Source organism: Janthinobacterium sp. GW460-12-1-14-LB5, assembly GCF_059423585.1.
Genome location: NZ_JBWKYD010000008.1, coordinates 57,190 through 111,214, shown reverse-complemented (window position 1 = coordinate 111,214; position 54,025 = coordinate 57,190). Strand labels below are relative to the sequence as shown.

General features: G+C 62.9%; 60 protein-coding genes and 1 tRNA gene (2 of these 61 running past the window's edge). 36 read left to right on the top strand and 25 right to left on the bottom strand.

The window, feature by feature from the left end:
• On the bottom strand, positions 1 to 45 hold the start of the coding sequence (locus tag AC07X6_RS10295) for a TetR/AcrR family transcriptional regulator (RefSeq protein ID WP_494790885.1). 579 nt of this gene lie to the left of the window's left edge; the window shows 45 of its 624 coding nt (coding positions 1-45); it begins with the start codon at positions 43 to 45; its stop codon lies beyond the left edge, outside the window.
• A 151-nt stretch (positions 46 to 196) separates the two neighbouring features.
• Between AC07X6_RS10295 and AC07X6_RS10290 the strand changes: the two genes are divergently transcribed.
• Positions 197 to 1,240 (top strand): MBL fold metallo-hydrolase, encoded by a 1,044-nt coding sequence (locus AC07X6_RS10290; RefSeq protein WP_494790884.1) that lies wholly within the window; start codon positions 197 to 199, stop codon positions 1,238 to 1,240.
• 9 nt (positions 1,241 to 1,249) lie between these two features.
• On the opposite strand, the gene AC07X6_RS10285 is transcribed toward AC07X6_RS10290, so the two are convergent.
• Entirely contained in the window at positions 1,250 to 1,582 is a 333-nt protein-coding gene (locus AC07X6_RS10285) for a hypothetical protein (protein ID WP_494790883.1), read from the bottom strand.
• A gap of 433 nt (positions 1,583 to 2,015) precedes the next feature.
• Here AC07X6_RS10285 and AC07X6_RS10280 point away from each other — a divergent pair, with 433 nt between their 5' ends.
• Entirely contained in the window at positions 2,016 to 3,026 is a 1,011-nt protein-coding gene (locus AC07X6_RS10280) for a substrate-binding domain-containing protein (RefSeq protein ID WP_230540233.1), read from the top strand.
• Positions 3,027 to 3,033: 7 nt separating this feature from the next.
• On the opposite strand, the gene AC07X6_RS10275 is transcribed toward AC07X6_RS10280, so the two are convergent.
• From AC07X6_RS10275 to AC07X6_RS10265, 3 genes are all read right to left on the bottom strand, one after another.
• Positions 3,034 to 4,491, bottom strand: a complete 1,458-nt coding sequence (locus AC07X6_RS10275) for an ATP-binding protein (RefSeq protein WP_494790882.1) — start codon at positions 4,489 to 4,491, stop codon at positions 3,034 to 3,036.
• Between the two features lie 146 nt (positions 4,492 to 4,637).
• Positions 4,638 to 8,234, bottom strand: coding sequence for an indolepyruvate ferredoxin oxidoreductase family protein (locus tag AC07X6_RS10270; protein WP_494790881.1), 3,597 nt, complete (start codon positions 8,232 to 8,234; stop codon positions 4,638 to 4,640).
• Between the two features lie 194 nt (positions 8,235 to 8,428).
• Entirely contained in the window at positions 8,429 to 9,370 is a 942-nt protein-coding gene (locus AC07X6_RS10265) for a LysR substrate-binding domain-containing protein (RefSeq protein ID WP_494790880.1), read from the bottom strand.
• Positions 9,371 to 9,500: 130 nt separating this feature from the next.
• On the opposite strand from AC07X6_RS10265, the gene AC07X6_RS10260 reads away from it, so the two are divergent.
• Positions 9,501 to 10,730 carry a cyclic di-GMP phosphodiesterase gene (locus AC07X6_RS10260; RefSeq protein ID WP_230540237.1) on the top strand — a complete coding sequence of 410 codons (1,230 nt, stop codon included), beginning with the start codon at positions 9,501 to 9,503 and terminating at the stop codon, positions 10,728 to 10,730.
• Here AC07X6_RS10260 and AC07X6_RS10255 read toward each other — a convergent pair.
• Entirely contained in the window at positions 10,727 to 11,773 is a 1,047-nt protein-coding gene (locus AC07X6_RS10255; RefSeq protein ID WP_230540238.1) for a GGDEF domain-containing protein, read from the bottom strand. The two genes, AC07X6_RS10260 and AC07X6_RS10255, sit on opposite strands and share 4 nt — an antisense overlap.
• A gap of 481 nt (positions 11,774 to 12,254) precedes the next feature.
• Here AC07X6_RS10255 and AC07X6_RS10250 point away from each other — a divergent pair, with 481 nt between their 5' ends.
• The 14 genes from AC07X6_RS10250 to AC07X6_RS10185 all read left to right on the top strand — a co-directional run bounded on the left by AC07X6_RS10250 (position 12,255) and on the right by AC07X6_RS10185 (position 25,264).
• Complete coding sequence (locus tag AC07X6_RS10250; RefSeq protein WP_034752975.1) at positions 12,255 to 12,437, top strand: Flp family type IVb pilin; 183 nt, start codon at positions 12,255 to 12,257, stop codon at positions 12,435 to 12,437.
• A 53-nt stretch (positions 12,438 to 12,490) separates the two neighbouring features.
• The gene (locus AC07X6_RS10245; protein WP_230540239.1) at positions 12,491 to 13,024 is read left to right on the top strand and encodes an A24 family peptidase; all 534 of its coding nucleotides are present in this window, start codon (positions 12,491 to 12,493) and stop codon (positions 13,022 to 13,024) included.
• 93 nt (positions 13,025 to 13,117) lie between these two features.
• A complete protein-coding gene (locus AC07X6_RS10240; protein WP_230540240.1) occupies positions 13,118 to 14,491 on the top strand; it encodes an ATP-binding protein in 1,374 nt (457 codons plus the stop codon).
• Positions 14,488 to 15,342, top strand: a complete 855-nt coding sequence (gene cpaB, locus AC07X6_RS10235; RefSeq protein WP_494790879.1) for a Flp pilus assembly protein CpaB — start codon at positions 14,488 to 14,490, stop codon at positions 15,340 to 15,342. Before AC07X6_RS10240 ends, cpaB begins: the two co-directional genes overlap by 4 nt.
• Positions 15,343 to 15,360: 18 nt before the next feature.
• Positions 15,361 to 16,791 (top strand): type II and III secretion system protein family protein, encoded by a 1,431-nt coding sequence (locus tag AC07X6_RS10230; RefSeq protein WP_494790878.1) that lies wholly within the window; start codon positions 15,361 to 15,363, stop codon positions 16,789 to 16,791.
• A 16-nt stretch (positions 16,792 to 16,807) separates the two neighbouring features.
• Positions 16,808 to 17,110, top strand: a complete 303-nt coding sequence (locus AC07X6_RS10225; RefSeq protein WP_494790877.1) for a hypothetical protein — start codon at positions 16,808 to 16,810, stop codon at positions 17,108 to 17,110.
• A complete protein-coding gene (locus AC07X6_RS10220; protein WP_494790876.1) occupies positions 17,100 to 18,530 on the top strand; it encodes a TadE/TadG family type IV pilus assembly protein in 1,431 nt (476 codons plus the stop codon). Before AC07X6_RS10225 ends, AC07X6_RS10220 begins: the two co-directional genes overlap by 11 nt.
• Complete coding sequence (locus tag AC07X6_RS10215; protein ID WP_494790875.1) at positions 18,527 to 19,009, top strand: TadE/TadG family type IV pilus assembly protein; 483 nt, start codon at positions 18,527 to 18,529, stop codon at positions 19,007 to 19,009. The genes AC07X6_RS10220 and AC07X6_RS10215 overlap by 4 nt, the downstream gene beginning before the upstream one ends.
• Entirely contained in the window at positions 18,999 to 19,607 is a 609-nt protein-coding gene (locus AC07X6_RS10210; RefSeq protein ID WP_494790874.1) for a TadE/TadG family type IV pilus assembly protein, read from the top strand. Before AC07X6_RS10215 ends, AC07X6_RS10210 begins: the two co-directional genes overlap by 11 nt.
• A 52-nt stretch (positions 19,608 to 19,659) precedes the next feature.
• Positions 19,660 to 20,829 (top strand): CpaE/TadZ family protein, encoded by a 1,170-nt coding sequence (locus AC07X6_RS10205; protein ID WP_230540247.1) that lies wholly within the window; start codon positions 19,660 to 19,662, stop codon positions 20,827 to 20,829.
• 57 nt (positions 20,830 to 20,886) lie between these two features.
• Entirely contained in the window at positions 20,887 to 22,233 is a 1,347-nt protein-coding gene (locus AC07X6_RS10200) for a TadA family conjugal transfer-associated ATPase (protein ID WP_077408925.1), read from the top strand.
• Positions 22,234 to 22,249: 16 nt separating this feature from the next.
• Positions 22,250 to 23,227, top strand: coding sequence for a type II secretion system F family protein (locus AC07X6_RS10195; protein ID WP_230540248.1), 978 nt, complete (start codon positions 22,250 to 22,252; stop codon positions 23,225 to 23,227).
• A 13-nt stretch (positions 23,228 to 23,240) separates the two neighbouring features.
• On the top strand, positions 23,241 to 24,179 hold the full coding sequence (locus AC07X6_RS10190; protein WP_230540249.1) for a type II secretion system F family protein: 939 nt from the start codon (positions 23,241 to 23,243) through the stop codon (positions 24,177 to 24,179).
• Positions 24,180 to 24,190: 11 nt separating this feature from the next.
• On the top strand, positions 24,191 to 25,264 hold the full coding sequence (locus AC07X6_RS10185; protein WP_494790873.1) for a LytR C-terminal domain-containing protein: 1,074 nt from the start codon (positions 24,191 to 24,193) through the stop codon (positions 25,262 to 25,264).
• A gap of 70 nt (positions 25,265 to 25,334) precedes the next feature.
• On the opposite strand, the gene AC07X6_RS10180 is transcribed toward AC07X6_RS10185, so the two are convergent.
• Both AC07X6_RS10180 and AC07X6_RS10175 read right to left on the bottom strand, forming a co-directional pair.
• A complete protein-coding gene (locus AC07X6_RS10180; RefSeq protein WP_494790872.1) occupies positions 25,335 to 26,324 on the bottom strand; it encodes an EDSAP-1 family PEP-CTERM protein in 990 nt (329 codons plus the stop codon).
• 211 nt (positions 26,325 to 26,535) lie between these two features.
• Positions 26,536 to 26,910, bottom strand: coding sequence for a hypothetical protein (locus AC07X6_RS10175; protein ID WP_494790871.1), 375 nt, complete (start codon positions 26,908 to 26,910; stop codon positions 26,536 to 26,538).
• 161 nt (positions 26,911 to 27,071) lie between these two features.
• Here AC07X6_RS10175 and AC07X6_RS10170 point away from each other — a divergent pair, with 161 nt between their 5' ends.
• Positions 27,072 to 27,383, top strand: coding sequence for a hypothetical protein (locus AC07X6_RS10170; RefSeq protein ID WP_070289468.1), 312 nt, complete (start codon positions 27,072 to 27,074; stop codon positions 27,381 to 27,383).
• Between the two features lie 18 nt (positions 27,384 to 27,401).
• On the opposite strand, the gene AC07X6_RS10165 is transcribed toward AC07X6_RS10170, so the two are convergent.
• The 12 genes from AC07X6_RS10165 to petA all read right to left on the bottom strand — a co-directional run bounded on the left by AC07X6_RS10165 (position 27,402) and on the right by petA (position 34,913).
• Complete coding sequence (locus AC07X6_RS10165; protein WP_092798646.1) at positions 27,402 to 27,608, bottom strand: dodecin; 207 nt, start codon at positions 27,606 to 27,608, stop codon at positions 27,402 to 27,404.
• 141 nt (positions 27,609 to 27,749) lie between these two features.
• The gene (locus AC07X6_RS10160; protein ID WP_494790870.1) at positions 27,750 to 28,466 is read right to left on the bottom strand and encodes an immunity 52 family protein; all 717 of its coding nucleotides are present in this window, start codon (positions 28,464 to 28,466) and stop codon (positions 27,750 to 27,752) included.
• Positions 28,467 to 28,583: 117 nt separating this feature from the next.
• Positions 28,584 to 29,318, bottom strand: a complete 735-nt coding sequence (locus AC07X6_RS10155) for an immunity 52 family protein (protein WP_494790869.1) — start codon at positions 29,316 to 29,318, stop codon at positions 28,584 to 28,586.
• Between the two features lie 4 nt (positions 29,319 to 29,322).
• Positions 29,323 to 29,910 carry a Tox-REase-5 domain-containing protein gene (locus AC07X6_RS10150; RefSeq protein WP_494790868.1) on the bottom strand — a complete coding sequence of 196 codons (588 nt, stop codon included), beginning with the start codon at positions 29,908 to 29,910 and terminating at the stop codon, positions 29,323 to 29,325.
• Complete coding sequence (locus AC07X6_RS10145) at positions 29,910 to 30,257, bottom strand: hypothetical protein (RefSeq protein WP_494790867.1); 348 nt, start codon at positions 30,255 to 30,257, stop codon at positions 29,910 to 29,912. Before AC07X6_RS10145 ends, AC07X6_RS10150 begins: the two co-directional genes overlap by 1 nt.
• Positions 30,244 to 30,480 carry a DUF4123 domain-containing protein gene (locus tag AC07X6_RS10140; RefSeq protein ID WP_494790866.1) on the bottom strand — a complete coding sequence of 79 codons (237 nt, stop codon included), beginning with the start codon at positions 30,478 to 30,480 and terminating at the stop codon, positions 30,244 to 30,246. Before AC07X6_RS10140 ends, AC07X6_RS10145 begins: the two co-directional genes overlap by 14 nt.
• A gap of 51 nt (positions 30,481 to 30,531) precedes the next feature.
• A tRNA-Thr gene (locus AC07X6_RS10135) sits at positions 30,532 to 30,607 on the bottom strand.
• A 26-nt stretch (positions 30,608 to 30,633) separates the two neighbouring features.
• Positions 30,634 to 31,146 (bottom strand): ClpXP protease specificity-enhancing factor, encoded by a 513-nt coding sequence (locus tag AC07X6_RS10130; RefSeq protein ID WP_494790865.1) that lies wholly within the window; start codon positions 31,144 to 31,146, stop codon positions 30,634 to 30,636.
• A 210-nt stretch (positions 31,147 to 31,356) separates the two neighbouring features.
• Complete coding sequence (locus AC07X6_RS10125; RefSeq protein WP_010394154.1) at positions 31,357 to 31,968, bottom strand: glutathione S-transferase N-terminal domain-containing protein; 612 nt, start codon at positions 31,966 to 31,968, stop codon at positions 31,357 to 31,359.
• 120 nt (positions 31,969 to 32,088) lie between these two features.
• Positions 32,089 to 32,853, bottom strand: coding sequence for a cytochrome c1 (locus AC07X6_RS10120; protein WP_494790864.1), 765 nt, complete (start codon positions 32,851 to 32,853; stop codon positions 32,089 to 32,091).
• A 36-nt stretch (positions 32,854 to 32,889) separates the two neighbouring features.
• Positions 32,890 to 34,302 (bottom strand): cytochrome b, encoded by a 1,413-nt coding sequence (locus AC07X6_RS10115; protein WP_230540255.1) that lies wholly within the window; start codon positions 34,300 to 34,302, stop codon positions 32,890 to 32,892.
• A 2-nt stretch (positions 34,303 to 34,304) separates the two neighbouring features.
• Positions 34,305 to 34,913, bottom strand: a complete 609-nt coding sequence (petA, locus tag AC07X6_RS10110; protein ID WP_034753009.1) for a ubiquinol-cytochrome c reductase iron-sulfur subunit — start codon at positions 34,911 to 34,913, stop codon at positions 34,305 to 34,307.
• Between the two features lie 412 nt (positions 34,914 to 35,325).
• On the opposite strand from petA, the gene mscL reads away from it, so the two are divergent.
• The 4 genes from mscL to AC07X6_RS10090 are packed head-to-tail and all read left to right on the top strand — an operon-like array spanning position 35,326 to position 38,051.
• Positions 35,326 to 35,775: a large conductance mechanosensitive channel protein MscL gene (gene mscL / locus AC07X6_RS10105; protein ID WP_076565025.1), complete on the top strand. Its 450-nt coding sequence runs from the start codon at positions 35,326 to 35,328 to the stop codon at positions 35,773 to 35,775.
• A 41-nt stretch (positions 35,776 to 35,816) separates the two neighbouring features.
• Positions 35,817 to 36,977 (top strand): Do family serine endopeptidase, encoded by a 1,161-nt coding sequence (locus AC07X6_RS10100; protein WP_494790863.1) that lies wholly within the window; start codon positions 35,817 to 35,819, stop codon positions 36,975 to 36,977.
• Between the two features lie 21 nt (positions 36,978 to 36,998).
• Positions 36,999 to 37,691 (top strand): DUF2461 domain-containing protein, encoded by a 693-nt coding sequence (locus tag AC07X6_RS10095; protein WP_305056557.1) that lies wholly within the window; start codon positions 36,999 to 37,001, stop codon positions 37,689 to 37,691.
• 15 nt (positions 37,692 to 37,706) lie between these two features.
• Positions 37,707 to 38,051 carry a cupin domain-containing protein gene (locus tag AC07X6_RS10090; protein WP_227742087.1) on the top strand — a complete coding sequence of 115 codons (345 nt, stop codon included), beginning with the start codon at positions 37,707 to 37,709 and terminating at the stop codon, positions 38,049 to 38,051.
• A gap of 18 nt (positions 38,052 to 38,069) precedes the next feature.
• Here the strand turns inward: AC07X6_RS10090 and AC07X6_RS10085 are convergent, their stop codons facing one another.
• The 5 genes from AC07X6_RS10085 to AC07X6_RS10065 all read right to left on the bottom strand — a co-directional run bounded on the left by AC07X6_RS10085 (position 38,070) and on the right by AC07X6_RS10065 (position 41,067).
• A complete protein-coding gene (locus tag AC07X6_RS10085) occupies positions 38,070 to 39,110 on the bottom strand; it encodes an NAD(P)H-dependent glycerol-3-phosphate dehydrogenase (protein ID WP_494790862.1) in 1,041 nt (346 codons plus the stop codon).
• Positions 39,111 to 39,178: 68 nt separating this feature from the next.
• Entirely contained in the window at positions 39,179 to 39,640 is a 462-nt protein-coding gene (locus tag AC07X6_RS10080) for an SH3 domain-containing protein (RefSeq protein ID WP_494790861.1), read from the bottom strand.
• Between the two features lie 84 nt (positions 39,641 to 39,724).
• A complete protein-coding gene (gene secB / locus AC07X6_RS10075; protein WP_034783580.1) occupies positions 39,725 to 40,198 on the bottom strand; it encodes a protein-export chaperone SecB in 474 nt (157 codons plus the stop codon).
• 160 nt (positions 40,199 to 40,358) lie between these two features.
• Entirely contained in the window at positions 40,359 to 40,625 is a 267-nt protein-coding gene (gene grxC / locus AC07X6_RS10070; protein WP_070220900.1) for a glutaredoxin 3, read from the bottom strand.
• A gap of 25 nt (positions 40,626 to 40,650) precedes the next feature.
• Positions 40,651 to 41,067 (bottom strand): rhodanese-like domain-containing protein, encoded by a 417-nt coding sequence (locus AC07X6_RS10065; protein WP_046681994.1) that lies wholly within the window; start codon positions 41,065 to 41,067, stop codon positions 40,651 to 40,653.
• A gap of 106 nt (positions 41,068 to 41,173) precedes the next feature.
• On the opposite strand from AC07X6_RS10065, the gene gpmA reads away from it, so the two are divergent.
• The 14 genes from gpmA to gspE all read left to right on the top strand — a co-directional run.
• Entirely contained in the window at positions 41,174 to 41,920 is a 747-nt protein-coding gene (gpmA, locus tag AC07X6_RS10060; protein WP_230540261.1) for a 2,3-diphosphoglycerate-dependent phosphoglycerate mutase, read from the top strand.
• Positions 41,921 to 41,996: 76 nt separating this feature from the next.
• Positions 41,997 to 43,460 carry a murein hydrolase activator EnvC family protein gene (locus AC07X6_RS10055; protein ID WP_494790972.1) on the top strand — a complete coding sequence of 488 codons (1,464 nt, stop codon included), beginning with the start codon at positions 41,997 to 41,999 and terminating at the stop codon, positions 43,458 to 43,460.
• Positions 43,461 to 43,511: 51 nt separating this feature from the next.
• Positions 43,512 to 45,005 (top strand): S41 family peptidase, encoded by a 1,494-nt coding sequence (locus AC07X6_RS10050; RefSeq protein ID WP_494790860.1) that lies wholly within the window; start codon positions 43,512 to 43,514, stop codon positions 45,003 to 45,005.
• Positions 45,006 to 45,013: 8 nt separating this feature from the next.
• On the top strand, positions 45,014 to 45,775 hold the full coding sequence (locus tag AC07X6_RS10045) for a HesA/MoeB/ThiF family protein (protein ID WP_474294117.1): 762 nt from the start codon (positions 45,014 to 45,016) through the stop codon (positions 45,773 to 45,775).
• 94 nt (positions 45,776 to 45,869) lie between these two features.
• Positions 45,870 to 46,322, top strand: a complete 453-nt coding sequence (gene gspG, locus AC07X6_RS10040) for a type II secretion system major pseudopilin GspG (protein WP_035823835.1) — start codon at positions 45,870 to 45,872, stop codon at positions 46,320 to 46,322.
• 36 nt (positions 46,323 to 46,358) lie between these two features.
• Positions 46,359 to 46,829: a GspH/FimT family pseudopilin gene (locus AC07X6_RS10035; RefSeq protein ID WP_230540264.1), complete on the top strand. Its 471-nt coding sequence runs from the start codon at positions 46,359 to 46,361 to the stop codon at positions 46,827 to 46,829.
• On the top strand, positions 46,829 to 47,221 hold the full coding sequence (gspI, locus tag AC07X6_RS10030) for a type II secretion system minor pseudopilin GspI (RefSeq protein WP_494790859.1): 393 nt from the start codon (positions 46,829 to 46,831) through the stop codon (positions 47,219 to 47,221). The genes AC07X6_RS10035 and gspI overlap by 1 nt, the downstream gene beginning before the upstream one ends.
• Positions 47,221 to 47,856 carry a PulJ/GspJ family protein gene (locus AC07X6_RS10025; protein ID WP_494790858.1) on the top strand — a complete coding sequence of 212 codons (636 nt, stop codon included), beginning with the start codon at positions 47,221 to 47,223 and terminating at the stop codon, positions 47,854 to 47,856. The genes gspI and AC07X6_RS10025 overlap by 1 nt, the downstream gene beginning before the upstream one ends.
• Positions 47,853 to 48,827 (top strand): type II secretion system minor pseudopilin GspK, encoded by a 975-nt coding sequence (gspK, locus tag AC07X6_RS10020; RefSeq protein ID WP_474294123.1) that lies wholly within the window; start codon positions 47,853 to 47,855, stop codon positions 48,825 to 48,827. Before AC07X6_RS10025 ends, gspK begins: the two co-directional genes overlap by 4 nt.
• A gap of 19 nt (positions 48,828 to 48,846) precedes the next feature.
• On the top strand, positions 48,847 to 50,076 hold the full coding sequence (gspL, locus tag AC07X6_RS10015; protein ID WP_494790857.1) for a type II secretion system protein GspL: 1,230 nt from the start codon (positions 48,847 to 48,849) through the stop codon (positions 50,074 to 50,076).
• Positions 50,073 to 50,606, top strand: coding sequence for a type II secretion system protein M (locus AC07X6_RS10010; RefSeq protein ID WP_494790856.1), 534 nt, complete (start codon positions 50,073 to 50,075; stop codon positions 50,604 to 50,606). The genes gspL and AC07X6_RS10010 overlap by 4 nt, the downstream gene beginning before the upstream one ends.
• A complete protein-coding gene (locus tag AC07X6_RS10005) occupies positions 50,603 to 51,379 on the top strand; it encodes a type II secretion system protein N (protein ID WP_474294131.1) in 777 nt (258 codons plus the stop codon). The genes AC07X6_RS10010 and AC07X6_RS10005 overlap by 4 nt, the downstream gene beginning before the upstream one ends.
• A complete protein-coding gene (gene gspD, locus AC07X6_RS10000) occupies positions 51,376 to 53,616 on the top strand; it encodes a type II secretion system secretin GspD (protein ID WP_230540270.1) in 2,241 nt (746 codons plus the stop codon). Before AC07X6_RS10005 ends, gspD begins: the two co-directional genes overlap by 4 nt.
• A gap of 10 nt (positions 53,617 to 53,626) precedes the next feature.
• A protein-coding gene (gspE, locus tag AC07X6_RS09995; protein ID WP_494790855.1) for a type II secretion system ATPase GspE crosses the window boundary here: on the top strand, positions 53,627 to 54,025 show its start. The gene runs 1,023 nt beyond the window's last position; 399 of the gene's 1,422 nt are visible here — the first part of the coding sequence; it begins with the start codon at positions 53,627 to 53,629; the stop codon falls past the right edge of the window.

The following is a 54,025-nucleotide window of genomic DNA, read 5'->3' as shown; positions in this document are numbered from 1 at the left end:
GATGGCGACGCGCTTGCGGTCGGTGAGGCGTTGCGGTGCGGCCATGGCTGAAAATCTCCTTTGAAAACAATATTTTACACCTCTTGGTTTACTTTGCCAGAAATAGGAACTACACTGTGTAGTGTAATTTAATCCTTGTATTTTATTGACCGGGCTGCATATGTACCGCATCTTATTCTTGGGAGTTCTGATCATCATGAGTTCTTGCACCTTGCGCGCCGCGCCCGTCGCGCCCACCGAATCACCGCAACGCCTCGACGGCAAGTTCCGCAATCCCGTGCAGATGCACAAGCTGGGCACGGCGGCAACGCTCAAGCTGATGTGGACGTTTCTCTTCGATAAGCCCGACAGCACCGTGCCGGCCGCTGCCGTGCCCGTGCAAGCCCTGACCCGGGCGCAACTGCTGGCCGCGCCCGACAACAGCCTGTTTCGCCTCGGCCATTCGACCCTGCTGTTGAAACTGAACAATGAGTTTTTCCTGACGGACCCCGTGTTTTCCGAGCGCGCCTCGCCCGTGCAATGGGCCGGCCCGAAGCGCTTTCACCAGCCGCCCATCAGCATCGCCGACTTGCCGCCGATCAAGGCCGTCATCCTGTCGCACGACCATTATGACCACCTCGACCATGCCGCCGTGCTGCAACTGGCGGCCAAGACCGAACATTTTATTGCGCCGCTGGGCGTGGGCGACACCCTGGTGTCCTGGGGCGTGCCGGCCGCCAAGGTGCAGCAATTCGACTGGTGGCAGGGGACGACGATAGCCGGCGTGAAACTCGTCGCGACGCCGTCGCAGCATTTCTCGGGACGCGGCTTGTTTGACGGTAATCAAACCCTGTGGGCCTCGTGGGTTATCGACGCGCCCGGGGTGCGCGTGTTTTTCAGCGGCGATTCCGGCTATTTCGACGGTTTCAAGCAGATCGGCGACAAATACGGCCCGTTCGACGTGACCATGATCGAAACGGGCGCCTACGACAAGCTGTGGCCGGACGTGCACATGCAGCCCGAGGAAACCTTGCAAGCCCACCTGGACTTGCGCGGCAAGTGGCTGATGCCCGTGCATAACGGCACCTTTGACCTGGGGCTGCACGCCTGGCATGAGCCGTTCGACCGCATTGCGGGACTGGCGGCCAAGCGGGGCGTGAACCTGGCCACGCCGCAGATGGGCGAGGCGGTCGACCTGGCGCAGCCGAAGCAGGGAACTACATGGTGGCTGCCAATGCTGGAAGAGGAAATGCTGCGGTAATTTACGCCGTTACGCCGTCACGTCGATCAGGCGGCCCAGCGTCTGGCCATAGCCGTTCAGCTGGGGCGTGCTTTTCGGCGCGGCCGGGATGGCTTGCTGCGGCACGGCCACCTTGATCGCCTGATCCAGCTGCGGTGCCTTCACGGCGGCGGGGGCATCGGCCTGCGCTTGCTGGCTGCTGCGTTGCGTCTGGCTCAGCGATTCCTGTTCCCGCGCCAGCAGCTGGCGGCTTTGCGCCAGCTGTTCGCTGTCGCGCCGTACCTGGTTCTGGCCTTGCTCGACCCGGCGCTGCGCCGTGGCCAGCGAGGCTTGCAAGTTGTTGACGGATGTTAGCGTGACCACATTGTTCACCTTTGAAAGAATATCCAGGCTTGCGCAGGAGAGGGAAGTCAGGCCGGGGAGCGCGACGTGTCCGCAGGTAATCTTTACCTGAATCAAGAGTAGGACAAATTCTCGCACAGTTCCAGTGAATTATGTTTTCTTGATAATTTTATCGTGCGCGCTTTGCCTTGCCGAAGCGGCATGCCGAAACTGGCCGGACATTTTCCAAAGTGAGTACCCGCTGTGGCTTTCAGTCCTTGTTTGTCTGGCATTGCCGAGGCCAGGCCGCACAGTTGTTAAACGTGGTCGCCTATAAAACGTTGCTTTTTAAATAGTCAATATGTTGTTGTTTTTCTACCATGTATGCGCACGCTAATGCGCGGCCTGTTTGGCGCTCTGGGCTATAATGGACGGTCAGAGTTGGTTTCTTTTGCCATACAGACAGGTAGTTAACATGAATCTCAAGAGCCTCGCAATTGCCCTCGGCATGTCGAAAACGACAGTCAGCAGGGCGTTGAACGGCTATCCGGAAGTCAATTCCCGCACCCGTGAAATCGTCCTGGCCGCCGCCAAGAAAGTCGGCTACCGGCCCAATCCGCTGGCGCGCAGCCTGGCCGTCGGCCGCACCAACGTGCTCGGCATGATCTATCCGCTGCTGCCCAGCGACCTGGGCGACAGCGTCTTTCTTTCCGTCGTGAATGGCATGTCGGACGCCGTCGAAGCGTCGAAGATGAGCCTGATCATCGCGCCCGTGTCGCCGCAGAACGAACAGCCGTCATATGAAAACATGGTGCGCGGGCGCCAGGTCGATGGCCTCGTGGTGGGCCGCACCAAGGTGGTCGACGAGCGCATCGCATATCTGACGAAAGTCGGCTTTCCGTTTGTCGCGAACGGCCGCACGCGCATCGACGCGCCGTACGCGTATTTTGACTACGATAACGATACGGGCATCGACCTGGCCGTGTCCTTCCTGGCGGCGCATGGCCACCAGCGCATCGCCTTGCTGAGCGCGCCGCTGGAGCTGCATTTTGCTTATGAGCGCAAGGAAAGCTTTATCCGCTGCATGGCGCAGGCGGGCTTGCCGCTGGATCCCGCCTATCTGCTCGACAATACTTTCGACCGCCGCAGCGGCTACCAGGCCATGCAGCAATTGCTGGCTTGCTCGCCCCGTCCCACGGCCGTCATCGTCGACAACCACCTGTCCGGCGTGGGCGTGGTGCGCGCGCTGATGGATGCGGGTATCGAAATCGGCAAGGAAATCTCCGTCATTGTCTGGGGCAATGTGGAAGACACTTTGATCGGCATCAACGTCACCACCATCGACCAGCCCGACCTGCGCCGCGCCGGCGCCAAGATGGTGGAAATGCTGCAATCGCTGCTGGCCGGCACGCCGCCGGAACGGCTGCAGGAAATTTGGCAACCGGTGCTGTTGCCGGGGGCGACGGTGGGGCGCTGCGCGGATTGACATCAGCTCATGCCCAGTATGGGACGTATTCCGCGAATTTATTGCCGCTGGTGCTGTCCTTGCGCTTGATGCGTCCCGCTGCGACAGCATCGGCGATCAAGTTGGTGATTTGATTGCGCTGGCGCTCGCTGACCTTGAAGCGGGTACGCAAGGTGGTATTGGTCAATGTCTGGCTGGAAAAATACTGCAAAACGGCATGTTGATAGCAAGCTTCCACGCGCTCGACCTGCGCCATGTCGGCGAACTGTCTTGGCGCGTACAAGGTGACTTGGAAACCATTTTCCAGTGGCGTGAAGAGGACGGGCGGCATGCCGAATAACTCGACGGCCGAGACCACTTTTTGGAATCCCGTACCCCTTTCTTCACAGATCCGATATTGCCGAAATTTGGATGCCAGCAATTCATTGCGTGACTCTGGTGTCGTACCGATCAGACGGTCAAGGCGCTTGCTTGGAAGCAGTGTCCCCGGATTGGTGAAGGTGATGCGGTCGTCGTAGATTTCTATAGTAGGGCCAGCGCCTGTGACGTTGAAATCCTGATGGATCAAGGCATTCGCGATTAATTCGCGTAGCGCAATTTCAGGATAGAGGCTAACTTGCTCACGCAGGGATTGCTGGATCACTTCCGAATGTGGCAGGACGCGCAGTAGATAGCCGATCAAGCCTTCGAAACCCACTGCATAGCCTTTGTTGCCGCGAACTTCATCAATTGTATCGACTTTGTTGGTGCCGCTATAACGGATGACGCGAATACGTTTACGACTGAGGTGCGTGAAGTGCTCCAACTCACGCGCTGCTGAGATACCACCGAAATGCGTAATGTAGTAGCCGCTGCCATCGGGAATGACCATATTTTCCTCCTCCAGCCAGCGCATCAGCTCAAAGCTGTCGTCAGGAAGAGGGCGTTGCAAGAGTTTGGAAATGGTCGCCAGATCGAGATGTTCGATGACTTCATCGGCAGAAAGCAGGGGTGTCGTTCGTAGTTCCTCCCAGCGGGGAGCATGGCTGTTGAGCATGAGTGCACCAACTTCCGATCGAGATGCTTTACGACTTGTGCCACCCGATCTTATCCATGTTTCTTCAATACTCTTGCCCCTGCGATGTGCGGGCTTGTCTGCTTGTTCACGGATATAAACGAATAATAAAGGAACGGTGTCGTATTCGACTACTGCATGGTCGAGGATAAGAGGCGGCTCAACTGCATCGCGGCCCAGATTGGTCAACTGCAAAATGGTTTCTTCAACTTGAGTTTGCTCAACTCCCATCAGCGCAGCTCCAGCGTCTGCGATGCCATAGACCATATAGCCGCCGTGCGGACAATTGGAGAAGGCGATCAGATGTTCGATTAAGCGCTCTTTGTTGCCGGACAACGATAGTTTCCAGTCCAGTTCATTGATCTCATGGGGCACGGGATCCCGACTGGACTTAAGCAGCGCTATTGCCTGGACGACCCAATGTTTTACCATGTGATTGTAAGTGGCTGATTTTTATGGTTATTTTGCGTCTGTCGTTTTTCTGGTGTGATAAAGCGAGTGAAATAAATGGCAGGATCAGGATAGTGAATTAAACGCTGCCAGGCAAGCCACCTGGCAGCGTTGTATTCCAGAGTCACCTAGGCTGCGTGCTTGCTCCCATCAGCCAGCTTTGCCAGCAACCTCGCCTTGTCCTTGCGGTAAGTATCGACGGCGGCTTCCTTGACGTGGCCGAAGCCGCGGATTTTTTCGGGCAGCGACGCCAGTTCCACGCAGGTAGGCAGGTTTTCCGCTGTCAGGTTCACCAGCATGCCGGCCAGCAGTTCGCGGTATTCGACTATCAGCGCGCGTTCCATCTTGCGCTCGGCCGTATAACCGAAGATGTCGAAGGTGCCGCCGCGCAAGCCTTTTGCTTTGGCCAGCAGCTTGAAGGCGCGCCACATCCAGGAACCGAACTCCGCTTTCACCAGGTGGCCCTTCGCATCCTTTTTTGCAAACAGCGGCGGCGCCAGGTTGAATTTCACGGAGAAGTTGCCTTCGAACTGCTGCTGCAATTGCTCCACGAAACGGCCATCCGTGTACAAACGCGCCACTTCATACTCGTCCTTGTAGGCCAGCAACTTGAAATAGCTCTTGGCGACAGCCGTCGACAGCTTCTGGCCCAGTCCCAGGATATTCTCGCGGTCGCGTACCTGTTTGACCAGGGTCAAGTAACCATCCGCATACGCGGCGTTCTGGTACGCGGTGAGGAATTCCACGCGCTTTTTCACCAGGCTATCCAGGCTTTGCGGCATTTGCACGATGATCGCTTGTGTGGGCGTGGCGATTTGCGTGACTTTGCGCACGTCGACGGCGGCGCGGCGGCCCCACAAAAAGCTTTTCTTGTTCGACTCGATGCCCACGCCATTGAGTTCGATGGCGCGCAGCAGCGCCGCTTGCGTCAACGGGATGCGGCCTTTTTGCCAGGCGTAGCCGAGCATGAACAGGTTGGCGGCGATCGAATCGCCCATCAGCGCCGTGGCCAGTTTTGTGGCGTCGATAAAGTCGGCCGCATCCGCGCCGCCCACGGATTCCTCGATCAGCTGGCGCACTTCCGCCGTTGGATATTGCCAGTCGGCATTTTGTGCAAACGTGCCTGGCGGCTGTTCGTGCAGGTTGACGACGGCCAGGCTGCGGCCGGGACGCATTTTCGATACGGCATCCTGCGCGCCGGCCGTCAGCATGTCGCAGCCCAGAATCAGGTCCGCTTCGCCCGTGGCGATGCGCTGGGCGCGGATGTGCGCGGGGGACTTGGCGATCTTCACGTGCGAGGTGACGGAACCGTTCTTTTGCGACATGCCCGTCATGTCCAGCACGGACGCGCCCTTGCCTTCCAGGTGGGCCGCCATGCCCATCAGCGCGCCCACGGTGATGACGCCCGTGCCGCCGATGCCGTTGATCAGGATGTTGTACGGCGCGTCGCAGGCAGGCAATTGGGGTTCCGGCAGCGGACCGAAGTTGTCCGTCTCGCCCGCTTTACTGGCACCCGTTTTGGTTTTCTTCAGGCTGCCGCCTTCGACGGTGACGAAGCTGGGGCAGAAACCCTTGGCGCACGAGTAATCCTTGTTGCACGAGGATTGGTCGATGGTGCGCTTGCGGCCAAATTCCGTCTCTTTTGGCAGGATCGACACGCAGTTCGACTGCACGCCGCAGTCGCCGCAGCCTTCGCAGACGGCGTCGTTGATGACCATGCGTTTCGGCAAATCCGGATACTCGCCCTTTTTCCTTCTCCGGCGTTTTTCGGCGGCGCAGGTCTGGTCGTAGATCAGCACGGACACGCCTGGCACCTCGCGCAATTCGCGCTGCACGGCATCCATGTCCTTGCGGTCGTGCAAGGTCAGGTGGGCGGGCAGGTTGCTGCGGTCGCTGTAGCGTGATAAATCTTCCGTGACCAAGGCGATGCGGGCGATGCCTTCGGCCGCCACCTGCTGCGCCATCATCGGTACGGTGATGAGGCCGTCCACGGGCTGGCCGCCCGTCATGGCGACGGCGTCGTTGTAGAGGATTTTATAGGTGATGTTCACCTTGGCCGCCTGCGCGGCGCGGATGGCCAGGTAGCCGGAATGGAAGTAGGTGCCGTCGCCGAGGTTCTGGAACACGTGCGGCAATTCGGAAAATGCGGCTTGCCCGATCCACGGCGCGCCTTCGCCGCCCATGTGCGTGGTCAGCTTGTTCATTTCCGGGTAGATCGAGGTCGCCATCACGTGGCAGCCGATGCCGGCCAGCGCCAGGCTGCCGTCGGGCACCTTCGTCGAGGTATTGTGCGGACAGCCGGAGCAGTAGAACGCGGGGCGGAACGGCGTATTCACGGCCTTTTTCAATACCGCATCCTTGGCGTCGAGGAAACTTAATCTCGCCTTGATCAGGTCGCAGGTGACGGGGTCGGAAATCAGGCGCGCGATGCGGCTGGCGATGACCCGTGCCACTTGCGAGACGGAAAAATCCGCCTTGGACGTGAGCAGCCATTCGCCGCGCGGCGCGACCCATTCGCCTTTTTCGTCGAACTTGCCGATCACGCGCGGACGCACGTCGTCGCGCCAGTTGTACAGCTGTTCCTTGAGCTGGTATTCGACGATCTGACGCTTCTCTTCTACCACGAGAATTTCATCGAGACCTTGCGCAAACTCACGCACGCTGTCCGGCTCCAGCGGCCACGGCATGGCCACCTTGAACAGCCGCATGCCGACGTCGGCCGCCATCTGCTCGTCGATGCCCAGCTCTTCCAGCGCTTCCAGCACGTCCAGATACGATTTGCCGGACGCGATGATGCCCAGCTTGGCGTTCGGGCTGTCGATGGTGGTGTGGTTGAGCTTGTTTTCGCGCGCGTAGGCCAGGGCCGCATAGATCTTGTAGTCCTGCATCAGCGCTTCCTGGTTGCGCGCCTGCTGGCCCAGCGGGATGCTCGACAGGCGCGCGTTCAGGCCGCCTTCGGGCATGACGAAGTCTTGCGGAATTTTCACTTCCACGCGGAACGGATCGGCATCGATGGAAGCCGACGATTCGACCGTGTCGGCCAGGGCCTTGAAGGCTACCGTGCAGCCGGAAAAGCGCGACATGGCCCAGCCGTGGATGCCCAGGTCCAGGTATTCCTGCACATTGCATGGATACAGGACGGGGATCATCGAGGCGGAGAACAGATGGTCGGACTGGTGCGGCAGGGTCGATGAGTATGCGCCATGGTCGTCGCCGGCCACCAGCAGCACGCCGCCCAGTTTCGAGGTTCCCGCATGGTTCATGTGCTTGAAGACGTCGCCGCAGCGATCCACGCCCGGGCCCTTGCCGTACCACATGGCGAACACGCCGTCGTACTTGGCCGGGCCGATCAGGTCGACCTGCTGCGAACCCCAGACGGCCGTGGCCGCCAAGTCTTCGTTGACGCCGGGCACGAACTGCACGTGGTGCGCTTCCAGCTGTTTCTTGGCTTTCCACAGGTTTTCATCGAGGCCGCCCAGGGGCGAGCCGCGGTAGCCGGAAATGAAGCCGGCCGTGTTCAGGCCCGCGGCCTGGTCGCGCAGGCGCTGCATCATGGGCAGGCGCACGAGGGCCTGGATGCCGGACAAGAAGATGGCGCCGGAAGTGGCCGTGTATTTGTCGTCGAGGCTGACGGTGGTCAAGCGGGAAGTGTCGGGGGGCGTAGATGGCGCGGCACCGGCGTTTCTAGCGAACGCTGCGGAGCCGTTTTCCGTGGTCACGGACATGGCTGTCTCCAAAAGGGTGTTTCAGATGACGGCTGTACAAGGGACGCGCCCGGTAAGGCGCGCACTGTGCAGACGGGACGGCCGCGTGTGGGCGGCACATAACTATTTTAAATTTAAAATAATTAATGTGGTCAGTGTAGAACGAGTCAGGAGTGGGGGCAAATACGCTTTGGCGATGGGGGTATAAGAAATACTTATGCCGTGGGCGAGAGCACGTGCGCCCCCACCCAGCGCCCGCTGCCGCACAGCTCGGCGGCCACTTGCAGCACGAGATTTTTCACGGCGTTGCCCGCATTGGTGAGGGGAATGTTTTTCGAGGCGCACAGGGCCACCGTGCGCGACAGTACGGGGCTGTGGATGGCGTAGCTGCGCATGGCGCCGCTGTCGAGTTCGGCCAGCAGCGGTGCGGCGGGCAGGATGGTGGCGCCCATGCCGGCCAGGATGGCCGATTTCAGGATGGCGATGGAGTTGATCTCGATCACGTTCGCCGTCTCCAGGCCCAGTTCGCGCGCGCGGCTGTCGATGCGGGGGCGCACGCCGTGCTGCAGGCCCGGCAGGATCAGGGTGGCGCTCAAGGCTTGCTGGAACGACACGGCAAGGCCGGCGGGCGCGAACGGCGAATCGCTGCGGCAAATAAAACGCATCTCTTCTTCCACCAGCGGGCAGCAGGAAAACGGCGTCAGCTGGCCATCGTCGAACAGCACGGCCAGGTTGATGCGGCCCGATTTGAGCTGTTCATTGAGGTTGCCCGTGATTTCTTCCGTCAGTTGCAGGGTGATCTCGGGATAGCGTTCGCGCGCGGCCAGCAGCAGGGGCAGGGCCAGGGCGCCGGAGATGCTGTGCGGCAAGCCCAGGGTGACATTGCCGGACGGCCGCGTGGCGCTTTGCGTGACGGCCGAGCGGGCGTCGGCCACCTGTTTCAGGATCGCCTGGGCATGTTCGTAGAATACCTTGCCCGCGTCCGTGCTGAGCACGCCCTGGGCCGAGCGGTGCAGCAGCTGCACCCCCAGTTCCTCTTCCAGCTGGCGCAGCTGCTGCGTCAGGGCCGGCTGCGCCACGTGCAGGACCAGGGCCGCGCGCGACAGCGAGCCGTGGTCGACGATGGCAACAAAGTAGCGTAATTGGCGCAGTTCCATGGGTTCCAGAAGCGGTACGGTGATCGGAAAAATTGCGCCGCGGCGCCGAACGCGGCCAGCAGAATAACAATTTTGTTATACTCATTCTAGCCCCTTCGGTGCTCCAGACGCGTATTTGTGGGATGACAGCATGCTCAAGAAAGTTGATTCGTCTCAATTAAAAGTGGGCATGTACATTCATGACCTCAGCTGCGACTGGATGACGCATCCCTTCGTGCGTAACCGTTTTCTGTTGCGCAGCGACGAGGAAATCCGCAAGATCGTGCAGGCCGGCATTCACGACGTGGTGATCGACAGCGGCAAGGGCCTCGACGTGCAGGATGCGCCCACCGTGGCGCAGGCGCGCGCCGAGACCGAGCGCGAACTGGTGCAGATCGCCGCGGCGGCGCCGCCAGTGGTCACGCGCGTGTCGCTGGGCATGGAACTGGCCCGCGCCACGCAGGTGCGCCGGCAGGCAGCGAGCCTGGTGCGCACGGTGATGGCCGATGTGCGCCTGGGCAAGGCCGTCGAGCTCGACCGTGTGCAGCACACGGTGCAAGATATTACCGAATCGATCCTGCGCAATCCCGGCGCCCTCGTCGGCTTGCTGCGCATCAAGACCAAGGATGACTACACCTTTTTGCATTCCGTCAGCGTGTGCGCGCTGCTGGTGGCGTTTTGCCGCTCGCGCGGCATCGATGCGGCCACCACGCACCAGGCCGGCCTCGGTGGCTTGCTGCACGACACGGGCAAGGCCCTGGTGCCCGACAGCGTCCTGAACAAGCCCGGTCCATTGACGCCGGAAGAATTCGCCCTGATCAAGCGCCATCCGCGCGACGGCTACGACATCCTGCGCCAGTCGCCCGAGCTGGGCGCGATTCCCCTCGACATCGCCCTGCATCACCATGAGCGGCGCGACGGCAGCGGCTACCCGGACCAGCTGGCCGGCGACGCCATCAGCGAGCTGGCGCAGATGGCCGCCATCGTCGATGTGTATGACGCGCTGACGTCGGACCGCAGCTACCACAAGGGCATCGCCGCCGCCGAAGCCCTGCGCAAGATCTATGAATGGAGCAAATTCCACTTCAACCCCGTGTTCGCGCAGGATTTCATGCGCTGCGTGGGCATCTATCCGGTGGGTACCATGGTGATGCTGGAATCGGGCCGCCTGGCCGTCGTCGTCGAGGCGCACGAAAGCAATCTGCTGGCGCCGAAGGTGAACGTGTTTTTCAGTACGAAAAGCAAGACCTACATCAAGCCCGAAACGGTCGATCTGTCGCGCGGCTTCGGCTTCGGCGGCGCCGACAAGATCGTCGGCCATGAGTCGGCTGCCAGGTGGCAGGTCGATCCCATGCGTTTTTTATCGCTGGCGGATGCCTAGAAGAATTCCGCCGTATCGTTCGAGGCAATGGTGGTAAGCAAGCCCTTGGCGACCAGCTCGTCATAGTGGCAAGCCAGGTTGCGGCCATGGCTCTTGGCGTAATACAAGGCCTGGTCGGCGCGGCCGAGGATGATGACGGGCGCTTCGTAGGCGTTGATGCTGACGAAGCCCACGCTGACGGTGACTCGGCCCACTTGCGGGAAGTCGTGCGCTTCGACATTGGTGCGGAAGCGGTCGATGATTTTCTGCGCATTTTCCAGGGTGATCGAGCGCAGCAGCACGACGAATTCCTCGCCGCCGAAGCGGAAGATGCGGTCTTGCGAGCGGAACGACGATTGCAGCTGGTTGGCGATCAGGATCAGCACTTCATCGCCATACAGGTGGCCGAATTTATCGTTGACCAATTTAAAATGGTCGACGTCGATCACGGCCAGCCATTGCCGTTCCGTATCCGTATGGTGGCGCCGCTCTTCCTCGACGGGACGCGGCCTTTCCGCTTCCGGTTCGCCGCGGCTTTGCAGGATTTTCGCCAGCTGGTCGTCGAAGGTCTTGCGATTCAACAAGCCGGTGAGCGAATCGCGTTCGCTGTAGTCGAGCAGGTTCTGGAAATTGCGGTACACGCTGACGATGCCGCCGATCACCTGGATGGTGGCGCCCGTGTAGGGCGTGGGGTTGGTGATTTCCAGGCAGGTGGTGACCTGGTCGCCGATCCAGATGGGCAGCCACAGCAGGTGGCGGCCGTCGGCGCACAGGGTGTCGGCGCTCGCCTCGTGGCGCGCGATGCAGGCGGCCAGGGCCGGGTAGTCCGACAGCGGTTCACCCGGCAGCGCAGGATCGGCATTGTCTTCCATGCGGGCAACGCTGCCCGCCACGATGATGGCCCGCGACCGCACGAACACCTGGCCACGCACGCTGGTCAGGGCCAGCACACGGGTCTGCGACGCGGAAGCGAGTTCCTGGACCGCCGAGATCACGGAGATGTCGAGCATCGTGTGGTCGCGGTGCCCGGTCATATCCACCATGTGTTTCAGTAGGGAATCCATTGTCGTTCTCTGGAAAGTAGTCACACAAGTGTCGTCATAGCAGCATTGCATCAAGCAAGAGCATGTTCGCGTCCGTCTACAAGAAGCCAAGATTTATTTGGTGGCATGACGCTCTGTACCGCCGGGCGAGAGGCCTTTCCAAAGAAGAGCTAAGCAGGATAATGTCTTTTTGCCTAATAGGCAATTAACGTATGCAATATTTCATGTAAATACATGAGATTAGGGCAGCGCGTTGCAAAAAACTTGCCCTGACGCAGACTTTCAATCCTGATCGCAACATTTGTTTGCGCCAGTCGTCATTTCAACAGGGTTTGATAATTTCCATATGGAAACTTGTGGCGCGTCAATTTGCCAAAACGTAGACGCTTTATAGTCAATGCAATGGCGCAGAAATTTACGGCAGGAAACATATTAGCAGGAATGGGCAATGTTTCACACCCGATTGCGCCAGGGACTTGTGATTCACTTTTGGGAGCTTGTCATGCATACCTTCCTGTCGGCAGTACAGCAGTTTGTCAAGGATGAGGATGGCATTACGGCAATCGAATACGGCTTGATTGCGGCCTTGATGGCTACCGCCATCACGGCCGGTTTCTTGCTGATCAAGACCAACTTGCTGGCCGTCCTCACCGACATTTCGTCGAACCTGGTGTTGACGCCCTAAGCGGGTGCCCGCTGCTGGCCGGCCGGCAGCGGGTTTTTTTCGGGAGGTATGCCATGCCTGCAACTGCCTTGTGCGACCTGCTGTTGTTGTGTTTTGTGACGGCCGCCGCCGTCAGTGATTTGATCCGCCGCAAGATACCGAATGGTGTGGTGTTGTCCGGCATCCTCACCGCGCTGGCCCTGCATTTGTGGCTGTGGCCGCAAAGCGTGCCGTCGCTGTGGCTGGGCGGCATGGCCACGGGCTTTTTCCTGTTTTTACCTCTGTACGTGCTGCGCGGCATGGCCGCCGGCGACGTCAAGCTGATCGCCATGGCGGGCGCCTTTGCCGGCCCCTGGCCCGTGCTGCAGATCTGTTTCGCCACGTTTGTGCTGGGCGGCCTGATGGCCGTGCTGATGATCACCTGGCAGGGCAAGTGGCGCGCCTGCCTGGGCAATCTGCGCCAACTGCTGTGGCCGATGATCGCGCGCATGGCCGGCATTCCCCTGGCGCCAAACGCACTGGGCAGCGGTGCCAGCGTGGGCAACATGCCGTACGGCCTGGCCATCGCCCTCGGTTGCCTGCTGGTGCAAGGGCGGCATTATTTCTGATTGTCATTCATTGCTCTTGATCAATGGGCGCCAGTCCCCGCTCGCTAGAATGAATTCTGTTCAATGCAGTCCTAACCGGCTTGGAGATGCAGCATGACCGAGGTCGACTATTCCATGAGCACCGAGAGTGCGCCGCGCCCTGCCGACGCGAACCTGATGCCGCCCTTGCCGCCGCAGCCGAAGAGCTTGCGTGAAACGGGACTGGAGCGGCCGCTGGTGGTCGAACTGATCGCCAAGCTGATGTTTGTGGGCGGCAAGACGCATCTGTCCGCCCTGACGACGCGCTTGCGTCTGTCGATCAATGTCTTGCGCGAAGTGCTCGATTTCATGGTGACGGAGCAGATGGCCGAGGTGGCCTGGCGCGGCGAATCCGATATCGACGTGCAGTACCAGTTGACGGGCGCCGGCAAGCAGCGCGCCAGTGCTTTTCTTGAGCGCTGCGCGTATATCGGCGCCGCGCCCGTCACCCTGGAAGCGTACCGCGCCATGGTGGCGCGCCAGTCGTGGCTGGCGCAGGAACAGCGCGTCGGCAGCGACGACCTGGCCGCCGTGCTGGGCGGCGCCCATGCGGGTCCGGGCATGCTCGACGTGGTGGGCGCGGCCCTGCATTCGGGACGCTCGCTGCTGCTGTACGGTCCGCCCGGCAGCGGCAAGTCGACCCTGGCGCTGCAGCTGGGACAATTGCTGCACGGGCTGGTGGCCGTGCCCTACGCCATCATCGTCGGCCAGGACATCATTCAATTGTACGATCCGGCGCAGCACCTGCCGCCCGCGCCGCAGCATGTCAGCCATGCGCGCCAGGCGCTGGAGCGGCGCAGCACGGACATCCGCTGGGTGCTGTGCCAGCGTCCCGTGATTCACGTGGGCGCCGAGCTCGACGCCGGCACGCTGGAATTGCGGCATGACGCCAGCGGCGGCTGCTACCAGGCGCCGCCCCATGTGCGGGCCAACAACGGCATGCTGATCATCGACGACCTGGGCCGCCAGCGCCTGGGCGCGCAAGAACTGCTGACGCGTCTGATGCAGCCGCTGGCGCGCGGCAGCGACCAGCTGGGCCTGCCCGGCGGCGTGCAGGTCAGCGTGCCCTTCGACAATGCCCTCGTGCTGGCCACGAATGTGCCGCCAGGCGAGCTGTTTGACGCCGCCTTGCTGCGCCGCATCGGCTACAAGGTGCAGGTGGGGCCGCTGACCGAGAGCGCCTATCGCGCCTTGTTCCGTCAGCAATGCCGCCTGGCCGGCATGGCCATCGACGAGCCGGCCCTGAACCATCTGCTGCAGCTGCATGGCGCGCAGGGGCGGCCCTTGCTGGCCAGCTATCCGCAGGAATTGCTGGCGCGCATAGGCGACTTTGCCGGCTTTGCCGGCAGCGAAGCGCGCCTGACGGTGGGCGCCCTGGAGCAAGCCTGGAGCAGCCTGTTTGCCAGCTGCGACATGCCGGCCGCCAGCCTGTGCGAGCGCATCGCATGAAGAACCGGCGCGCCATTCTGATGATGGGCCTGGCAGTCGTGCTGGGCTTGCTGGCCGTGCTGCTGGCATCGCACTGGCTGCTGCGCCAGACGCCGGCCGGCAAGGGCAAGATCGTCGTCGCCGCCAGCGATGTCAACCTGGGCCAGCGCCTGACGCCGGACATGCTGCGCCTGGCCGAGTGGCCGGCCGAAAGCTTGCCGCAGGGCGCGCTGCAAGACCCGGCGAAACTGGCGGGACGGGTGCTGAAAACGAGCGTGCTGCGCGGCGAGCCGCTGAGCGAAGCCAAGCTGGCGCCAGTGGGCACCCTGGGCGGCCTGTCGGCCCTGATCACGGAAGGGCGGCGCGCCATCACCGTGCGCGTCAACGATGTGATCGGCGTGGCCGGCTTCGCCTTGCCGGGCAACTATGTCGACATCATCGTCAGCACCCAGCAGGATGCCGGCGACCGCGCGTTTCCGCAAAGCCGCAACATTTCCAAGATCGTCCTCGAACGCATCCTCGTGCTGGCCGTGGCGCAGGAAGTGGGGCGCGACGAGACCAAGCCGCGCGTGGTCAATGCCGTGACCCTGGAAGTGACGCCGGAACAGGCGGAAAACCTGGATCTGGCGCGCAGCGTGGGCAGCCTGTCGCTGGTGCTGCGCAACCAGGTCGACCCGCAGCCGGGCGTGACGGAAGGCGCCACCAAGCTGACCCTGCTGGGCGGGCCGCACGAAGCCGAGCCCGCTCCGGCCGCCGCGCCCGTGCCGGCCGCCGCGCCGCGCCCGGTGCGCGTGGCGAAGGCGCCGCAGGAAGCAAAGCGCCAGTGCAGCGGCGTTATCGACGGGACGCGCCAGTCGCGCGAATGTTTTTAGCCAACCATGGACACGCTCATGAACCGCGCCCTGCTGACACTGTGCTGCCTGCTGTTGCCGCTTGCCGGCGCGGCGGCCGATCCTGGCCCGCGCTGCGGCGGTGACGCGGCTACGCCCGGCAACTTGCAGCTGCAGGTGGGCAAGTCGAGCATGCTGCGCCTGCCCGAGGCCGTGCTGGCCCGCAGCGTCGGCAACCCGGCCGTGCTGCAAGCCATGCTGGTGGCGCCCGACACCTTATATGTGGTCGGCGTCGACGTGGGCAGCACGAATATGATCATCCAGGGCAGAAGCGGCGCGTGCAGCGTGGTGAACGTCAGCGTCAGCATGGACCCGGCCGGCCTGCAAACGACCCTGGCGGCCCTGATGCCGGAAGAAAAAGCCATCCGCGTGACGGCCGTGGCCGATACGCTGGTACTGTCGGGCACGGTGCAGGATGCGGGCGCCGTGCTGCGCGCCGTCGAGCTGGCGCACGCGTATGTGCGCCGCGCTACGCACGCGCTGGCGCTGCCCAAGCCGGCCGATGGCACGGCCTTGCCGCTGGCGGCCGCCGCGCCCGGCGGCGCGGGCAGCGCGAACAGCCGCGTCATCAATATGCTCGACGTCAGCGCGCCGCAGCAAGTGATGCTGGCCGTGCAGATCGCCGAAGTGTCGAAGTCCTTGCTGGAGCGGCTGGAAGTGGGCGCCACCCTGCGCTTCGCCTCCGGCAGCTGGGCCACCACCCTGCTGTCGAATTTCCTCAGCGGCACGGCGAACGGCTTGCTCGACGTGCGCAAGTCGAATGGCCAGCAGCTGACCATCGAGGCGCAGAAACAGGATGGCCTGGTGCGCATCCTGGCCGAGCCGACGGTGATGGCGATCAGCGGCCAGGAGGGCAGTTTTCTGGCCGGCGGCAAGATCTTCATTCCCGTCGGCCAGGACAACAACAAGATCACCCTGGAAGAGCGCGAATACGGAGTCGGCCTGCGTTTCACGCCCACCGTGCTGTCGGGCGGGCGCATCAACCTGAAGGTGGCGCCGGAAGTGTCGGAACTGTCGCGCGAGGGCGTGGGCATTTCCGCCGCCGGCGTCAGCGGACGCTCGATTTTGCCCGTCATCACCACGCGGCGCGCCTCGACCACGGTGCAGCTGTACGACGGCCAGAGCTACGCCATCGGCGGCTTGATCAAGAACAACCAGGTGAGCAACATCACGGGCGTGCCCTGGCTCAGCGAGCTGCCGATCCTCGGCGCGCTGTTTCGCAGCACGGATTTCCAGCATGACCGCACGGAATTGCTGTTCGTCATTACCGCACACCTGGTGAAACCCTTGCCGGCCGATGCCGTGCTGCCGACGGCGCAGCTGGCGCCGCCCTCGCGCACGGATCTGATGTTGCACGGCAAGATGGAAGGGACGCTGGCGCCGCCGTCCGTGCCGCCGCCGCGCGCGGCCAACGGTTTCGAGTTGAAATGAGACGGGGAGACACGCCATGCCGAATTCGCTCCTGATGACGTTGCGGCGCCTGGCGGCGCTGCTGGCGGCGCTGCTGCTGGCCGCCTGCACGCACGGCAGCACGCCGCGGCTGGACGGGCGCTTCGGCGACGCCGTGCGCCTGGCCATGGCGCAGCAGGTGCGCGAGCCGGCCGGCGCCGTCAATCGCACGCCGGCCGATGGCCTCGACGGCGCCAGCGCGCACGCCGTCATGCAGCGCTACCGCGCCTCGTTTGCGGAACCGAACGGCCAGGCGCCCCAGCCCGTGCAATTCATGCTGGGAGGCGGCAATGGCAAATAGACGCCAGGGCCAGCGCGGGGCGATGCTGATCGCCTTTGCCATCCTGCTCATCCTGGTGCTGGGCTTTGTCGGCCTGGCGCTGGACGTGGGGCAAGTCATCGGCCGCAAGACGGAATTGCAGAACCTGGCCGACAACGCGGCGATGGCGGCGGCGGCGGAACTGGTGGGCACGCCCGAAGGCTTGCTCGCTGCCGTGGACAAAGCCAAGCACAGTGCGGCCGACCGCAGCGCCTGGCGCCGCCGCATGGAGGGCGCCGTCCTGTCGGATGCCAGCATCCGCTTCGCCAGCGCGCCCGACGCGCCCGCCAGCGCATGGCATGCGGCGGGCAGCGTGCCCGATCCCGCCACGGCGCTGTTCGTGCGCGTCGATACGCAGGCCAATGACCCATCGCTGGGGCGGGTGGCGACGGCGTTCCTCGGTGCCTGGTCGCCCGCGCTGCGCACCCTGGACACGGGCGCGCGTGCCGTGGCGGGCCATACCAGCCTGCGCCTGATGCCGCTGGCCATCTGTGCCTTGTCGTCCAGTGCGGCCAGTCCGCGCACGAATGCGGCATTGCTGCCGGCCGTCGAGCTGCTGGAATATGGTTTTCGCCGCGGCGTGGCGTATAACCTGTTGAAGCTCAATCCGCACGGCCCGGGGGCCGAACATTTCGTGCTCAATCCGCTGGGCCAGCCGGGCGTGGTGGGGTCGTCGCTGCAGGTCAGCGACGCGAGCGTGTTGCCGTTTGTCTGCAGCGGCATGGTGCTGTATCCGCGCATCGGCAGCGCCCAGGTGCACGTGCACCGGCCGTTTCCCGCCACCATGTGGCCGGCCTTCAACGCGCGCTTCAACCAGCATGCGGGCAGCGGCTGCGATCCTGTCGTGGCGCCGCCCGACACGAATATCCGCGCCTACCCGAACACGGCCGCGAACTGGTGGATGACGAACACGCCCGATGCGCCCAGCGCCCTGAGCACGGGCAACCCGCTGTTGTCCGTGGCCGATCCGGAATCGAACGCCACGCCACCCAGCGTCGGCAGTTATGGCCCGCTATGGTCGTTTGCCAGGGCAGTGAAATACAGCAGCCCGAAGCCGGCCGGCGGTTATCTGCCGTTTGCCACCAGCGACTGGCCCAAGCTGTATCCCGCTACGCCGGCGGCGCCGGCCGCCAAGTCCAATTATCCGACCGATAAATCGCCATACCTGACGCCAGCCTACCAGACGGCGCCGACCAGTAACACGGGCGTGGCGCAGCGCCGCCTGCTGCACATTCCCCTGCTGGCCTGCCCCGTGCCAGCCGGCAGCGACGTGCTGGCCCAGGTGCGGGGCATCGGCCGCTTCTTCATGACGGCGCCGGCCAGCAATGGCGTGCTGAGCGCCGAATTTGACGGCCTGGCGGCCGAGGGCACGCTGGCCGGTCCCGCGGAGCTGCTGCAATGAGGCCGCCCTGCCGTGCGGCGCGCCGCCAGGGTGGAGTCGCCGCCATCGAGCTGGCGCTGATCCTGCTGTTTTTCATGGCGCTGCTGCCCTTCGTGCTGCTGTTCGGTCGCGCGTTCTTCGCCTATACGGCCTTGCAGAAGGGCGCGCATGACGCGGCGCGTTACCTGGCGACCTTGCCGCTGTCGCAGATGGCCAACGGCGATACTATCGTGCAGCACAGCGATTTTGCCCGTCAGCTGGTGCTCGATGCGATGGTCGAAACGGCGCCGCACATGAAAGCGCTCAGCGTCAGCCTCGATTGCATCTATGCCGACGATTTCTATAACTGCGGCAGTTATCCGAAGGCGCCGCTGCAGGTGCGCGTCAAGGTCACCATGGAAATACCCACCGGCTTTCTGCCTGACCTGACGCGCGCGTGGCTGCCGCAGCTGGCGTCCATCCCCTTGCGTGCGAATGCGACCTTGCGCTATGTCAATTAACCCGCCTCCACGCCGGCAGCGCCAGGGCGGCGTTTTCGCCGTCGAGTTCGCCATGCTGGCGCTGCTGTTCTTCCTCTTCCTGTTCGCCATGCTGGAAATGGCGCGTGCCGTGTACGTGTGGAACATGGTGCATGAAATCACCCGGCGCGCGGCGCGCGCTGCCGCCGTCACCGATTTCAGCAATGCCGCAGCCTTGCAGGCCGTGCGCACGCAAGCCGTGCTGCGCGCCACACCGGGTGCGCTGCCGCTGGGCGGCGGCCTCGGCGACGCGCATGTGCGCATCGATTATTTGTCGGAGGACAGCGGTGGCGCCGCGCTGGCGGCGGTGCCGGTGGCGGTGATGCCGGGCTGCCCGCAACGCAACCGCATCAATTGCCTGAACGATCCGCATGGCGCCAGCTGCATCCGCTTCGTGCGCGCGCGCCTGTGCCAGCCGGGTGTCGGCACGCGCTGCGAGAGCGTGCCGTACCGGCCCATTTTGCCGTTGCTGGGCGTGATGTTTCCCTCCGGCGCAGGCGCCATACGTTTGCCCAGCGGGATCACCATGGCGGTGGCCGAGTCGCTGGGTTATCCGGACAATCCCGGTTTTTGTCCATGAGCGCCGCTCTGCTGGCGCAGCCGAATGTATTGCCTTGAATGAAGGAGGGGCGATGAAAGCCTTGATGATTACCCGCGACGCCAGCTTGCACGACGAAATCGCGGCGCAAGGCGCGGCCCGCATGCCCGTGCTGCGGCTGCTGGAGCGGCGCAGCGGCCTGCGCGACGCCGTCGAGCGCATGCAGCCCGAAGCGCCCGAGCTGGTGATCGTCGACGCCAGCGGCATCGATGCCGACGAGGCCGACCTGCTCGAGCGCCTGGCGCGCCAGTATCCGCTGGCCGTGCTGATGCTGCTCACGCGGGGCCAGCAGCAGGATGTGCTGATCCGCGCCATGCGCGCCGGCATGCGCGAAGTGCTGCAGCTGCCGCTGGTGCACAAGGCCTTCCACGAGGCGATGGACCGGGTCGATATCCAGGCCGGCGTGACGCAGATGCGCGACGGCAAAGTGCTCGCCTTTATCTCTTGCAAGGGCGGCAGTGGCGCCACTTTTTTATCGACGAATTTTTCCTACGCGCTGGCCAGCCTGGCCGGCTGCAAGGTGCTGCTGATCGACCTGCACGGCCAGTTCGGCGACGCCACTTTGTATGTCTCGGACCAGAAGCCGGCCATGACCCTGTCCGACATCTGCGCCCAGATCGCGCGCATGGACGGCGCCTTTCTCGCCTCGTGCCTGGTGCACGTGACGCCGAACTTTGGCGTGCTGGCGGCGGCCGACGACCCCGCGCACAAGGTCGACATGCAGCCCGAGCACATGGACCGCATCCTGGCCGTGGCGCGCCAGCACTACGACTACATCGTGCTCGACGTGGGACGCCAGATCGATGCGTTGTCGCTGCGCGCGCTCGACAACGCCGACACCATCTATCCGGTGCTGCAGCTGGCCTTGCCCGACATCCGCGACGGCCGGCGCCTGCTCGACATCTTCCGCTCGCTCGGCTACCCGGGCGAGCGTTTGCGCCTGATCGTCAACCGCTATGAAAAGGGCGGGCGGCTGCGCCTGGCGGACCTGGAGCAGGCGCTGGGCGCCGAAGTGGTGCACACGGTGCCCAACGATTACATCGCCGCCACCGATTCCGTCAACCAGGGCATCCCGCTGCTGCAGCTGTCGCGCACCAGCGCCGTGGCGCGCAGCCTGGCCGAGCTGGTGGAGCTGGTGACGGCACGCCGCGTGACGGAAAGCCGCGGCCTGTTCGACCGCCTGTTCAGCCGCAGCGAGGCTTGACGGGGCGGCAGCTGAATTGTGTCAAGGCTCCCGCCGGGAGCCATCATGGGAGCCGAGATGACCTTACGCGAACGCCTGGCGGCAAATGAAACGGTGCGCCCCGCCACGAATGGACAAGGCGCGCTGGCGCTGCACGCCTACCAGGAACTGAAAAAGACCATGCACCAGACGATACTCGACCGTATCGACCTGGAACGCCTGAAACGCCTGACGGCCGAGCAGTTCAAGCACGAGCTGGCGCTGCTGGTGCAGCGCGTGATCGAGGAAGAGCGCATCGTGCTGAACCAGCACGAGCGGCATAGCCTGGTGCTCGACATCCAGCACGAGATGCTGGGCTTTGGTCCGCTGGAACCCTTGCTGGCCGACGCCAGCGTGTCCGACATCCTCGTCAATACCTGCGACAAGGTGTACGTGGAGCGCGGCGGGCGGCTGCAACTGACGGACGTGACCTTCCACGACAATGCGCACCTGATGAAGATCATCGAAAAGATCGTCTCGCGCGTGGGACGGCGCGTCGACGAATCGAGCCCGATGGTCGACGCGCGCCTGCCGGATGGCTCCAGGGTCAACGCCATCATCCCGCCGCTGGCCGTCGACGGGCCGATCCTGTCGATCCGGCGCTTTGCCGTGCAGCCTTTGACGATCGCCAACCTGCTCGACTATAAAAGCCTGACGCCGCCCATGGTGCAGGTGCTGCAGGCGCTGGGGCAGGCCAAGGTCAACATCCTGATCTCGGGCGGCACGGGCAGCGGCAAGACGACCCTGCTCAACGTGCTGTCCGGCTTCATTCCCGGCAGCGAGCGCATCGTCACCATCGAGGATGCGGCCGAACTGGCGCTGCGCCAGCCGCACGTGGTGCGCCTGGAAACGCGCCCGCCGAATATCGAAGGCAAGGGGGAAGTAAGCCAGCGGGCGCTGGTGCGCAATGCGCTGCGCATGCGGCCCGACCGCATCATCCTGGGCGAGGTGCGCGGCGCCGAGGCGCTCGACATGCTGCAGGCGATGAACACGGGCCATGAAGGGTCGCTGGCGACCATCCACTCGAACACGGCGAGGGATGCGCTGGCACGGCTGGAAAACATGGTCGGCATGGCCAGCGTGAACCTGACGCCGCGTGCCACGCGCCAGCAGATCTGCTCGGCCGTGACGGTGGTGATGCAGGTGTCGCGCCTGACGGACGGCGCGCGCAAGCTGGTCAGCCTGCAGGAAGTGACGGGCATGGAGGGCGACATCATCGCCATGCATGAAATTTTTCGTTTCGAGCAGACGGGCGTCGATGCCGCGGGCAAGGTGCTGGGCCACTTTTGCGCCACGGGCGTGCGGCCCCGCTTCACGGAGCGCCTGCGCATGTTTGGCGCGCCGGTTCCGGACAGCGTCTTTGACCCGGACCGCATCTACGAATAGAGGGGGGGGACGCATCATGGACCTGGTCTTCTACGGCTTCGCCGTGCTGCTGTTCGCCGCCTGCATCCTGATGGTGGAAGGCGCCTGGCTGTGGTGGTCGGGCACGCACGGCAGCGCGGCGCGGCGCATCAACCGGCGCTTGCAGCTGATGGCGGCGCGCGGCGAAGCGGGCGGCGAGCGGGTCTCCATCCTCAAGCAGCGCCGCTATGCGCGTGCGCCGGGCCTGGAGCGGCTGCTGCGGCGCATGCCGCACATGGCGCGGCTGGACCACCTGCTGCTGCAATCGGGCTTGTCGTGGTCGGTGGCGCAATTCCTCGGCGGCGCGGGCGGCTTGCTGCTGCTGGCGCTGCTGTGGCTGGCCATCTGGCCCATGCCGCTGCCGGGCGCCTTGCTGCTGCTGGGCGTGGCGGGCGGCGGGCCGTACATGGTGGTGCTGCGCGCGCGCGCGGCGCGGCTGAAGAAGATCGAGGCGCAATTGCCGGAAGCGGCCGATTTCCTGGCCCGCGCGCTGCGCGCCGGGCACTCGTTTTCGAATGTGCTGCAGATGGTGGGCGATGAACTCAATGAGCCGATCAGCGGCGAATTCAAGATGGCGCACGAGGAGATCAATTACGGCGTGCCGATGAACGAGGCGCTGCAAAACCTGGCCGCGCGCATTCCGCTGACGGACTTGCGCTACCTCGTCATCGCCGTGCTGGTGCAGCGCGAATCGGGCGGCAACCTGGCCGAGGTGCTGGTCAGCATCGCGCGCATCATCCGCGCCCGTCTGAAGCTGCTGGGGCAGGTGCGCGTGCTGTCGGCCGAGGGACGCATGTCGGCCTGGGTGCTGGGACTGATGCCGGTGGTGATGATCGGCGTCATGGCGCTGGTCAACCCGCAATACATCCGCCTGCTGTGGACCGATCCGAGCGGCATAAAACTGCTGTGGTACGCGGCCGGCATGGTGGCATTGGGTGTCGTCTGGATGCGCAACGTCATCCGCATCAGGATATAAAACCGGAGGTGGCATGAGCGGTGCACAATTGCTGTTCCTGTTGATCGTCTTCGCCGTGGTGGTGGCGCTGGCCCTGCTGGCGTGGCTGATCTTCTTTCCCGGCGCCCTGCGCCAGCGCCTGTTCGGTTCCATGGCGCCGGCCGCCAGCGACGCGGTGGTGGAAAACGGCTGGGTGGAGCGCGTGGCGCGCGTGGCGCAGCCGTTCAGCAAATTGTCGCTGCCGGAAGAGGGCTGGGAGCGCTCGCCGCTGCGCACGCGCTTCATGAACGCGGGCTGGCGCCAGGCCAGCGCGCCGGCCCTGTACTTCGCGGCGAAAACCGTGCTGGCCCTGCTATTCCCTAGCGTGCTGGGCCTGTATGCGGCCAGCGCCATGGCGGCGCAGCTGCGCAGCGTGCTGCTGTTGCTGCTGTGCGTCGGCGCCACCGTCGGCTATTACCTGCCGAACCTGGTGCTGGCCAGCACGGCCAAGCGGCGCCAGCGCGACATCTTCGAAAACATCCCCGACGCGCTCGACTTGCTGACCGTGTGCGTGGAAGCGGGCCTGAGCCTGGAGCGCGCGCTGGTGAAGGTGTCGGGCGAAATCCACATCAAAAGCGTGGTGCTGGCGCAGGAATTGCAACTGGTGCTGATGGAAATGCGCGCCGGCTTTTCCAAGGAAAAGGCGCTGCGCAACCTGGCCTTGCGCAGCGGCGTGGAAGACGTTGACACCCTGGTCGCCATGCTGATCCAGTCGGAGCGCTTCGGCACCAGCATGGGCGATTCGCTGCGCGTGCATTCGGAAAACCTGCGCGGCAAGCGCAGCCTGCTGGCCGAGGAGGCGGCAGCGAAGATCGCGTTAAAACTGCTGTTCCCGCTGATTTTTTGCGTCTTTCCCACCCTCATGCTGGTACTCATGGGGCCGGCCGTGATCGAAGTCTATCGCGTGCTCGTGCCGGCCATGGCCAACCGCTGAAAGGAGTCACCATGCGCTTGACGCTTTCCCGCCTGGCCGCCGCCTGCGCCTGTCTTGGCCTGGGCGCCTGCGCCAGCCATACGGCGCACGCGCCGCCGCTGCCGCCCGACGCCGATGCCGCCTACGTCGCGGGACGCCAGTATTTTGACGCTGGCAACCTGCCCGCCGCGCAAGCGGCCTATGAACAAGCGCTGCGCCATGCGCCGCGCCACGTGAATGCGCGCAACGGCCTGGCCGTGCTGCACGCGCAGCGCGGCGAGCACGCTGCCGCCATCGCCCATTGGCTGGCCTTGACGCAGGAGGCGGGCACGCCGCGGCCGCAGCAGGCATATCTGTTCAGCAATCTCGGCCGTGCCTATTATCTGAGCGGGCGCGATGCGCTGGCGTTGACTGCGCTGGAACAGGCGTGTTTGCTCGATCCGCTCAATGCGCTGGCCTGGCAACACCTGGCGCAGGTGCTCGAACGCCTGGGAAAGCATGAGCGCGCGGCCGTCATGCGGCGCCAGGCGGCCAGCTTGCAGGAACACGACCTGCGGCGCGACCTGGCCTTGTTGCGCGATGAAGCGCCGCCGCAGGGCGTGCCCGCGCCCGCGCCGCCGCAGGAGGCGCCCGCCATGGCGCGCATCGAGATCACGCAAGGCGACGGCATGGCCCGTTTGCAGCGCGTGCCGGCCGCGGCGCGCGGCGTGCCCGTTGCCGCCCCGGCGTGGACCGTGACGGCGGCTGCCGTGCCGCGTCCGCGCCTGGAAATTGTGAATGGCAACGGCGTGCCGGGCATGGCCGCCGCGCTGGCGCGCAGCCTGGCTGGCGCGCCCGTGCAAGTGGTGCGCCTGGCCAATGAAATCAGCTTCCAGGTAGCGCGCACGCGCGTCGAATACCGGCCCGCGCAAGAGCAGGCGGCGCGCCAGCTGGCCCGCCAGCTGGGCACGCAGGTGAAGGCCCAGGTGCAGATCCAGGCCGCCGACTGCCCTGCCAGCGAACTGCGGCTGATACTGGGGCACGACCTGAGCGACCCTGCCATACTGCACCGCTATTATCTGCAGCAGCTGCAACTGGCGCGCCAGGCGCTGGCGCGGCTCGGTTAACACGTCTTGGCTGGCATGAAACAACACGCGGCGCCTTGGCGGGCGCCGCGTGTTGTTGGCATGCCGGTGTTTATTGCGGCTGGCGGCGGCGCGTGAAGGCCAGGCCGGCCAGTCCCAGGCCCAGCAGGAACAGGGTGCCAGGCTCCGGCACGACCAGTGGGTCGATGACGACGATATCGGTGCGCGTGGACTTGGAAAAATTCAGGGTATAGCTGCCGGCGGGCAGGGCGAAATTCGAGGTCAGGGAAAACAGCGCGAAGTCATTCGTGAAGGCGCGTCCGGTGGCGGGATCGTTGGTGCCGCTCGTCATGTTCAGGCTGAAGGGGTCGAGGCTGCCGGCGCCATGGTTGCCGTTGACGTCGCTGCCATTGCCGGCATTGCCATCGGGCGCGAACTGGAAGATCACGCCATCGGCATTCGCGTTCGACAGGCAGCCTGCTGGGCTGGCGCTGTTGCACGAGATATTGAAGATATCCATGATCGACACGTTCGACTTGTCGCCCATGGTCGTCACGCTGGTGCGCAGGTCGCGCCGTCCCATGAAGCTGAAGGTGATGAAGCCGGCGCTCGACAGGGTCAGGTTGACGGAGCCGGTGAGCGTGTCGCCGGCCGTGGATGAGGCGGCGCCGACCGTGTTGCGCTGCGCTTCCGAGACGGCGCGTACGGTGGCGCCGCCATTGAGCATGTTGCCGAAGGCATGCGCATCGCCGCGCGCGAACTCCAGGGTGGAACTGGGGCTCGGGGCGTAGTGGTTCTGCGGCAAGCCGCTGCAGCCGCCACCCGAACATACCTGCTGCACGTCGGCGTTGGCGGCCGGTCCCGTATTGACGGCACGCGGATTGACGGCCACGCCGCCTTCAAAGAAGGCGCTGTCGCTGGCATTGCGGTTGGCGCCGGCCAGCGACAGCGCGCCGGCGCTGGTGGTGATGCGGAAATTGTTCAACTCGTTGACGGCCAGGCCGTATGCGCCGGCCTGCGCCTGGCCGCTGGCCAGCAGGCTTGCCGCCGCCAGTGCGCCCAGCCAGCCCAAGGTCTTGCTTCGTGTGTGATCGACGTTCATCGCAGCCTCTTATCGTGGTCAGTCTCGGAAAATCCGGGGATGAGGAATCCAGGATGACTTGCCTGAATTCATCTCGTAGACAGGGATAAGCAGTTTGCATGCCACACAAAAAAAGCCCATGGAATCAACGATTTGTGCAAAGCGGACTGAACTGGATAGGGCAAAGTGTAAGAAAGGCCGACGCCGCTTGGCGGAAGGCGGCGGGGGCGCCTCAGGTGGCGCGGTGATAGCCCAGGTGGCCACCCGAATTGCGTGCGCAACCGCAACCGATGCGCGCCACTTCCTCCCCTTCCGTCAATTTCCAGTTGGTAATCGTCGTGCGTTCCCAGTCGATGTCGCTTTTCTTGACAGGTTTCACTATCAGCGTGCGTTGTTCCACATCCGTGTACTCCATCAGCTCCTCGTCGTCGGCGATGTCGAAATGGCGGTGGATCAGGGAAATGCCGAAGCGGTCGAGCGCGCCATAGCGTTGCAGCACGTCGCGCAGCTCGCGAAAGCAGGCGAGGTCGTCGGGCCGCAGCGGATCGACGGCGGAAATATCGGCGACGGGCTGCCATTGCATGGCGTGGATGTTCAGGCTGTGCATGATGTTCTCCTGTGCCCCTGGTATCAAGCCCAGGCTGCCGGAAGGGCGCCGGCACGCCTGGCGACATGCCCATCGTGGCCGCAAAGCCGCTGCGGCGCTTGCGCCATATCAAAGGTGCGGCACATCGCCTCTCGCCCGATCATTGCCCGGTAAAATAGGCGATGGCAAACAAAACCCCCACCTTCCCCGGCGCACGCACGGGCCGCGGCCAGGTCCTGGCCGTGCTGCTGTCGAACCGCGACCAGTCCGGCGCCGAACCGCTGCAAGGCCGCGTCTCGCTGGCCGCCATCGTGAAAGCGCTGAAACGCAAATACCACTGGCCGATTGAAACGCACAGTTTTCCCGCGAATACGCAAGATGGCCGCGCCAGCTGGGCGACTGTCTACAGCTTGCCGGAAAAGGTGATCGAGGCCGCGCTGGAGGCCGGCGGCCGGGAGTGGCTGGAGAGCCGGGCAGTAGCCGGGCGGCGGTGACGAACGCGCCGCTTTGCGCTATTCCAGCCGGAAGCCGACCTTGAGCGTGACCTGGAAGTGCGCCACCTTGCCATCGACGATATGGCCGCGCGATTCCGTCACTGCATACCAGTCCATATGCTTGACCGTCAGCGCCGCCTTGGCAATGGCATCGCGTATCGCCTGATCGCTGCTCTCGGTGGACGTGCCGACCAGTTCGATCAGCTTGTAAGTGTGTGCGGACATGATATTTCCCCAGGTAGGCAAGCCAGACATCGGGAGCCTGCTTTGCGCAGGCACGTGCTCATCTTGCGCCTAAACGTGCTGATAGTCATTGCGCGGTGCAGCAATGCGTCGCGCAAGCCAAGCGGGACGAGCTATCTTTCGTTAAATATCGACATAGCGAGGCAGCAGGTCCTGATCGACCAGGCGAATTTCAATGGCATTGGCAATCTTGACGTGCTCGGGATTCTCATCAGAGAACGGCTCGTCGGTGACGCTGACGATGATGGTGCCAATCTGCTTGTCTTTACCTTGCTCGTCCATCGCCATCACGGGCACTAAAGCGCGTGCCTCGGGCACCTGTTGGACCGTGAGTATGCGCGGCAGGTACAACATCCAGCCAACACCGGGACGGTCCTTGAAAACTTGTTTTTCAAAATAATCGTTACGTGCAACCGTGATCAACACTGGCCGTAGGGAACCCGCGATAATGGACAGCAGCTCTTTCAATCCATCAAGACCGAGGCGCTTAACGTACTCGCATTCTCCGTCAATTTCAAAACTCCAAGAGGGCCAGTCACTGTCGCTGAAGCCAAGCGCAATACTCGCGCCATCACCGTCTCCGAGCTCGCCATTCCAGACACTGAGATATCGAAATCTCTCACCCTTGAACTCGGCCTCGAGTACGGCTTCGGCCGCTGTGGTGAGTTCTCCCGAGGCATCGAAAACCGGATACAGAAATGACTCTGCTTCTGTCTCCTTCGACAGAAACCAATTCTTTCCAAACGCCTCAGTTTTTTGCAGGAAGCGGACAATCGTCGCGATTTTTTGGACGGTAGGTCGGAACGCAATGGATGTGTTCGCTGCATCGCGTTTGAACAAAGAGTTTATTATCATAATATTATTGTGCAAGCGCCCTTAGTGCGCCTAAATGCGCTGGACGTCATTGCGCGGTGCAGCAATGCGTCGCGCATGCCGAGCGGGACGAGCTATCGTTCATCAAATGTCGACATAGCGAGGCAGCAAGTCCTGATCGACCAGGCGAATTTCAATGGCATTGGCAATCTTGACGTGCTCGGGGTTCTCATCAGAGAACGGCTCGTCGGTGACGCTGACGATGATGGTGCCGATCTGCTTGTCTTTATCTTGCTCGTCCATCGCCATCACGGGCACTAAAGCGCGGGCCTCGGGCACCTGTTGGAGCGTGAGTATGCGCGGCAGGTACAACATCCAGCCAACACCGGGACGGTCCTTGAAGACTTGTTTTTTAAAATACTGATTACGTGCAACCGTGATCAACACCGGCCGCAGGGAACCCGCGATAATGGACAGTAGCTCTTTCACTCCATCAATACCAAGCCGTTTCACACCTTGACCTTTATCGCTGATCCTAAAAGTCCGCGCGGGCCAATCACTGTCGCTGAACCCAAGCGCCATAGTCGCGCCCTCACCGTCTCCGAGCTCGCCATTCCAGGCGCTGAGAAATCTGGATGTCTCACCCTTGAACTCTGCCTCAAGTACGGCTTCGGCCGCAGTGGTGAGTTCCCCCGAGGCATCGAAAACCGGATACAGAAACGACTCCGCTTCCGTATCCTGCGATAGAAACCAGTTTTTTCCAAATGCCGCGGTTTTATTCAACAACTGGATAATGGTCGCGATTTCCTGGACGTTGGGTCGGAAGGCGAGGGAAGTGCGCGTTGCATCGCGCTTATAAGAAGCATTGATTATTGTCATATTTTTATGGAGCGTAGTAGGTGGTAATCCCCAACGCAGCTAATTTGGGTTCCATATATTCGTAAGCGAGTGGCGTTTGGAAGTACCATTTCAGCGAGGCCGGCGGGTTACGCATGACAATCTTTGACTGGTCCGTGGCCTGCTTTAATTCCATCCTCAGGAAAATATTTTCTTGAAAATCGTATCTGAATTCGCCGTTTGCCTTGAAAAACTGGTCATAATCCGCTTTTGCTTCCTGCAACAAGCACAGGCGGGATTGGAAGCCGTCAAAGTCCTTTCCTTCAAACACCCATTCCATGCCAATCAAGAAGCCAGTAATCCGGGCTTGGTAATCGCGCGCGGCTGGTGACATGCTGTGTTTAACAGCCATAAGCATACCCTTGTCTGGCGGGCAACGGCATCTTTCCCTGGCTTCGCTTCGCGTCTCGGCACGCGCAATGGGCGTGACGCGGGCGTCTTTTGCTTCTTCTGCCTCTTTTTTGCGTTTGCGCAATGCCTCGTCCGTGATCACGGCACCTGCGGCGGCGACACCCAAGGCTAACAAAATTTTCTCCACGACTGCTGGTAGAACTAATATCGGTAGCGCGGGCATTATTGCTCCCCTTCCAGTTTTTTATCCATTACCGCGATCAGTTCGTCGAACCGCTGCTCCGGCGTGGCGCCGGGCTTGCGCAGGTAGGCATCGACCAGCGGGTCGTCATGGATCCCGGGCGCGTCGGCTGACAGGTACATCAGATGTACGATATGCGGCGTGGACCTGAAACCGATTCGAATGGCGCAGGTGTACGCCGCCAGCATGCGCTCGATCACGGTCGCCCGGCCTGGCTGGCTTGCCATGTCGGCACGCTTGGCCAAAAATTGGTCCGCCACTGCGATGACGAAATCGCTCATGTCGCCCGTCTGGACGCCACGCCATTGCTCCTCGCTAAACGTCAGCATCGCGCCTCCCTATGATTGCCCGCTTGCCGTCGAGCAACAAGTGCCATTCGTGAATATGGCCAAACATCGCTTCCCGCTGTGCCGGCTCAAGTATTTGTGCCAGCTTCACCAATACGCGCGGATCCCAAAAGCGCAGCAGCGCTGCGCGGCCGTCCGGTAGCCGTGTTTCCAGGTGTAGTTGCAGCAGTTGCGCCAGTGGGGGCGGCCAGCGGTGAAATGGCACCCAGAATGCAAAAAGCCCAATCCTGAGGATTGGGCTTTTTGTTAGATGTCTTGGTGCCGACTGCCGGTTTCGAACTGGCCACCTGATGATTACAAATCAACTGCTCTACCAAATGAGCTAAGTCGGCAAAAACTGCGCGTTGCGAATTATACGCTATTTAATGCGTGTCAGGGTCGGGCGGCCGCCTTTTTTTGGTGGCTCGTCGTCGCCGGGCGTGGCATTGTCGCGTTGTTCGGGGGAGCTGGTCGGCACGGACGACAGGGTCGGAGCGCTGCTGGCGGGGGCGAGCACTGGCGGCGGGACGTCGGCGGAGGCGGGACTGTCCGTCGGTTGCGCGTCGGGGTCATCGTTGCCCAGCACGGGCTCGAAGGCCATGCCCTGGCCGTTTTCGTTGGCGTAGATGGCCATCACGTTGTCGACCGGCACGTAGATTTCGCGCGAGACGCCGCCAAAGCGGGCGTGGAAGCGGATGGCGTCGTTGTCCATCTTCAGGCCGCTGGTGGCGCCGAAGCTGATGTTGAGCACGATTTCGCCCTTTTTTACGTATTCCATCGGTACCGTGGTGCGCGAATCGACTTTGACCGCGAGATAAGGCGTGTAGCCGCTGTCGGTGCACCACTCGTAGATGGCGCGCAGCATATAAGGTTTGGTTGAGATTTCAGACATGGTAGGCACTGTGAGGCGGGAGCGCCCCCGTCAGCATGAGGCGGGCGCACCGGTAATTCAATGAAACAGAGCAACTGGAAAGAATCCAAGATGCCCCAGAAAGCGTCGCGAGCAAGCCCGATATCGGCTTGAGTAACGCAGCCGTACTTCAGTACGGCGAGTAACGCCAAGTCGAGAGCGGGCTGCGCAGCAGCTTTATGGGGATATCTTTTAGCGGCGCATGACCTTTTCGGAAGGGGTCAATGCCTCGATATACGCGGGACGCGAGAAGATGCGTTCGGCGTATTTCATCAGCGGTGCAGCCGTCTTCGACAGTTCGATGCCGTAGTGGTCCAGGCGCCACAGCAGCGGCGCGACAGCCACGTCGAGCATCGAGAATTCGTCGCCCAGCATGTACTTGTTTTTCAGGAACAGCGGCGCCAGGGTCGTCAGGCGGTCGCGGATTTCCGCGCGTGCCTTGTCGTGGGCCTTGTCGTTGCTCTTGGCGCGTTCGCTTTCCAGCACGTGCACGTGCACAAACAGTTCTTTTTCGAAATTGAACAGCATCAGGCGCGCGCGGGCACGCATCAGCGGATCGGCCGGCATCAGTTGCGGATGCGGGAAGCGCTCATCGATGTACTCGTTGATGATGTTCGATTCATACAGGATCAGTTCGCGTTCGACCAGGATAGGCACCTGGCCATACGGATTCATGGTCGAAATGTCTTCCGGCTTGTTGAACAGGTCGACGTCGCGCACTTCGAAGTCCATGCCTTTTTCAAACAGGACCAGGCGGCAGCGTTGCGAAAATGGGCAGGTTGTACCCGAATAGAGAACCATCATTTTTTATAGTTCCTTAGAAACAAAGGGGGTGAAGCCGCGAACGGCTCACCCCAGGTCGCTTGTCCACTCATGCGGACAACGCAGAAACAGGCATAAACCGGCCTATGGCCGGCGCCTCACTTATTTGACTTCCTTCCAGAACGACGCATTCAAGCGCCATGCCAGCAGAGCAAAGACCGACAGGAACAGCAGCACCCAAACGCCCAGGCGCTTGCGTGTCTGTTGTGCCGGTTCGGCCATCCACTCCATGTAGCCGACCAGGTCGGCTACCGCATTGTCGTACTCGATCTTGTTCAACGTACCTGGCTTGACCTGCTCGAAGCCGGTAAATTTGTGGATCTTCTTGCCAGCTTCGTGCGGATCGTTCTCTTCCACGAACTTGGCAGTCTGGACACCTTGCAATTCCCATAATGCATGCGGCATGGCAACATTCGGCACGACCATGTTGTTCCAGCCGGTCGGACGAGTGTCGTCTTTATAGAACGTACGCAGGTAAGTATACAGGTAGTCGCCGCCTGTGCCAGCGGAAGATGATTTCGCGCGCGAAATTACCGACAAATCCGGCGGTACGACGCCAAAGAAGGCCTTGGCGTCCTGCGGTGCCAGGCTGGTCGTCATCAAGTCGCCCACTTTATCGCCGGAGAACAACAGATTCTCCTTGATCTGGATTTCCGTCAAGCCCAGGTCGCGCAGGCGGTTGTAGCGCATCGACACGGCAGCGTGGCAATTCAAGCAATAATTGACGAACAGTTTGGCGCCATGTTGCAGCGCTGCCATGTTCGTCTGGCGGTCAGGAGCCTTGTCCAGCGGAAAGCCGCCTTCGCTGGCGAGAGCCATGGCAGGCACGAAGGCCAGGATGGCGAGCAGTTTTTTTGCAATCTTCATATGATGTATGTCCTTTGAGCGTGGCGTGAGAGCGGCTTAGTGCGGGTGAAACGTCACACGCGACGGCACGGTCTTGAACTTGCCCATGGCACTCCACCATGGCATCAGCAGGAAGAAGCTGAAGTAAATCAGGGTGCACACTTGCGACACGATGGTTTTCGCATCCGTTGGCGCCTGGGTACCCAGGTAGCCGAGGATCAGGAACGACAGGCCGAAGATGGCGTACACATATTTGTGCCAGGTCGGACGGTAGCGGATCGATTTCACGGGCGAATGGTCGAGCCATGGCAGGAAGGCCAGGATCACGACGGAACCGCCAAAGAACACCACGCCCCAGAATTTCGCGTCCAGCACCTGCGGCAGCATGCCGATGATGGCGACGATGGCGATACCGGCGATGGCGGACTTGACCGTCGTCGACAGGCGCGACTTGAGCCAGATGAACACCACGTAGGCGGCCACGACACCCATCAGCACGTACATGAAGTCGGCCGTGGTGGCACGCAGCACCGAGTAGAACGGCGTGAAGTACCAGGTTGGCGCGATGTGCAGCGGGGTTTTCAGCGAATCGCCGGGCAGGAAATTGTTGTATTCCAGGAAATAACCGCCCATTTCCGGCGCGAAGAAGACGACGGCGCTGAAAATGACGAGGAAGATCGAGACGCCGAACAGGTCATGCACGGTGTAGTACGGATGCGAAGGGATCGAATCGACGGGGTGGCCATCGGCGCCCAGGTTTTCCTTCACTTCGATGCCGTCCGGGTTGCTGGAACCGACTTCATGCAGGGCGATCAAGTGCGCTGCAACCAAGCCCAGCAGTACCAGCGGGATGGCGATCACGTGGAAGGCGAAGAAGCGGTTCAGGGTCGCGTCGGAAACGACGTAGTCGCCGCGGATCCACAGCGACAGGTCAGGGCCGATGAACGGGATGGCGCCGAACAGGTTGACGATCACTTGTGCGCCCCAGTACGACATCTGGCCCCATGGCAACAGGTAGCCGAAGAACGCTTCGGCCATCAGGCACAGGAAGATGGCGAAACCGAACAGCCAGATCAGTTCACGTGGCTTGCGGTAGGAGCCGTACAGCAGGCCGCGCGTCATGTGCAGGTAGACGATGATGAAGAAGGCGGAGGCGCCCGTCGAGTGCATGTAGCGCACCAGCCAGCCCCACGGCACTTCGCGCATGATGTACTCGACGGAATTGAAGGCCAGGGCCGCATCCGGTTTGTAGTGCATGGTCAGGAAGATGCCGGTGACGATCTGCAAGACCAGCACCAGCATGGCCAGCGAGCCGAAGATGTACCAGAAGTTGAAGTTTTTCGGGGCGTAGTACTTGCCCCATTGGTCGTTCCACAGCTTGGTCAGGGGAAAGCGGTCATCGACCCAGCCCAGCGCTTTTTCGGCGACGGGAGCGTCTGCCGGGAATTTCGTTTCTTTGAAAGCAGCCATGATCAAGCCTCGCCTTTCTCGTCTTTACCTATCAGCAATTTGGTGTCGCTCAGGTACATATGGCGCGGCACTTGCAGGTTGTCCGGCGCCGGCTTGTTCTTGAACACGCGGCCTGCCATGTCGAAGGTGGAGCCATGGCAAGGGCACAGGAAGCCGCCTTCCCAGTCATCGGGCAGCGACGGTTGCGGGCCGGGGGCAAATTTCGAGGAAGGGGAGCAGCCCAGGTGGGTGCAGATGCCGACGGCGACGAGAATTTCAGGCTTGATCGAACGCGCCTCGTTCATGCAGTATTCGGGCGTGAATTCGGCGGGATTGCGCTGGGAATTGGCATCGGCGACTTTGCCGTCGGTCTTTTTCAGCGACGCGATCATTTCCGGCGTGCGCTTCAGGATCCAGACCGGCTTGCCGCGCCATTCGACGGTGCGCATTTCGCCGGGTTGCAAGGTGGTGATGTCTACTTCGACCGGCGCGCCAGCCGCTTTCGCGCGCTCCGACGGCTGGAAGGTGCTTACCAAGGCTCCCGCGGTTGCCAATCCAACTACACTGCCCGCCGCGCACGTGGCGACGAGCAAGCCGCGACGGCCTGAATCGACCTGCTTTTCGTTACTCATGCAAACCCCAATCAGTCAAAATGCGAATCTTTATTATGAGTGGCAGCCGCGAAAAACCGTCGCCGAAGCTCTTTCCCACTGATTGCCGCAACCCGCATCTTTGTACGGTAAAGTGGCAACATCCCTGCGGAACTTCGGCCAATGGCGCAGCCCGTGCCAGTTTCTTGTTGATTATCCGGAAGTGAAAAAGCCACTTCTGGCAACCGCAAATTATAAGTGAAGCAAACAACGAATAAAACAAAAACGTTGCTTGTACCATAATTTATATACTTTTGCAGGAGGTGGCTAGTTCTTTCGAACTAGATGCGCCCGGCTGTGCACGAATTGGTCTCGCCAGCAACCACAAGTTGGTGGCACTGGGAATCAATAGTATGATCGGCATGTTTTTTATACATATCCGAAGGAGAAATTCATGGCAATGATGCAAGAATTTAAAGAATTTGCAATGAAGGGCAACGTCGTCGATCTGGCGGTCGGTGTCATTATCGGTGGCGCCTTCGGCAAGATTGTCGATTCCCTGGTGCAAGACGTGATCATGCCGCCCATCGGCCGCATTTTCGGCGGCCTCGATTTCGCCAATTACTACCTGCCCCTGAATGGCCAGGCAACAACGATGACCCTGGTGGAAGCGAAAAAAGCTGGCGCCGTGCTGGCCTACGGTAACTTCCTCACCATTTTGCTCAACTTCATCATTCTTGCTTTTATCATCTTCCAGATGGTGCGCCTGATGAACAAGGCCCGCCGCAGCGAACCGGTCGCGCCAGCCCCGGCGCCGGCCACGCCGGAAGACATCGTGCTGCTGCGCGAAATCCGCGACTCTCTGCAGCAGAACGCACGCAACAGCAACAATCTGGCAAAATAAGCCGTTCCGGCACCGGCCGGCTGACCTGGGCTGAGAACTGTATGCGACGATTCTGGTTATTGTTTGCGCAAACCGTGACGATCGCGTTGGCGCTGTACTTTGTGTACGGCGCGCTGCGCCCGGCCAGCCGGGTACAGCAGCTGGGCTCTCCCGCCAAGCCGGTGCCCGTGGTGGAAACGGCGTCGAGCAGCCTGGCGCCCGGCTCCTACCGCGACGCGGCGGCGCGCGCCATGCCCGCCGTCGTCAACATCCTCACCCTGCAAGTGCCCAAGCGCGGCGCCCATCCGCTGGCGCGCGACCCCTTCTTTAAACGCTTCTTCGGCGACCGCGACCCGGACGGCGAGGATGAGGATGACTTGAAAAACAGCCTCGGCTCGGGCGTCATCGTCAGCCATGAAGGCTATGTGCTGACCAATAACCACGTGGTCGAAGGCGCCGACGAAATCGAAGTGGTGCTGACCGATGGCCGCAAGGCGCCCGCCAAGGTGGTGGGCCTGGATCCGGAAACGGACCTGGCCGTGATCAAGATCAACCTCGACAAGCTGCCCGTCATCGTGCTGGGCCAGTCGGAACTGGCGCGCGTGGGCGACGTGGTGCTGGCCATCGGCAACCCGTTCGGCGTGGGCCAGACGGTGACCATGGGCATCATCTCCGCCCTGGGCCGCAACAACCTGCACATCAACAGCTTTGAAAACTTCATCCAGACAGATGCGGCCATCAACTTCGGCAATTCGGGCGGCGCCCTGGTCGATACGCGCGGCAATTTGATCGGCATCAATACGGCGATTTATTCGCAAAGCGGCGGCTCCGTCGGCATCGGCTTCGCCATTCCCGTCTCGACGGCGAAAACCGTGATGGAAGCCATCATCAAGGATGGCCACGTGGTGCGCGGCTGGATCGGCGTGGAAACGCAGGACATCACGCCCGAGCTGGCGCAAAGCTTCAACTTGCAGCGCACCAGCGGCGCCATCATCGCCGGCGTGGTGCGCAACGGCCCGGCCGACAAGGCGGGCATCGTGCCCGGCGACATCCTGCTGACGGTGGAAGGCAAGCCCGTCGGCGACACGACGGAAATGCTGAACCTGATCGCCCAACTGCCGCCTGGCGGAAAAGCTAAAATGACGGTGCTGCGCAAGAATCGCGAAGCGGCACTCGACGTGGTGGTGGGCAAGCGCCCCATCCCGAAAGAGCTTTCCAAATAGTTGCTGATCGGAATTTGACACATGCATGTGCGTGATTTGACCCAATTTTTACGTGAACTGAGCGACAACAACAACCGTCCCTGGTTTGTCATGAACAAGCCCCGCTACGACATCCTGCGCGAGGAATTCCTCGCCTTGGTGACGTCACTCATTGCTGAACTCGGCAAGTTCGATCCGGCCGTGAAGTACTGCAATCCGAAGAAGGCCTTGTTCCGCATCAACCGCGACGTGCGTTTCGCGCACGACAAGAGCCCGTATAAGACGCGTTTTTCGGCCGCCATCGCGCCGAACGACATGCGCCGTCCCAGCAAGGCGGGCGGTCCCACGTATTACCTGCAGATCGATGGCCAGGGCAATCTGCTGTTCGGCGCCGGCGAATACATGCCGCCACCGGGCCGCCTGAAGGCGCTGCGCGAGCACATGGTCAACGATGCGCCAGGTTTTTCCAAAGTACTGAAAAATAAGCGTTTGAAGGCCCGTTTCGGCACGATCCAGAACGAGGGCAAGTTGCAGCGCCCCCCCAAGGGCTTCGAGGCGGATGCCGAACATATCGAATTCATCAAGCTGAAGAGCTTTTTTGTCTGGACCGAAATACCGCTGCCCGTGAACGAACCCGAGAAACTGCTGCCGACCCTGGCGGAAGGCTTGAAGGATGCGTGGCCGCTGGTCGAGTGGATGCGCGGCGCGAAAGAGCCGGAGGAAGTCACCGAGTAATTGCGGAAGGAGCACATGATGGCACTGGAGCACGCAAGTTCAGGACAGGTGATCGAGGTGCTGCGCAGGGATGGCGACGACCTGTCGCAGTTTTCCGCCATTGCGCTGGCCAGGACGGATGAACTGGAATTGATCCGCATGTGCATGCCCAAGGGCAAGACCATGCCCGAGCATCATGTGCTTGGTGAAATCACCCTGCTTTGCCTGCAAGGGCAGGTGGCGGTGACGGCGCATGGCGGAGAGCACCTGCTGGGGCCGGGGCAGATGCTGTACCTGCTCGGCGGCCAGGCGCACGCGCTGGAAGCGCGCGAAGACAGTTTATTGCTGCTCACCATACTCATGCACAAGGCGGGACGCTAGGCGCCACCCGGTTGATTCTCAGGCTGCCTCGGCGCGCGGATCGCGCGACAGCAACTGCTGCACCATCACGTGCGGCACATCGCCGTCGAACAGCACGCCGGCCACGGCATTCGTGATCGGCATGTCGACGCCCATGCGGCGCGCCAGTTCGCGCACGGCCTTGGCGCACGGCACGCCTTCTGCCACATGACCGAGTTCGGCCACGATGGTGGCCAGCGCCTTGCCTTGCGCCAGGCCCAGGCCGACGCGGCGGTTGCGCGACAGGTCGCCCGTGCAGGTCAGAATCAAGTCGCCCATGCCCGTCAAGCCCATGAACGTTTCCGTCTGGCCACCCAGCGCCGTGCCCAGGCGCGTGATTTCCGCCAGGCCACGCGTGATCAGCGCGGCGCGCGCATTCAAGCCCAGGCCCAGGCCGTCGGCCACGCCGGTGGCGATCGCCAGCACATTCTTGACGGCGCCGCCCACTTCCACGCCCACCAGGTCTTCGCTCGCATACACGCGGATGGTGCCGCCATGCAAGGCCGAGACGACGGCGGCGCGCAATGGCGCGCTGTGCGAGGCGATGGTCAGCGCGCACGGCAAGCCGCGCGCCACTTCCTGCGCGAACGAGGGGCCGGACAGGGCGCCGCCGGGGATGTTGCCTCCCAGCACTTCCCGCACGATCTGGTGCGGCAGCAAGCCCGTGCCGCCTTCAAAGCCTTTGCACAGCCACACCAGGTTGCCGATGGCCTTGTCTTTCAATTGCTGCAGCATGGGCCGCAAGCCCGCCACGGGGCAGGCGGCGATCAGGATGCCGTGTTCGCCACCGGCATGCGCGACGGCGGCGTCGAAATCGGCGCTGATGCGCAGTTGCGGCGGCAAGGGGAAGCCGGGCAAATAGCTGTTTTCGCCGCTGGCGGCCATGGCGGCCATGGCGTCGCCGTTGCGGCCCCACAGCAGTACGTCGTGGCGGCCGGCCAGGGCCATGGCCACGGCCGTGCCCCAGGCGCCGGCGCCGAGGATGGTGATCTTGCGGGGGAGCGCCGTGGCGGCGGGAGATGTATCGGGAGAAACTTGCATGCGACCTCAGTCTGGCAGGGGGAGGGGCACGGCGCGGCTGGCCGCTGCCCGGATGAATCTGGCGGTGCTTACAAGCCCCACACTTCGCTGGTCTTGACGTAGCCGCTCTGGCCATCCTTGTGGCGCACCTTGACCCAGCCGGAGCCGGGCTGCTCGCTCATTTCCAGCAGCACGCCCTTGTCGACGAGGATGATGGGCGAGGCGTTGTCGTCGGGGCTGGCGCGCACCTTGAGGTTCGCGGCGCGCGCCACGACGTTGCGCTTGGCCGACAGGCCCTTGGCTTCCGTCCAGGCCATTTCGCCGCTGGCGTCGCGTACCTTGACCCATTCGCCATAGCTGAGCACGATTTCCAGCGGCATGCCGCGTGGCGCCACGTACAGCTTGCCGCCCTTGCTGGATGGCGCGTCGTACAGGATCACGGGGTTTGCTCCCACTGTTTTGAAATCGACGGCGTGGCTGGCGGCGGTGGCCAGCAGCAGTACGGCGCCGGCGATCCAGCGGAACTTGCTCAAGAGCGCACTTTTCAACATGATATTTTTTGAACCTTAACGAAACACGGCGGCCAGGCCGCCGTGTCAGGCCAGCCATGACGGCCGGCGGGGTCTTGCAAGAGCTTAGTGCGTTTCGCTGGCTGCTGGAGCTGCTGCAGCGGCGTCAGCAATAGCTTGCAGACGTTGTTGGTAGAACACTTCGAAGTTGATCTCGGCCAGGTGCACTGGCGGGAAGCCGGCACGGGTGATCACGTCGGCGATGTTGGCGCGCAGGTAAGGGTAGATGATGTTCGGGCAGCCGATTCCCAGCAGCGGATCGAGTTGATCGGCAGGAATGTTGCGTGCTTCGAAAATACCGGCTTGCTTGCCTTCAACCAGGAAAGCGACTTTTTCGCCGACCTTGGCCGTCACGGTGATGGTCACGGTGGCTTCGAAGATGCCGTCGGCCAGAGGCGCAGCGCCCACGTCCAGTGCCACTTCGATGGCTGGTGCTTCTTGTTCCAGGAAAATAGCTGGGGAATTTGGTTGTTCCAGCGACATGTCTTTCAGGTAGACGCGTTGGATTTGGAAGACTGGTTGCAGATTTTCGTCAGACATGGAACGCTTTCGTTGTAAAGGACAAGAACGGCACACCGTTCAAATATGGTGCTTGCGGTATTCAAACCGCGCCGGATAGGCGCGGCCAGATCAGGTGCGAGGGCAATTGTATCAAAACAATACGACAAAAAACCAAGCAATTTCTCGAACCCGCTTTATATCAGGCTGCCGTGCCATTTAACAAGGGGTCCAGCTTGCCGGCTTGATCGAGCGCATACAAATCGTCGAATCCGCCCACGTGGGTATCGCCCACATAGATCTGCGGCACCGTGCGGCGGCCCGTGCGTTCCATCATCTTGATGCGCTCTTCCGGGTCGAGGTCGACGCGGATCTTTTGCACGGCCACGCCCTTGGCTTCCAACAGGCGCTCGGCGCGCACGCAATACGGGCACACGGCGGTGCTATACACAATTACTGGTACGGTCATGTCGATTCCTTCAGTTAAAGCCGGCTTATTTCGCCAGCGACAAGGTTTTCAATGGCAAACCCTGCTTTTTCCATTCGTCGAGGCCGCCTTCCAGGCTTGTTGCCTCAGCGAAACCGGCTTTGCCCAGCAGGCCGACGGCGGTTGCCGAACGCGAACCTTTCTGGCAAACCACTACAATGGGGCGCGTTTTGAATTTTTCCAGCTCGCCCAGGCGTTTTGCCAGTTCCGGCAGCGGAATATTTTTTGCGTCAGGCAAGTGGCCCGTGGCGAATTCTTCCGCACTGCGCACGTCGACGATGATGGTCTTGCCACGGTTGATCAGTTGCGTGACTTCCAGCACGGTCGCGCGCTTGCCGCGCATCGACAGCAGTGGCCAGAGGAGGGCGCCGCCGGAAATAATGACGATGGCAAACAGAAAAATGTGGTCGATAATGAATTTCACGTAGGGTCCAATGGTTTAAGTCAATCCGCGCATTATAAAATAGAAGCTGGACGAGGTCTTTTTACGTTTTGCTTTTTTGATTTGAACCCCTTGAGAAGATAGAACTATGTACAAAATCGTTTTCATGCGTCACGGCGAGTCCACCTGGAACCTCGATAACCGCTTCACCGGCTGGACCGACGTCGATCTGACGGAAAAGGGCGTCAACGAAGCCAGGGCCGCCGGCCAGATCCTCAAGCAGGAAGGTTTTACGTTCGACGTGGCCTACACTTCCGTGCTGAAGCGCGCCATCCGCACCCTGTGGCTGGCGCTCGACGAGATGGACATGATGTATCTGCCAATCAAGAACGACTGGCGCTTGAACGAACGCCACTATGGCGCCCTGCAAGGCCTGGACAAGGGCGAGACGGCCGCCAAGTATGGCGATGAGCAAGTACTGGTATGGCGCCGCAGCTACGACACGCCGCCGCCGCCGCTGGCGGAAGACGACGACCGCGCCTCGTTCAACGATCCGCGCTACGCCGGCCTGCCGAAGGCATCGATTCCGCTGACCGAATGCCTGAAAGACACCGTGGCGCGCGTGATGCCGGCCTGGGACGAGGAAATCGCCCCGGCCATCCGCGCCGGCAAGAAAATCATCATCTCGGCCCACGGCAACAGCTTGCGCGCGCTGATCAAGATGCTCGATGGCATCAGCGACAGCGATATCGTCGGCCTGAACATCCCGAATGGCCAGCCGCTCGTGTATGAGCTGGACGCCGACCTGAAACCGATCCGTCATTACTACCTGGGCGACCCGGCAGCGATTGCGGCAGCGCAAGCTGCCGTGGCGAACCAAGGGAAGGCCAAGTAACTTGTCGTCTTTCTTCCGCGGCACAGCCATCGCCCCCTCTGCTGAACGACCCCTGCCGGCGTGGCGCGCCGGTGCCATGCTGTGCCTGGCGCTGCTGCTTTCCAGCGGTGCCGCGCAGGGCGCCAAGCCCACCGAACGCAGCAAGCAGAAGGCGGCCGCGGAAGCACAACGTGCTGGATTGCAACAAAAGCTGACGGCGCTCAAGCGCGACATCAGCCGCACGGAAAGCGCCAAGGATGACGCGGCCGATACCCTGGCCGAGTCGGAAGAGGCCATTTCCAACGCCAACCGCGCCTTGCGCGACCTGGCGCAGGAGCAAAGCGAGACGGGCGTGAAGCTCAACGCGCTGGGGCAGGAGCACCAGCAGCTGACGGCCACGGTCGAGAAACAAAAGACGCAGCTGTCGAAGTTGCTACGTGAACAATATGTCGCCGGCAACGAAGACCGCATCAAGCTGCTCTTGTCGGGCGACAATCCGAACCGCATCAACCGCGACCTGCAATTGATGGCCTATGTGTCGCAGGCGCAGGCGCGCCTGCTGGAAGCCTTGCGCGCCAACTTGCTGGCCGTGGAGAAAAACCAGGCGGACGTGCAGAACGCCAAGGATGAGCTGGAAGAAATCGCGCAGGAAGAGCGCGACCAGAAGGCCCTGCTGGTGCAGGAGAAGGCGCGCCGCGCCGCTTTGCTGACGAGCTTGTCGCAGCGCCTGGTGGCGCAGCGCAAGGAAGTGGGCAATGTCGAGCGCGACGAACAGCGCATGGGCAACCTGGTCGACAAGCTGGCGAAACTGATCGAAGAGCAGGCCGCCGCCGCCGCGGCCGAAAAGAAACGCCAGCAATTGCTGGCCGAACAGCGCGCCGCCGCGAAAGCGGCCGCCGACGCCAAGGTCGCCGCGGAAAAACGCGAACGCCTGCTGGCCGCGCGCGCCAAGGCCGCCCAGGCGCAGGCCGAGCGCGAACGCCTTGCAAAAGAGCAACAAAACAAATCGGGCAAGATCAAGCCGCAGACGCCGCCAGCGCCGCCTGTGAAACTGGAACCGATCGATGACGACGAGCCGCCGCAAGTGGCCAAGGTGGCGCCGAAACCCGAGCCGAAGCCGGAACCGGAGCCGGAACGCCCAAGCCTGGGCCCGGCCGCGCCGGCCGGCGCCTTTGCCAGCATGAAAGGGCAGCTGCGCGCGCCCGTGGCGGGCAAGATCGCCGCCCGCTTCGGCAGCAAGCGCGGTGACGGCCCCAGCTGGAAGGGCGTGTTCATCCGCACAGGAGAGGGCAGCGAGATCCACGCCATCGCCGGCGGCCGTGTCGTGTTTTCCGACTGGCTGCGCGGTTTCGGCAATTTGATCATCGTCGACCATGGCGGCCAGTACATGAGTATTTATGGCAATAACCAGTCCTTGCTGAAACGTGTGGGCGATGCCGTCAAGGGCGGCGACGCCATTGCCAGCGCGGGCAACAGCGGCGGCAACGAGGAATCGGGGCTATACTTTGAATTGCGTCATCAGGGCCGCGCCTTCGACCCCGCCACCTGGGTGAAGTTTTAATTCAGTTCCCACCATTGCTGCGGCAGCGAATTTGTAGATTGCGAAGAATACATGGGTATCAAAGTCAAAAGTATCGGCCTGATCGGTCTGGGCGTCCTGGCCGGCATCGGCATGTCGCTGCAGTTCCCGGCCGTGGCGCAGAAAATCACGAATGCCCCGCTGCCGCTCGACGAGCTGCGCCAGTTGTCCGACGTCTTTGGCCTGATCAAGTCCGATTATGTCGAGAAGGTGGAAGACAAGAAACTCTTGACGGAAGCCATATCCGGCATGGTCTCGTCGCTGGACCCGCACTCCGTGTATCTGGATAAAAATGCCTTCAAGGAAATGCGCGAAAGCGTGCAGGGCAAGTTTGTCGGCATCGGCATCGAAGTGAGCATGGAAGACGGCTACGTGAAGGTCGTCTCGCCCATCGAGGACAGCCCCGCCGCCAAGGCCGGCATCCTGGCGGGCGACTTCATCACCCGCCTCGACAATCTGCCGCTGAAGGGCATGCAGCTGGAAGAAGTCATCAAGAAGATGCGCGGCCAGCCGGGCACCAAGCTGGTGCTGACGATGTCGCGCAAGGGCGAAAGCCGCCCGCTGGTGTTCCCCATCGTGCGCGAGGAAATCCGCGTGCAAAGCGTGAAGGCCAAGATGGTCGCGCCCGGCTATGCCTGGCTGCGCATCGCCCAGTTCCAGGAACCGACCGTCGATGACATGGTCAAAAAGATCAACGCGCTGTATGCGCAAGACCCCAAGCTCAAGGGCCTGGTGCTGGACTTGCGCAACGATCCCGGTGGCGTCGTGCCGGGCGCCATCGGCGTGGCGACAGCATTTCTTCCGGGTAACTCCGTGATCGTTTCCACCAAGGGCCAGTTGCCGGAGTCGCAACAGGTGTTTTATGGCCGCCGCGAATTCTATGCGCCGCCGGGCGCCAAGGCCGACCCGCTGGCCAAGCTGCCGGCCGCGCTGAAAACCGTGCCGCTGGTGGTGCTGGTCAATGCCGGCTCCGCGTCCGCCTCGGAAATCGTCGCCGGCGCCTTGCAGGATTACCAGCGCGCCACCGTCATCGGCACGCAAACGTTCGGCAAGGGTTCCGTGCAAACCTTGCGCCAGATCACGACCGATACGGCCGTCAAGCTGACGACGGCGCGCTACTACACGCCGAAAGGCCGGGCCATCCAGGCGCGCGGCATCGTGCCCGACCTGCTGGTCGATGAAACGGCCGAAGGCGACGGCTGGAACAGCCTGCGCATCCGCGAGGCGGACCTGGAAAAACACCTGAGCAGTAACGACGGCAAGCCGGAAGCGGCCAAGCCGACCATGGAAACCATGCAGTATCAATTGGAAGAAGAGCAGCGCCTGATCGCCACGGCGAAAAAGCGCAAGCCGCTCGAATACGGCGCCAAGGATGATTTCCAGCTGCAACAAGCCTTGAACCACTTCCAGGGCTTGCCGGTGCAGCTGGCGAAGGCCGACGCCAAGGACGAGAAGATCGGCGCCAAGCCGGAAATTGCTTCCGACATCAAGGCGGACGACAAGAAGATTCCGGTGCAAAAACCGTAGTCGCCGCCATGAACGACCATCAACTGCTGCGCTATTCGCGCCACATCCTGCTGGACCAGATCGGCATCGAAGGCCAGCAAGCCTTGCTCGATGCGCACGTGCTGGTGATCGGCGCGGGCGGGCTCGGTTCGCCGGCCGCCATGTACCTGGCCGCCAGCGGCGTCGGCAAGCTGACCCTGGTCGACGACGACACGGTCGACCTGACCAATCTGCAGCGCCAGATCGCCCATACCACGCAGCGCGTGGGCCAGCCGAAAGTGCTGTCGGCACGCGAAACCTTGACCGGCATCAATCCCGAGATTGAAATAATTGCTTTGCAGGAGCGTCTGGACGGCGCGCGCCTAGCCGAACTGGTCTTGTCCGCCACGGTGGTGCTCGACTGCACCGACAACTTCGCCACGCGCCATGCCGTCAACCGCGCCTGCGTGGCGGCCAGGGTGCCGCTGGTGTCGGGCGCCGTGATCCGTTTCGACGGGCAAGTGAGCGTATTCGACCCGCGCGCGGGCACGCAGCCGTGCTATTCCTGCCTGTTTCCGCAGGAGCAGCAGTTCACGGATGAGGCGTGCTCGACCATGGGCGTGTTCGCGCCGCTGGTCGGCGTGGTGGGCGCCATGCAGGCGGCCGAGGCGCTGAAACTCATCATGGGCGTGGGCGAATCGCTGGCCGGACGCCTGCTGCTGCTCGATGGCTTGCACATGGAATGGAGCAGCATGCGCGTGGCGCGCGACCCCGGCTGCGCCGTTTGCGGCGAAGTGGTCTTGCCGGCCTGACAGACGCCGCACAAATTTTTCCCCCATATGACAAGCTTTGTCATATTTCCGCTTTATACTCTGCTCTCATTACTCACCTTCTTCTCTCTTTCATATGCAAAACGCAGCAAACCATCCGATACGCCAGCGCCGCGCGCGCGGCTTCACTTTGATCGAAATCATGGTCGTGGTGGTGATCATGGGCATCCTCGCTTCGCTGGTGGTGCCCAAGCTGATCGCCCGCACGGGCGAGTCGAAAGTGGCGGCGGCGAAAGTCGACATCGCCACCGTGATGCAAGCCTTGAAACTGTACCGCCTAGATAACCAGCGCTACCCGACCACCGAGCAGGGCTTGCAGGCGCTGATCGAGAAACCGACCACGGGACCGGCCGCGAATGGCTGGAAAGCGGGTGGCTACCTGGAAAAGATGCCGAAAGATCCGTGGGGCAATCCCTACCAGTTCCTGTCGCCGGGCGTGAAGGGCGAAGTCGACATCATTTCGCTGGGCGCCGATGGCCAGCCTGGCGGTAGCGGCGACGATGCCGATATCGGCTCGTGGGAACTGTAAGTTTTTCTTTCCATGAACACCATGAGCAGGCGACGCATGGCATGCCGGCAGCGCAGCGGCGGCTTCACGCTGATCGAATTGCTGGTGGTGATGGTCATCATCGGCGTCACCCTGGGCCTGGTGTCGCTGAACGCCATGCCGAATGGCCAGCAAGCCTTGCAAAAGGAAGCCGAGCGCATCGCCCTGCTGCTGCAGCTGGCGCGCGATGAAGCCATCGTGCGCAGCCGGCAGGTGGCGTTCGAGGCTGACGAAAATCAATACCGTTTCCTGGTCCTCAATGAAAAGCTGTGGCAACCCGTGACGCAGGACGATTTGCTGCGCGAGCGCAGCTTCAGCAACACGCCCATGCTGCTCAGCGTGCAGCCCTCGAACAGCGTGGCCCAGCCGCTGCGCATCATCTTCGGCCGCGAACCGGTCGACAAGCCTTTCGTGCTGACCCTGGCCAGCGGCGAACGCAGCGTGGCCATCCGCGCCGACGGCATCGGCCATTTTACGGTCGAGCAATGATGCGGCTCCCACGTCATGGCCGCCAGCGCGGCTCGCAGTCCGGCTTCACCTTGCTGGAAGTCCTGGTCGCCCTCGTCATCGTCGGCACGGCCCTGGGCGCCTCGCTGCGCGCCGTGGGCAGCCTGACGCAGAACAGCGATGGCTTGCGCAGCGCCATGATGGCCACCTGGTCGGCGGAAAACCACCTGGTGCGATTGCGCCTGGCAAAAACCTTCCCGCAGACGGGCAAGCGCACGGTCGATTGCCCGCAGGGTGACTTAAAACTCATCTGTGAGGAAGAAGTGGTGGCCACGCCGAATCCCCGCATCCGCCAAGTGCGCGTCAACGTATATGACGTGCAATACCCGGCCCGGCGCATCGTGCGTCTGGTCTTGCTTTCTTTTAACGACTGATGGCGCGCCGCAAGCTTTCCACCGCTGGTTTCACTCTGATCGAGCTGCTCGTGGCGATCGGCATCCTGGCCATGGTCGCCGTGCTGGGCTGGCGTGGCCTGGACAGCATCGTGCGTTCGCGCGAAGTGCTGACCAGCCAGCTGAACCAGGCGCGCGGCATGCAGCTGGCGTTTGCCCAGATGCAGAGCGATTGCGACCACCTGGCCGGCGCCGGCCAGAACAACAACCTGCTGAATGGCCGCACCAACCTGTCGGCGGAAAATGACCGCCTGACCCTGGTGCGCCTGGCCGCATCGGAGCAGGAGCCGCAACAGTTGCAAGTGGTCACTTACCGCCTGCGCGGCGGCGTGCTGACGCGGCGCGAGTCGAACGGCACGCGCGACCTGGCCGTGCTCGACACCCTGTGGCAGGCGGCGCGCGACGATACCGATACTTCCAGCGCCGACGTGGCCCTGATGCGCGGCGTCGACAGCATGGTCATGCGCGGGCAAAAGCGTCAAAATTCTCCGAATCCCGAGTGGATCACCATGCTTGCCGGCACAAAAACAGATGATTTTGTCGGCCTGGAAGTGACCCTGCAGATGCCGGGCCAGGATGCGGGCCTGTCCAAAGTCTTTTTACTGGGGCCGGGATGAAGCCGTTCATTCATCCAGCGCGCCAGCGCGGCGTGGCCGTCATCACGGCATTGCTGCTGACGGCGCTGGCCATTACCGTCGTCGCCAGCCTGTTCTGGCAGCAGCAGGTGCAAGTGCGCTCGATGGAAAACCAGCGCCTGCGCCTGCAGACGCAGTGGGCCATGCGCGGCATGGTCGATTTTGCCCGCTTCTGGTTGCGCCAGGACAATCCCACGCTGACGGCGCTCGACGGCGTGTGGGCCACGCCCATCGAGGAAGCGCGGCTCGACGATTATGTGGACCGCGAAAAGGTCGATACGGAAAAATTCGACGCCACCGTCTCGGGCCGCGCCCTCGATGCGCAGGCGCGTTTCAATATTACCAACCTGGTGGACGCCACGGGCCCCATCAATCCGAAGCAGGTGCTGGCTTACCAGCGTCTGCTGTCGAACCTGCAGCTCGACAGCGGCCTGGCGCAGGCGACGGCCGATGCCGTGCTGCGCGCGAAGCCGAAACCGCGCGCCGTGGATGGCGGCAGCGACGGCAAGACGCCCGCCGCCACGCCCGCATCGGGCGGCAGCAGCGAGCCGGTGGCGTTTACGCAGGTCGAGGATTTGCTGGCCGTGCCCGGCTACACGCCGCAAATGATCGAGAAACTGCGCGATTTCATCATCGTCTTGCCGGAATTGACGCCGGTCAACGTGAATACGGCCCCGGCCGAGGTGCTGGCGGCCGTGACGATGATGTCGCTGTCCGAGGCCAGCGCCTTGACGTTGAGCAATCCGCGTAAAAAGTTTGTCGATAAGTTAAATTTCCAGAATAATATTAATGCTGCACTGATTGAAGGCGTGGAACTTGATGTGAAGAGCCGTTACTTCCTCACGGTCATCCGCGTGCGGCTGGATCGCGCCGCCCTCGATGCCGTGGCGCTCGTCAATCGAAAAATGGATCCGCAGCGCACCACCAGCCTGGTCTGGTTGCGGGAAAATTAACCCCTGAAAGCGAGTCACTTTGACAACTTTGTACATCCGCCACCCGGCCAAGGCATCCACCGACGGCGCCCCTGCCTGCTCCTTCGTGCTGGCCGGCGACGGCGGCGCCTTGCTGCAGCAAGGCAGCGCGGCGCTGGGCAGCCTGGGCCAGCTGATCGCCGGCGCGAAGCAGGTGGTGCTGCTGCTGGCGGCGGCCGACGTGACTTTGCTGCGCCTGAAAATGCCGCCGCTGGCCGGTGCCCGCCTGCGCGCGGCCCTGCCGGGCCTGGTGGAAGAACATATTCTTGGCGACGCCCAGGATTGCCTGCTGGCCGCCGGAGCGCCCGACGCTGCCGGCATGCGCACGGTGGCCGTGGCGCAGCGCGCCTGGGCCGAGGTGCTCGTGAAAGCCTTGCTGGCGCAGGGCGCGCGCAAGGTGGCGCTGCTGCCGTCGCAGCTGTGCCTGCCCCTGCAGCCGGGCAGCGTGACGGCTTCCCTGCAAGCGGCCGGCGATGGCCTGGAGCTGGCCTTGCGCCAGGCGCCGCAGGAAGGGCTGGGCCTGGTCTTGCCTTTGCTGCCGCAGCAGGCGCTGCTGACGACGCGCGCATTTGCCGGCGACGTGCCCCTGACGGTCTACGTGGCGCAGGCCGAGCTTGCGCAATATCAAGAGTTGGCCGCCGGCATGGACGGCGTGACGCTGGAACCGGATCACTGGGCGCACTGGATCGCCGGCGCCCGTGGCGCGGGGCTGGACCTGGCTCCCGCGCTGGGCACGGCGACGGGATCGGCCACCGAATGGCGCCGCTGGCGCTGGCCCATCCGTCTGGCGCTGCTGGCCGTGGTCGTCAACCTTGCCGGCATGAATATCGAATGGATGCGCCTGAAGCGCGAGGCGGCCACCGTGCGCACCTCGATGCAGCAAACCTTCAAGGCCGCATATCCGAACGAAGCGCCCGTGTATGGCCTGGAAGCGGAGCAGATGCGGCGCAATATCGCCGCCGCCCGCCTGCAGGGCGGGCAAGCGAGCATGGATGATTTTACGAGCATGAGCGCGGCGCTGGGCGAGGCGCTGGGCGGCCTGGCCGGGCGCGGCGTGGTGGCGTCGCTGGAATACCGCGAGCGCAGCCTGATCGTCCGGCTGAAACCGGACATGGTCGACGCCAGCGCCCAGGCGCAGGTGCGCGACGGCCTGGCCGCGCGCAAGCTGGCCTTGAATGAAACGGCGCCGGGCGTGTGGAAGATCACGCCGGCCACGGGAGCAAAAGCATGAGTGCAGCAGTGAACAAGGCGCGCGCCGCGCTGGTGGGCCAGCAACAGGCCGTGCAGGCTTTCTGGACCGAGCGCACGCCGCAGGAGCGCAAGCTCTTGACCCTCGGCGGCGTGGTGGCGGGCCTGGCCCTTGTCTACGCCGTGTTCTTCGAGCCGGCCTGGACGGGCCGTATCGCCTTGCAAAAGAGCTTGCCCGAGCTGCGCCAGAACGCGGCCCAGCTGCAGGCGCTGGCGCGTGAGGCGGGCGAACTGGCGCGCCAGGCACCCGTGCAGGTGGCACCCATGAGCCGTGACAGCCTCGACGCCTCGCTGAAAGCGCGCGGCCTGGCGCCGCAATCGCTGTCGCTGACGGGAGAGTACGCGCGCGTGCAGCTGAATGGCGTGCCGTTTGCCAGCGTCATGCTGTGGCTGGACGGCTTGCGCCGCGAAGGCCGCATCGCCGTGCAGGAAGCGAAGATCACGGCGCAGGGCAAGGCGGGGCTCGTCGATGCCAGCCTGACCCTGCACCAGAGCCCGGGCGCGGCGCGATGAGGCGCTTGCTCGGCTGGCTGCTGGCCATCATCGTCAGCGTCTGCGTCACCCTGCTGGTGTTTTTCCCGGCCGGCTGGGTGGCCAGTCTCGTGGAAAAGCAGACGGGCGGGCGTTTGACCTTGGGCGACGCGCAAGGTACCCTGTGGCGCGGCTCGGCCTTTATCGGCGGGGCGGCCAGCGCGAACGGCGCCGTGACGCCGCTGCTGCCGGGGCGTTTCAGCTGGCGCATTTCGCCGTCGGTGCTGTGGGGCGCGGCGGACGTGGAGCTGCAGAACCCGCAGGCGCTGTCGCAGCCGGTCAACCTGCGCGGCTCGTGGTCGCACTGGCAAGTGAGCCCGGCGGCCCTGCTGCTGCCGGCCGATGGCCTGGGAGGCCTCGGTGCACCGTTAAATACCGTGGCGCCGACGGGCAGCATGCGCCTGTCGTGGAGTACGCTGGAACTGGCTTTGGAGCAGCGGCAGTTTTCCGCCGTCGGCCGCACCACCTTGCAGATGACGGACATGGCGTCGCGCCTGTCGTCCCTGCGTCCGCTGGGCAGCTACGAGCTCGATTTCGATTGGCAGGGGCAGCAGGCGACGTTGACCTTGCGCTCCATCAAAGGACCGCTGCTGCTCGACGGCAGCGGCAGCCTGAATCAGGGGCGCATGCAGTTTTCCGGCCAGGCCCAGGCCGCAGCAGGATATGAAGAGACCTTGGCGAGTTTGTTGAATTTGCTGGGACAGCGCCGTAGCAATAGCGAAAAAAACATCATCGCCTTAGAGTTCAGACAATGAAAAAACCATCCGTGAGCCCAATTACCTCCTCCTTCTCGCTGCGCCGCCTGTCGGCTGCCGCCTTGCTGTGCTGTTCCGTGGCTGGCATGCCGGCGCCCGTCTGGGCCGCGCCCGGCGATGAAGCGGCGCTCAACTTCGTCGGCGCCGACATCGAATCGGTGATCAAGGCGGTGGGCCATTACACCAACATCAATTTCGTCATCGACCCGCGCGTCAAGGGCACGATCACGCTGGTGTCGGAAAAATCGATCAGCAAGACGCAAGCCTTCGCGCTGCTGGCCTCCGCGCTGCGCCTGCAGGGCTACGCGGTGGTCTCCGGCGACGGCTATGCCAAGGTGGTGCCGGAAGCGGACGCCAAGCTGCAATCCGTGCCGACCCAGGTGGGCAACGGCGCCAGCCAGGTGAAGGGCGACCAGATCGCCACCCAGGTGTTTTACCTGAACTACGAGTCGTCGGCCAACCTGCTGGCCGTGCTGCGCCCGCTGATTTCGCCAAACAACACGATCAACGCCAACCCGGGCAACAACTCGCTGGTGATCACCGACTACGCGGATAACCTCAAGCGCCTGGCGAAGATCATCGCCGCGCTCGACGTGCCCGCCTCGACGGACCTGGACGTGATCCCCGTGCGCTATGCGATCGCTTCCGACCTGGCCTCGATGGTGAACAAACTGATGGAGGGCGGGAATGCGGGCGGCGCCGCAGGGGCCGACGCGGGCAAGGTCTCCGTGCTGGCCGACCCGCGCACCAATTCGCTGGTGCTGCGCGCGCCGTCGGCGGCGCGCGCCAACCTGGCCAAGTCGCTGATCTCGAAACTGGACCAGCCCACCACGCAGCTGGGCAACGTGCACGTGGTGTACCTCAAAAATGCGGACGCCACCAAACTGGCGCAAACCCTGCGTTCGGTGGTGACGTCGGACGGCACGGCCGCCACGGCGCAGCAGGGCGTCGGCAACCAGAATACGAACAACCAGATCAGCCAGAACAACAGCGGCATGAGCAGCACTGGCCTTGGCGGCAATACGCAGAGCGGCACCACGGGTGGCGCTTCGCTGAGCAACGGGCCGCAGCAGCTGTCCTCGGGCGGCGCGGCAGGCTTCATCCAGGCCGACGCTTCCACCAATACCCTGATCCTGACGTGCAACGAAGCCGTCTACCGCAACCTGCGCGCCGTGATCGACCAGCTCGACGTGCGCCGCGCCCAGGTCTACATCGAGGCGCTGATCGTCGAAGTGACGTCGGCCAAGGCCTCCGAGTTCGGCGTGCAATGGCTGGGGCTGTCCGGCGACAGCAGCAGCAGTTACCGCGTGGGCGCGCTGCAGTCGTTCGCCGGCGGCACCGACAACAATATCGCCAAGCTGGCGCTGGGCGGCGGCAAGGTGCTGCCGACGGGCGGCCTGACCCTGGGTATCTTCAAGCAGATCAACGGCGCGCTGGGCCTGGGCGCCGTGGCGCATGCGCTGGAATCGGACGGCAACGCCAACATCCTGTCGACGCCGAACCTGATCACCCTGGACAACGAGCTGGCGACCATCAAGGTGGGCCAGAACGTGCCTATCCTGACGGGCCAGTACACCAGCACGGCCGGCACCAACACGAACCCGTTCCAGACCATCGACCGCAAGGAAGTGGGCCTGACCCTGAAGGTGCGCCCGCAGATTTCCGAGGGCGGCACCATCAAGCTGGGCATCTATCACGAGACGTCGAGCGTGGACAAATCCACGTCGACGGCCGTCAGCGGCATCACCATCAACAACCGCGTGATCGAAAACAATGTGCTGGCCGACGATGGCCAGATCATCGTGTTGGGTGGCCTGATCGAGGACAGCACGGGCGACAACGCGGAGAAGGTGCGCGGCCTGGGCGACATCCCCCTGATCGGCAACCTGTTCAAGTACCAGACGCGCGAGCGCAAGAAAACGAATTTGATGATCTTCCTGCGCCCTGTGATCGTGCGCAACAAGGAGCAGAGCGGCAGCCTGGCGGCCGACCGCTACGACTACATGCGTTCGGCCGAGACGGCTGCCGTGCCGGCGTCGGGCAACCTGATGCTGAAAGACCTGGGCACGCCGGTGCTGCCGGCCCTGCAGGATGGCCAGCCCGTGGGCGGCAGCATGGTGACGCGCCCCGTGCCGCCGGCGCCGGTGCCGCCGCCAGGCGCGCCGGCCAACGCGGCCACGCCGCCGCAGTCGCTGCTGCAGCAGTATCAGCAACAGCCGCAGCAGCCGCAGAAGTGATGGGACAGTCATGAGTAATCTGCTTCCCTACGCCTACGCGCGCGATTTCGGCTTGCTGGCCCGGCCCGGCGCCGTCGACGGCGCCCCCGTCGAGGTGCTGGTGGCCGCATCGACGGCGCCGGCGGCGATTGCCGAAGTGTCGCGCCGTTTCGGCCAGATTCAATTGACGGTGCTGCCGCGCGGCGACCTCGACGCGGCCATTGCCGGCGCCTACGCGGGCGGCGGCGGCGACGCGTCGCAGATGGCCGATGAATTCGACGCCGACCTGGATCTGACCAAGCTGCTGCAGGACGTGCCGGCCATCGAGGACTTGCTCGAATCGTCCGACGACGCGCCCGTCATCCGCATGATCAACGCCTTGCTCACGCAGGCGCTGCGCGAAGGCGCGTCCGATATCCACATCGAGCCG

Bases quoted from the DNA above. Each gene is read 5' to 3' on its own strand.
- AC07X6_RS10025 (WP_494790858.1), top strand. From the start codon at position 47,221: ATGGCGCGCCGCAAGCTTTCCACCGCTGGTTTCACTCTGATCGAGCTG.
- AC07X6_RS10100 (WP_494790863.1), top strand. From the start codon at position 35,817: ATGCGACGATTCTGGTTATTGTTTGCGCAAACCGTGACGATCGCGTTG.
- AC07X6_RS10010 (WP_494790856.1), top strand. From the start codon at position 50,073: ATGAGTGCAGCAGTGAACAAGGCGCGCGCCGCGCTGGTGGGCCAGCAA.
- AC07X6_RS10255 (WP_230540238.1), bottom strand. From the start codon at position 11,773: ATGGATTCCCTACTGAAACACATGGTGGATATGACCGGGCACCGCGAC.
- AC07X6_RS10165 (WP_092798646.1), bottom strand. From the start codon at position 27,608: ATGTCCGCACACACTTACAAGCTGATCGAACTGGTCGGCACGTCCACC.
- gpmA (WP_230540261.1), top strand. From the start codon at position 41,174: ATGTACAAAATCGTTTTCATGCGTCACGGCGAGTCCACCTGGAACCTC.
- gspD (WP_230540270.1), top strand. From the start codon at position 51,376: ATGAAAAAACCATCCGTGAGCCCAATTACCTCCTCCTTCTCGCTGCGC.
- AC07X6_RS10280 (WP_230540233.1), top strand. From the start codon at position 2,016: ATGAATCTCAAGAGCCTCGCAATTGCCCTCGGCATGTCGAAAACGACA.
- gspI (WP_494790859.1), top strand. From the start codon at position 46,829: ATGCGGCTCCCACGTCATGGCCGCCAGCGCGGCTCGCAGTCCGGCTTC.
- AC07X6_RS10240 (WP_230540240.1), top strand. From the start codon at position 13,118: ATGACCGAGGTCGACTATTCCATGAGCACCGAGAGTGCGCCGCGCCCT.
- AC07X6_RS10290 (WP_494790884.1), top strand. From the start codon at position 197: ATGAGTTCTTGCACCTTGCGCGCCGCGCCCGTCGCGCCCACCGAATCA.
- secB (WP_034783580.1), bottom strand. From the start codon at position 40,198: ATGTCTGACGAAAATCTGCAACCAGTCTTCCAAATCCAACGCGTCTAC.
- AC07X6_RS10205 (WP_230540247.1), top strand. From the start codon at position 19,660: ATGAAAGCCTTGATGATTACCCGCGACGCCAGCTTGCACGACGAAATC.
- AC07X6_RS10185 (WP_494790873.1), top strand. From the start codon at position 24,191: ATGCGCTTGACGCTTTCCCGCCTGGCCGCCGCCTGCGCCTGTCTTGGC.
- cpaB (WP_494790879.1), top strand. From the start codon at position 14,488: ATGAAGAACCGGCGCGCCATTCTGATGATGGGCCTGGCAGTCGTGCTG.
- AC07X6_RS10045 (WP_474294117.1), top strand. From the start codon at position 45,014: ATGAACGACCATCAACTGCTGCGCTATTCGCGCCACATCCTGCTGGAC.
- gspK (WP_474294123.1), top strand. From the start codon at position 47,853: ATGAAGCCGTTCATTCATCCAGCGCGCCAGCGCGGCGTGGCCGTCATC.
- AC07X6_RS10085 (WP_494790862.1), bottom strand. From the start codon at position 39,110: ATGCAAGTTTCTCCCGATACATCTCCCGCCGCCACGGCGCTCCCCCGC.
- AC07X6_RS10130 (WP_494790865.1), bottom strand. From the start codon at position 31,146: ATGTCTGAAATCTCAACCAAACCTTATATGCTGCGCGCCATCTACGAG.
- AC07X6_RS10250 (WP_034752975.1), top strand. From the start codon at position 12,255: ATGCATACCTTCCTGTCGGCAGTACAGCAGTTTGTCAAGGATGAGGAT.
- AC07X6_RS10055 (WP_494790972.1), top strand. From the start codon at position 41,997: ATGCTGTGCCTGGCGCTGCTGCTTTCCAGCGGTGCCGCGCAGGGCGCC.
- AC07X6_RS10125 (WP_010394154.1), bottom strand. From the start codon at position 31,968: ATGATGGTTCTCTATTCGGGTACAACCTGCCCATTTTCGCAACGCTGC.
- AC07X6_RS10050 (WP_494790860.1), top strand. From the start codon at position 43,512: ATGGGTATCAAAGTCAAAAGTATCGGCCTGATCGGTCTGGGCGTCCTG.
- AC07X6_RS10005 (WP_474294131.1), top strand. From the start codon at position 50,603: ATGAGGCGCTTGCTCGGCTGGCTGCTGGCCATCATCGTCAGCGTCTGC.
- AC07X6_RS10115 (WP_230540255.1), bottom strand. From the start codon at position 34,302: ATGGCTGCTTTCAAAGAAACGAAATTCCCGGCAGACGCTCCCGTCGCC.
- AC07X6_RS10150 (WP_494790868.1), bottom strand. From the start codon at position 29,910: ATGCCCGCGCTACCGATATTAGTTCTACCAGCAGTCGTGGAGAAAATT.
- AC07X6_RS10225 (WP_494790877.1), top strand. From the start codon at position 16,808: ATGCCGAATTCGCTCCTGATGACGTTGCGGCGCCTGGCGGCGCTGCTG.
- AC07X6_RS10080 (WP_494790861.1), bottom strand. From the start codon at position 39,640: ATGTTGAAAAGTGCGCTCTTGAGCAAGTTCCGCTGGATCGCCGGCGCC.
- AC07X6_RS10035 (WP_230540264.1), top strand. From the start codon at position 46,359: ATGGCATGCCGGCAGCGCAGCGGCGGCTTCACGCTGATCGAATTGCTG.
- AC07X6_RS10270 (WP_494790881.1), bottom strand. From the start codon at position 8,234: ATGTCCGTGACCACGGAAAACGGCTCCGCAGCGTTCGCTAGAAACGCC.
- AC07X6_RS10215 (WP_494790875.1), top strand. From the start codon at position 18,527: ATGAGGCCGCCCTGCCGTGCGGCGCGCCGCCAGGGTGGAGTCGCCGCC.
- AC07X6_RS10155 (WP_494790869.1), bottom strand. From the start codon at position 29,318: ATGACAATAATCAATGCTTCTTATAAGCGCGATGCAACGCGCACTTCC.
- AC07X6_RS10175 (WP_494790871.1), bottom strand. From the start codon at position 26,910: ATGCACAGCCTGAACATCCACGCCATGCAATGGCAGCCCGTCGCCGAT.
- AC07X6_RS10200 (WP_077408925.1), top strand. From the start codon at position 20,887: ATGACCTTACGCGAACGCCTGGCGGCAAATGAAACGGTGCGCCCCGCC.
- grxC (WP_070220900.1), bottom strand. From the start codon at position 40,625: ATGACCGTACCAGTAATTGTGTATAGCACCGCCGTGTGCCCGTATTGC.
- AC07X6_RS10095 (WP_305056557.1), top strand. From the start codon at position 36,999: ATGCATGTGCGTGATTTGACCCAATTTTTACGTGAACTGAGCGACAAC.
- AC07X6_RS10120 (WP_494790864.1), bottom strand. From the start codon at position 32,853: ATGAAGATTGCAAAAAAACTGCTCGCCATCCTGGCCTTCGTGCCTGCC.
- AC07X6_RS10180 (WP_494790872.1), bottom strand. From the start codon at position 26,324: ATGAACGTCGATCACACACGAAGCAAGACCTTGGGCTGGCTGGGCGCA.
- AC07X6_RS10265 (WP_494790880.1), bottom strand. From the start codon at position 9,370: ATGGAACTGCGCCAATTACGCTACTTTGTTGCCATCGTCGACCACGGC.
- mscL (WP_076565025.1), top strand. From the start codon at position 35,326: ATGGCAATGATGCAAGAATTTAAAGAATTTGCAATGAAGGGCAACGTC.
- AC07X6_RS10170 (WP_070289468.1), top strand. From the start codon at position 27,072: ATGGCAAACAAAACCCCCACCTTCCCCGGCGCACGCACGGGCCGCGGC.
- AC07X6_RS10210 (WP_494790874.1), top strand. From the start codon at position 18,999: ATGTCAATTAACCCGCCTCCACGCCGGCAGCGCCAGGGCGGCGTTTTC.
- AC07X6_RS10260 (WP_230540237.1), top strand. From the start codon at position 9,501: ATGCTCAAGAAAGTTGATTCGTCTCAATTAAAAGTGGGCATGTACATT.
- gspG (WP_035823835.1), top strand. From the start codon at position 45,870: ATGCAAAACGCAGCAAACCATCCGATACGCCAGCGCCGCGCGCGCGGC.
- AC07X6_RS10090 (WP_227742087.1), top strand. From the start codon at position 37,707: ATGATGGCACTGGAGCACGCAAGTTCAGGACAGGTGATCGAGGTGCTG.
- petA (WP_034753009.1), bottom strand. From the start codon at position 34,913: ATGAGTAACGAAAAGCAGGTCGATTCAGGCCGTCGCGGCTTGCTCGTC.
- AC07X6_RS10275 (WP_494790882.1), bottom strand. From the start codon at position 4,491: ATGGTAAAACATTGGGTCGTCCAGGCAATAGCGCTGCTTAAGTCCAGT.
- AC07X6_RS10195 (WP_230540248.1), top strand. From the start codon at position 22,250: ATGGACCTGGTCTTCTACGGCTTCGCCGTGCTGCTGTTCGCCGCCTGC.
- AC07X6_RS10245 (WP_230540239.1), top strand. From the start codon at position 12,491: ATGCCTGCAACTGCCTTGTGCGACCTGCTGTTGTTGTGTTTTGTGACG.
- AC07X6_RS10190 (WP_230540249.1), top strand. From the start codon at position 23,241: ATGAGCGGTGCACAATTGCTGTTCCTGTTGATCGTCTTCGCCGTGGTG.
- AC07X6_RS10230 (WP_494790878.1), top strand. From the start codon at position 15,361: ATGAACCGCGCCCTGCTGACACTGTGCTGCCTGCTGTTGCCGCTTGCC.
- AC07X6_RS10220 (WP_494790876.1), top strand. From the start codon at position 17,100: ATGGCAAATAGACGCCAGGGCCAGCGCGGGGCGATGCTGATCGCCTTT.
- AC07X6_RS10145 (WP_494790867.1), bottom strand. From the start codon at position 30,257: ATGCTGACGTTTAGCGAGGAGCAATGGCGTGGCGTCCAGACGGGCGAC.